Origin of the sequence: Promicromonospora sp. NPDC052451 (assembly GCF_044547525.1) — a bacterium.
Lineage (GTDB): Bacteria > Actinomycetota > Actinomycetes > Actinomycetales > Cellulomonadaceae > Promicromonospora.
Window position 1 is genome coordinate 57,004 of sequence record NZ_JBIUAP010000001.1, and the last position, 56,128, is coordinate 113,131.

The window sequence follows — 56,128 nt, forward strand, 5'->3', positions numbered from 1 at the left end:
GTTCTACCTGCCGGTCAGCGCCGAGGGTGCGCTGTTCTACGTGGGTGACCCGCACATGGCCATGGGCGACGGCGAGGTGGCGCTCACCGCCATGGAGGGCTCGCTGCGCGGCACGTTCCGGCTCACGGTCTGCAAGCCCGGCTCGGGGGACGCTCCGTCGGTCGCCTACTCCTACCCGTTCGGGGAGACGGCGGACGCCTGGATCCCCATCGGCCTGTCCGACCCGGACGGCTCCGTGGGCGGTCAGCTCAGCGACCTGGACGTCGCCATGCGGCGCGCCGTGGTCAACGCGCTCGACTTCCTCCAGCACGACCACGGGCTGGACCGGGCGGTCGCGTACGCCTACCTGTCGGCGGCCGGGGACTTCGCCGTCTCGCAGGTCGTCGACCGGACCGTCGGGGTGCACGGGCTGATCCGGAAGGCAGACCTGGGCTGAGGCCGGGACCGCTGGCCGACGTGGGCGAGCCCGGCCGTGCCGGACGCCGGTGCGGCCACCACCGGCCCGGGCCGTGCGCCGGCCCGAAAATCCAGCGGGCCCGAGCCGGCCCGGACCGTAGGGTCAGAGCATGACGACGCCAGAGATCGCACCTGTCGACACCTGGCTCGCCGTCACGCGGGAGGACGGCGAGACCGTGGGCTACCTCGAACCCGTGACGGACGACTACTCCGATGTGGTCCCCCGCAACCGGCTCGGTCATGCCGTCGGCGGTGTGCAGGACTACCACGCGGGCGAGGAGCTCGTGCTCGGCCGCGGGCTGCACGAGCTCGCCGAGCACTGGCTGCTCGACGGCGAGGGCACCGAGCTCACGATCAGCGAGCTCTCGCCCCAGGGCATCGTGCTGCGCGACGCGTTCCTGTCCAAGGCGCTGGTCCCGCTGGAGCCGACCCACGTCCCGTGGCCCGACACCGCGGAGCGCCTGCGCCGTGCGGGCGACCGCTGAGCTCAGGCGCAGCCTTTGCCGGACGACGAAGCCCCGGTTGCCCCCTCCTGATCAGGAGGACGGCAGCCGGGGCTTCGTCGTGCCGCAGGGACGTCAGGCCGTACGGAGGTCGCCGATCCGGGCCGTGCGCCGGCTCGCGACCACGAGGGTGCTCACCACCAGGCCCGCGAGGGCCCACAGCACGACCGAGGTGATGGCCATCCCGAGACTCCCGGTGCCGGGCTCGACGAGCCGGCCCAGTCCGACCGTGGCGGGCCCGACCGGCAGGAACGACGTGATCCCCTCGAGGACGGCCGGCACCGTCGACACCACACCGGTGGCGATGACGAGCACCGCGATCAGCAGGCTCACTCCTCGCCCGACGTGGCCGAGCGCGGCCGCCAGCGCCTGGTTGGCCGCGACGAAGGCGACCGAGACGAGCGCACCGAAGCCCATCGTCGCGGCCCAGCCGCCGACGTCGAGCCCCTCGATACCCGCCAGGACAGCGCCGGTCGCCAGGCCCGTGACCACGCCGATCGCCGCGGGGACGGCGAACGTCTCCAGCGTGAGCCGCAGCGCGCCGCGCGTCGAGCCCCGGGCGTGCAGCGGCACCGGCGGGAACACGATCATCAGGGCGAGCGCACCGAGCCAGAGCGCCAGGACCGCGAACATCGGACCGGTGGCCCCCGTGTCGAGGTCGGTGACCTCGCCGTCGGTGGCGACCGGGTCGGCCACCACGGACGCGAGCGACTTGCGCTCCTGTTCCGTGTACGCGGGGATCTCCTCGGTGGCCTGGTCCAGGCCGCTCGACAGGTCCTGGGCACCGCCGGCCAGCTCACCGACACCGTCCGCGAGCCCGCCGACGCCGGTGGCGAGCTGAGAGGTGCCGGTGCCCAGCTCGGTGACGCCGGACGCCAGGCCGTCCACGCCGGTGGCGAGCTGGCTGGTGCCGGCCGCGAGCTGACCCGCGCCGGAGGCGAGCTGGTTCGCACCGGTGGCGATGCCGCCGGCAGCGCCGGAGAGCTCACGTGCGCCGCCCGAGAGCTGGGAGACACCGACCGCAGCCTGGTCCGCGCCGGTCTGGAGCTCGCCGAGGCCGTCGGCGAGCTGGTGGGTGCCGCCGGCGAGCTGGGTGACGCCACCAGAGACCTGGGTGGCGTAGCCGGAGAGCTCCTGAGCCCCTTGGGAGAGACCGGAGATTCCAGCGGTCAGCTCGTACAGGCCGGTCGGCTCCTTGCCTGGGGTGCCAGCGAGGCCTGTAGCGCCGGCCGCAACCTGCTCGGCGCCGGCCTGCAACGCCTCCAGCTCGGCGATCTGCTCGGGGCCGCACATGTCGGGGGGCGCCACGATGCCGAGCTCATCGCAGGTCGCTTTCAGCTCCGTCACCAGTTTGGTCACGCCGCCGGACACGCCCGTAGCTCCGTCCGCGAGCTTGGTAGCAGCTGCGGCCGGTCCCGGCACACCGCCAGTTCCCTGCAGCTTGGCGGACGTCTCGGCAAGTCCGCCCGCGAGGTTCTGCGCGCCTGAGGCAACGCCTTCCGCACCGGTCGCAAGATCGTCCGCCCCAGACGCCAGATCTCGCGCCCCAGCAGCCGACTGCCCCGCACCAGCCGCGAGCTGGTTCACACCCGCCGCCGCCTGGTCGGCACCCGCCGCCCACTGGTCGGCACCCGCTGCCCACTGGCCCGCCCCGCCGGACAGGCTGGACACACCGGCCTGCACCCCGGACACGCCGTCGGCGGTCTGGTGGGCTCCGGCCGCCAGCTCCTGCGCTCCTGCGCCGGCCTCGGTCGCTCCGTTCGCGAGCTCGCCCGCGCCGTCCGCGAGCTGCTGTGCGCCCTCGCCCGCCTCGTTGGCACCGTCGGCGAGCTGCCCGGCGCCGTCAGCGGCCTTGCCCAGCTCCTCCGACAGCGTGGAGAAGCCGACGAGCACGTTGTCCACGTAGGTCTCGGTGAGCGTGCTGCCGAGCACGCTGGTCGCGGTCTGTGCCACGACCTGCGCGAGGGCGTCGTCGAGCACGCGGCCGTTGGTCGGCGTCGCGACGTCGATGGTGGCCTGGCGTGCCTCGGCCGGGTCGTCGCCGCTGAAGGACGTCGCCGCGGCCGAGAAGTCCTCCGGGATCGTCACGACGGCCGCGTAGGTGCCGTCGGCCAGGCCGTCGGCCGCGGCCGACTCGTCGGTGATCTCCCAGTCGTAGCTCGCGTCGGAGGCGGGGACCGCCGCAGCCTGACCGGCCTCGGCGTCGGCGGTCTCGCCGCCGCTCACGAGGCCCGCGGCGAGCTGGCGCCCGAGCGGGACGGTCTGGCCCTGGACCTCGACCGGCTCGTCGAGGTTCACGATCGCCGCCTTGACGGTGTCGAGGCGCTCCTGCGGGTTCCACAGGGCCGAGATGAGAAGCCCGAGGATCATCAACGGGAGAAGAGCCACGGCCACGGCACGCCACGGGTTGCGGAAGGGCTCGGGCCGCAGCCATCTTGTCGCGGTGCTCATGCCCGCACCTCCTGCTCGGTCACGTCGGACTGCTGGTCACGTTCTGTTCTGGGTGAGCCGGCACGCGGCCCTGGGCTGACATCGAGCATCGGCGTGCCGGCCGGCGCCAGGTCGGTCGCCGCCACGCCGGTCGAGCCGAGCAGCACCGCGACGCCGTCGCGCTGCGCCCCGGCCAGGGCCTGCGCCAGCTCGGCGCGCGCCGCCAGGTCGCCGACCGTCTCCGTGGCGTCGACCACGAGCACCGCCGGCTTGTCCCGCAGCGCACCACGGACCGCCTCGGCGGGGTGCCCGCCCTCGGCGGCGGAGTCCACCACCGCCACCCGGTGCCGCACCGAGGACGCTCGTTCCGGCAGCACGAGACCGGTCGTCTTGGCCACGCCGCCCGTCATGGCGAGCCGGCCCGACACGGCCAGCAGGAAGGCGCTGACCGGTGCCGTGGCGTCGCCGCGGACGAGCAGCGCGCCGCCGTCGGGCACGCGCACGCTCACGGGGCCCACCACCACGCCGGACCGGCCACGCACCTCCAGGTCCTGGGCGGCCACGGCGTCGGTGGCACCCGGCTCGGGCCAGTCCGCGAGCGACAGCTCGCGCGCCAGCCCCTCGCCCTCGACGTCGAACGACGGCAGCACCCGGTCGAGCCACTTCGGCATGTACCAGGCCTTCTCGCCCAGCAGCGCGAGCACCGCGGGTACGAAGACCATGCGCACCACGAAGGCGTCCACGGCCACGCCCACGGCGAGGCCGAGGGCGATGGGCTTGAGGTTCATGTCGCCGTGCGGCACGAACGCGACGAAGACCGCGATCATGATGATCGCCGCCGCGGTGACCACCTTGGCGGAACCCTGGAACCCCGTGGTGATCGCGTGCCTGGCGCTGCCCCCGTGGACGTAGTCCTCCCGCATGCGGGACACGAGGAAGACCTCGTAGTCCATCGCGAGGCCGAACAGGATGCCCATGAGGACGATCGGCATGAAGCTGATGACGGGCCCGGTGCGGGTCACGTTGAGCGCCTCGGCGAACACGCCGTGCTCGAACACGAGCGAGACGACACCGAACGCCGCGCCCACCGAGAACAGGTAGCCGATCGTCGCCTTGATCGGCACCGCGATGGACCGGAACACCATGGTGAGCAGGATCAGCGACAGACCCACCACCACGAACGCGAACGGCAGCAGGGCGTCACCGAGCTTGTCGGAGACGTCGATGCCGACCGCCGTGAAGCCGGTGACGGCCAGGTCCACGCCGTACTCGTCGAGGAAGTGGTCGTGCAGCCCGCGGATCTCGCGGACCAGGTCCTCCGTCTCGGCGGAGGTGGGACCGCCCTCTGGCACGACCTGGATGATCCCGGTGTCGGCCGTCGGGTTGGGGGTGGCCAGCGGCACGTCGGCCACGCCGGGCAGGTCGGCGATCTCGTCGCCGATCTGGTTCATCAGCTCGACCGGGTCGGTGCTGGTCACGATGGAACCGGTCACGATGAGCGGGCCGTTGAAGCCGTCGCCGAAGTGCTCCGACACGAGGTCGTAGGTGATGCGGGCCGGGTCGTCCTCCTCCATGACGCCCGCGTCCGGCAGGGCGAGCCGCAGGTCCAGCGCGGGGTAGCTGAGCGCACCCATCGCCGCGACGACCAGCAGGACCGTCAGCGCCGGGATCTTCGTCACGGCCCGGACCCAGCCGGTGAAGAAGCGGTTCGGCCGCGGCTCCTCCGGCTCGGGTGCAGCCGGTGCGCGACGGCGTCGGGTCACCTCGGGGTCGGCGTCCGCCTCCTCGGCCGCGACGGCCTGGGCGGCCGCGCGGGCCGCGGCGCGCCGGGCCTTCCGCGACGGCCTGGGGCGCAGCCGCTCGCCCGCGAACCCGAGGAGCGCGGGCAGCAGGGTCAGCGACACCAGGACGGTGACGCCCACCGTCACGGCTGCCGCGACGCCCATGATGGTGAGGAACGGGATGCCGGCCACGCCCAGGCCCACCAGGGCGATCATCACGGTGAGGCCGGCGAACACGACGGCCGACCCCGCGGTGGCCGTGGCCCGCGCGATCGACTCCGGCACGGACAGCCCGGTACCGAGCTGCTCGCGGTGCCGCGACACGATGAACAGGGCGTAGTCGATGCCGACCGCCAGGCCCAGCATCACCGCCAGCATCGGCGTGGTGGAGTTGATGGGGCCGAGCGCGGTGGCCGCGAACAGCAGCCCCATCGACGCCCCGACGCCGAGCAGCGCGTTCAGCAGCGGCAGCCCCGCGGCCACGAGCGAGCCGAGGGTCAGGACCAGCACCACGAGCGCGACGAGCAGGCCGATGCCCTCGGTCAGCGTCATCTCGGGGAACTTCGAGGAGAAGAGCTGGCCGCCCAGGTGCGCCTCGGCGCCGTCGGGCAGTGCCTGCGCGAGCGCGTCCGCCTCGACGCCGAGCGCGTCCTTGGTCTCGTCCGTGATGGAACCCTGGTCACCGTCGAGCTGGATCGTCAGCAGCGTGGCCCGCTCGTCGTCGGACACCGACGCCGGCATCTGCTCGTCGTACGGGGAGGTGACGACCTCGACCTGCGAGACGTCGCCGATCTTCTCGACACCGTCCTCGATGGCCGAGCGCATCGGCTCGTCGTTGATGGTCCCGCCCTCGGGCGCGACCACGATCACCTGCGCTGAGGCGCCGCTGACCTGGGGAAACGTCGCCGCCAGGCGGTCGAGCGCCTCCTGGGACTCGGTGCCCGGGATGGACACCTGGTTGTCGAGACCTTGCTGCAGCAGGCCGGCCGCACCGCCCACGAGGACGAGTGCCACGACCCAGACGGCTACGACGAGCCGGCGGGCGCGGACGGCCCAGCGGCCGAGCGAGTAGAGGACGGAGGACACGCACACTCCTGGACGAGGCGGGGACCGATGACGGGACGTTCGATGCACCACTGTATCCGATGCACGAGTGCATCGGATACACGAGTGTATTGATAGACTGGTGACCTTCCGCCCGAAGCAGTCCCCCGAGGAGAACTCCGTGACCACTGAACCCGCCACCGACGCCGGGTCCGGGTCGTCCGCCGAGCGCGCTTTCGCCTCTGCCCTCTCCCCCCGGCGTGAGCGCACCCGCGAGCGTCTGCTCGACGCGGCCTTCACGGTCTTCGCCCAGCACGGCATCCACGGCGCCTCGATCGAGGCGGTGTGCGAGGCCGCGGGCTTCACCCGTGGCGCCTTCTACTCGAACTTCAGCAGCAAGGAGGAGCTGTTCCTGGCGCTGGCCGAGCGGGCGCAGCGCCGTCAGCTCGCCGCGCTGGAGACCGTCGTCGCGGACCTGCAGCCCGACGTCGTGCGCGACGGCTCCGTGGACCACACGGCCGTCCGCGCGATCCTCTCGGTGGTGGTCACCGACCCCGGGCAGGCCCGGACCTGGGCGCTGATGCGCGCCGAGCTCGAGCTGCTCGCGATGCGCGACCCGACGGTCGGGGCGCCCTTCCTGGCCCAGGAGCAGGCGCTCCGCCGGGAGTGCGGGGCTGCGATCGAGCGGATCCTCGCGAACCTCGGCCTCCGGTTCACGATCGACCAGGACACGGCCGTCGACCTGCTGCTCGGCACCTACGAGTCGTCCATGCGCGCCTCGATGATCGCGAACCCCGAGGTGCAGGACGGCGACGTCGCCGCCCGGTCCGAGGTGCTGACCCAGCTCGCCAACCTGCTGGTCACCAGCACGAGGTGACCTCAGGGTCACCCGTGCCCTGGCCTGGCGCCCGTTCCGGCCCGCGTCCTCGGTCGTCTGCACCGAGATCGGCTCGGGGAACGACCGATCTCGGTGCAGACGACCGAACCGCACGCCCGGCGCCGGGCTGCGGACCGTGGCGTCAGGCGAGCGCCTCCCCGACCAGCGCCTTCGCGGCGTCCTGCACCTCGGCGAGGTGGTCCGCGGAGACGAACGACTCCGCATAGATCTTGTAGACGTCCTCGGTGCCGCTCGGCCGCGCGGCGAACCACGCGTCGGCCGTCGTCACCTTGAGGCCGCCGATCTTCGCGCTGTTGCCGGGGGCCTCGGTGAGCGTGGCCGTGATGTCCTGCCCGGCCAGCGTCGTGGACGTGACGTCGGACGGCGACAGCGCGGCGAGCCGTGCCTTCTGCTCGCGCGTCGCGGCGGCGTCGACGCGGGCGTACCAGCTCTGCCCGTGCCGCTCCACCTGCGCCGCGTGGTGCTCGGACGGGGACCGCCCCGTGGTCGCCAGGATCTCCGAGGCGAGCAGCGCGAGCAGGATCCCGTCCTTGTCGGTCGACCAGACGCGCCCGTCCTTGCGCAGGAACGAGGCGCCCGCCGACTCCTCGCCGCCGAACCCGACCTCGCCCGAGAGCAGGCCGGGCACGAACCACTTGAACCCGACCGGCACCTCGACCAGCCGCCGGTCGAGCCCCGCGGCGACGCGGTCGATGAGCGCCGACGACACCAGCGTCTTGCCGATGGCCGCACCGGTGGGCCAGCTCGGGCGCGCCCCGCCGAACAGGTACTCGATGGCCACGGCGAGGAAGTGGTTGGGGTTCATCAGACCGTCGGCCGTGACGATCCCGTGCCGGTCCGAGTCGGCGTCGTTCCCGGTGGCGATGTCGAACGGCGCGCCGCCGTCGGGCCCCGTCATCTTCTCGACCAGGGAGGCCATGGCGTACGGCGAGCTGCAGTCCATGCGGATCTTGCCGTCCCAGTCGAGGGTCATGAAGGACCAGCGCGGGTCGACCTGCGGGTTGACGACGGTCAGGTCGAGGTCGTACCGCTCCGCGATCTCGCCCCAGTACTCGACGGACGCCCCGCCCAGCGGGTCGGCCCCGATCCGCACGCCGGACGCCCGGATCGCGTCGAGGTCGAGCACGCCCGCGAGGTCGTCCACGTAGCTCGACAGGTAGTCGTGGCGGTGTGTCCGGTCCGCGGCGAGCGCGTCCTGGAGCGACACCCGCTTCACCTGCCCGACGCCGGTCCGGAGGATCTCGTTCGCCCGGTCGGCGATCCACCCGGTCGCGTCGGAGCCGGCGGGGCCGCCGTGCGGCGGGTTGTACTTGAAGCCGCCGTCACGAGGCGGGTTGTGCGACGGCGTCACGACGATGCCGTCCGCCAGGCCGGCTCCCGGGGCCGCCAGACCCGGCGTCCCCTCCGCGAACCGCGTCTGGTTGTGCAGCAGGATCGACTGGCTGACGGCGGGCGTCGGCGTCCACGAGTCGCGCGCGTCGACCATGACGTCGACGTCGGCCGCGGCGAGCACCTCGAGCGCCGTCTGCCAGGCCGGCCGGGACAGCGCGTGCGTGTCCCGCCCGATGAAGAGGGGGCCGTCGGTGCCCTGTCCGCGCCGGTACTCCACGATCGCCGCGGTGATCGCGACGATGTGCGCCTCGTTGAAGGCATGGTCCAGGCTCGAACCGCGGTGACCGGACGTGCCGAAGACGACCTGCTGGCCGGGATCGTCCGGGTCCGGGGAGAGGTCGTAGTAGGCGCCGACCACCTGGTCGACGTCGATCAGGTCGCTGGGCTGGGCGGGGGTTCCGGCACGCGCATCCATGCAGCCGATACTGCCAGGTACCGGGCGCGTGCGTCGCCGTCGGACGGGTCGCGTCGTCGTCGTAGGCTGACGGCATGTTCCCGCCCATGCAGCCCGAGGTCCCCGCGGTCCACCCCGGCGAGCTCGACCCCGCCACCCCCGTCCCCGACGGGACGACGCTCCTCGACGTCCGTGAACAGGACGAGTGGGACGCCGGCCATGCCCCCGGCGCGGTGCACATCCCGCTCGGTGACCTGCCTGCCCGGTTCGGCGAGCTCGACGCGGACGCCCCCATCCTGGTCATGTGCCACTCGGGCGGCCGTTCGGCACGGGCCACCCAGTGGCTCAACGAGGCGGCCGGGCTCGAGGCGACCAACCTCGACGGCGGCATCGTCGCCTGGACGGGCGCCGGACTGCCCGTCGAACGCTGACCGCCACCTGACGGCGGCAGCTACCTGACGACGCGCGGCCGGCTGGGCCCGCTCTCGTTCCAGACCCGGTCCAGCGCGGTGACCACATAGGTGTACGGCGTGCCGGCCACGGCGGTGGTGTCGAGCCACGACTGGATGCGCCCGCTCCCGGACCGGAACGTGCCGACCAGGTTCGCCGGGTCGTCGACGTCGACGGCGCCGGCGACCCCCGTCACGCGGTACACCGCGAACGAGGTGGCGCGGGCGGTCCTGGCACCGAGGTCGGCGACATGGACGCGGACGCCGCCGTCGACCCGGCGGGTGTTCGCGAGGACCGGGCTGACCACGGGGTCGGCGGGCAGGTGCGGCATCGGCGGGATCAGCGCCGGGTGCTGGTAGTGGTCGGCCACCACGCGTGACATCCCGCCCTGCGGGTCGGCGGGGACGTGCACGGCCGAGTAGTAGACGTTCCCGTGCACCGGGCCGACGTCCCGGCTGACCTCGCGGCACAGGTCGAGGTGGTTGGTCAGCTCCTCGGGGTCGGTGAACACCCCGCTCGTCATCTTGTACAGGCCCTCCCCCACGTACAGCTGGGTGCCCGACGCGGCCGCGACCTCGGCCCACCACGGGACGAGGGCCGCGTAGTCCGCGACGGCCAGGCCGATCTGCCAGTAGATCTGCGGGTTGACGTAGTCGAGCCAGCCCTCCAGGACCCACTTGCGGGTGTCGGCGTACTGGTCGTCGTACGACTGCGAGCCGGCCGTGTCCGAGCCGAGCGGGTCCGTCGAGGCGTTGCGCCAGATGCCGAACGGGCTGATCCCGAACTTCACCCAGGGCTTGACCGTCTTGATCCGCACGCTCATCGTCTCGACGAAGCGGTCGACGTTCCCGCGCCGCCAGTCCTCGATGGTGTCGAAGCCCGCGCCGTGCTCCTCGTACGTGGCCGTGTCGGGCAGCTCCTGCCCGACCACGGGGTACGGGTAGAAGTAGTCGTCGAAGTGCACGCCGTCGATGTCGTAGTTCTCGACCGCGTGCAGGATCGCCCGCTGGATGTGCTCCTGCGCCTCGGGCACGCCCGGGTCGAAGTAGAGCCGGCCGCCGTAGGCCCACACCCAGTCCGGGTGCTGCCGCGCAGGGTGCTCGGCGACGAGCTGGGCGAGGTCGGCCTGCATCGAGACGCGGTAGGGGTTGAACCACGCGTGCAGCTCGATGTTGCGCTTGTGCGCCTCCTCGACCATGAACGCGAGCGGGTCGTAGCCCGGGTCCTGCCCCTGGGTACCGGTCAGGTACTGCGACCACGGCTCGTGCGGGCTGTCCCAGAGGGCGTCGGCCGTCGGGCGCACCTGGACGAACACCGCGTTCAGCCGGTTCTCCTGCGCCACGTCCAGGTAGCGCAGGAACTCGGCCTGCTGCGTGGCGGGGTCGAGGCCGCTCGCGGACGGCCAGTCGATGTTCGCGACCGACGCGATCCACATGGCACGCAGCTCGCGCTTCAGGTTCAGGGCCGACGGCGGCTCGGGCGTCGCGTTACCCGTCATCGCGGTGGCGCCGAGCGCAGCGGCGGGGTCGAGCGCGGCGATGGTGACGCTGATCGCGGCGGCCGCGGTGCCCGCCGCGGCCATGGTGAGGAACTCGCGGCGGCCCAGGCCGGCCATCGCGCCTCGCGGGGCGCCGCCCGGTGGAAGCGACCTCGTGCGCGCGTAGGCGGGCATGGGTGTCGCCTCATGGCGGGCAGGGTGCCTCACGTGCTCTCGACCTCCGGTGCTGTCTGCTGGGGGCTGTGCCGTGCTGCTCTGTTGTTGTGTCTGTTGTTGTGGACCCATTGCTGACCCGTACGGTCCGGGGACCGTGCGGGCGTGCCAGACAGGGCAGAGCCCCTACGACGTTGGCCGGCGTCGATCGGCGCACTGCTCGATCACGAGTGATGAACAATGCCGCCGGGCGACGCCGTGGAGAAACTCTCGCACAAGTCGCGTCGGATGTGAAGTTGCAGAGCAATCACAGTTGTGGAATCTATTTTCACGATGCGGCGGCGGGGCCGGCCCAGGTCAGGAGGCGAGGGGACCCTGGAGCAGGTCGTCGTAGTCCGGTGCGTGCTGACGCATGTAGGCCCGGATGTACGGGCACAGCGGCACGACCTTGCGGCCGGCCTCACGCGCGGCCTCCAGCGCAGACTTCGCGAGCCGACCCGCCAGGCCCCGCCCCTCGTACTCCTCGAACACCTCGGTGTGCAGGAACACGACGACGCCCGGCTGGTTCTCGTAGACGGCGAAGCCGGCGAGCGTCCCGTCGACCGTCAGCTCGAAGCGGGACTCCTCGGGGTTGTCGGTCACCGTCACCTGCGGTTCGTCGGTCATGGGCACCATCGTGAGGCCTCCGCGCCGCCGGGGGCCACCGCACACGTCCCACGGACCCGCGGCCGGTCGCACCGAAAAGACGGGGGCCGTGTCAGTGGTCGGTGCGACACTCGACCCGTGCCCGAGACCGTCGCAACACCCCGCACCAACCCGTACCTGGCCGTGCTCCGCACGCCCGGCGCGCTGAAGTTCTCCACGGCGGGCGCGCTCGCCCGCCTGCCGATGTCGATGGTCGGGATCGGCGCCGTGCTCATGGTGCAGGGGCTCTACGACAGCTATGCGATGGCGGGTCGAGTAGCCGCAGTGCTCGGGCTCGCGCAGGCGTTCCTCGCCCCGCAGATCGCACGCTGGGTGGACCGGCACGGTCAGCGGCGCGTCCTGCTGCCGGCCCTGCTGGTCTCGGTCGCGGGGCTGGGCGGCCTCGTCACCGCCGCGGTGCTGGGCGCCCCGGAGTGGGTGCTCTGGCCCTTCGCCGCGATCGCCGGCGGGAGCCAGGGGTCCTACGGCTCCATGGTCCGGGCCCGCTGGAACGGCGTGCTCGACGACCCGCGCCGCCTGCACACCGCCTACTCGCTGGAGTCGTCCGTCGACGAGCTGGTCTACATCGTCGGACCGGTGCTCGCCACGACGCTCGCCACCGCCGTGGCGGCACCGTCCGCCCTGGTGGTGGCCGGGATCGCGGCGGCCGTGGGCGGGCTGCTTTTCGTCGTGCAGCGCGCCACCGAACCGGCCGTCGTGACGCCCGGCGCCGAGGTGCGCAGCCGCCCCGTGGTCCTCGTCCCGGGCATGCCGGTGCTGGTCCTCGTCTTCGTGGCCATGGGCGTCATCTTCGGCTCCATGGAGGTCGTCACCGTCGCGTTCGCCGAGGAGCTGGGGAGCAAGGGCGCCTCCGGCGTCGTGCTCGCGGTGTTCGCGCTCGGGTCGATGGTCGCCGGCCTCGTCTACGGGGCCCGGCACTTCACCAGCCCGGCCGTCCGCCGGTTCGTCATCGGGATGGTGGCGCTCGGACCAGGCGTGTCCCTCTTCCTGCTGGCGAACTCCCTGTGGACGCTGGCCGCCGTGATGTTCGTGGCCGGGCTCGCCATCGCCCCCACGGTCATCACGGGCAACGGGCTCGTGCAGGACATGGTGGGCAGACATCAGCTGACCGAGGCGCTCACCTGGGTGGGTACCTCGATCGGCATCGGCGCCTCGCTCGGCGCGTCGTTCGCCGGGCTGCGGGTGGACGCCGCCGGGGCCGACGCAGGGTTCCTCGTCCCCGTCGGCGCCGCGTGGTTCGCCGCGCTGCTGACGCTGGCCGCGAGCGGCACCCTGCGGCGCCAGTCGGCTGCACGGGAGTAGTTCGCACGCGAGGCCCGACACGACAGAAGTTCACCCGGTTGTTCAGCAGGTGGCATACGAGTTCCTGATAACTTGCAGGCAACTTCCAGAAACTTCAGGAACGGACGCGCATGCTCGTCTTCATCGTCATCGGCTTGCTGGGACTCGCGCTCGCACTCACGTCTCTGCTGCTCGGTGACTTCTTCGACCTGGCCGACGGTGCCGTCTCCGGCACGTCGCTCGGGTCAGGTGCCCTGCTCTTCGGCGCGACCGGCACGGTGATCCTGTCCTCCGGGCTGCCCGCCTGGGTCGCCTACCCGGCAGGCCTGGTGGTCGCCGTCCTCGTGATCATCCTCGTCAACGTGCTGATCAAGCGGCTCAAGGCCGGCGAGGACGGCACCCCGGTCTCCCTGGTCGGCACGCACGGCAGCGTGACCTCCGACGTCGACCGCGGACACGGCGAGGTCTCCCTCGATGCCGCCACGGAGCTGGAGACCCGGCTCGCGTTCTCCGACGAACCGATCCCGCAGGGCACCCGGGTCGTCGTCGTCGAGCAGCACGGCGCACGCGTCAAGGTCGAGCCCGTACCGCGCTGAGCGCGCGTCGTCGCGGTCCCCACCTCTGTTCACCGCCGGCCGGGACCGCTCGTCGGCCCGGTCGGTTCACCCCACCCCAGGAGCCGATATGACCGGTCAACTCATCGGGATCGTCGCCGTCGCGGCGGCCGTCCTCGCCGTCTTCCTCATCCTCGCGTTCGTCGCGAGCCGCATCCGCAGGGTGCCGCCCAACGAGGCGCTCATCGTGGTGGGCCGCGGCGCCGGGAAGTCCGAGGCGCAGACCGCGAGCCAGCGTGTCGTCGTCGGCGGCCGGGCGTTCGTGTGGCCCGTGCTGCAGCAGGGTTTCGCCATCTCGCTGGAGCAGCGCCAGATCGGCATCACGGTCGAGGGCGTGGACAAGAACCGCATCAAGATCGCGATCAAGGCCTCGATCAACTTCAAGGTCCGCGGCGACGAGGAGGGCGTGCGGCGCGCCGCGCAGCGCTTCCTGTCCCAGCAGCACCTGCTGACCGAGATCATCAAGGAGTCGCTGGAGGGTTCGCTGCGCTCCATCGTCGGTGACATGACGATCGAGCAGATCATCTCGGACCGCAAGGGCCTGTCCGACCGCGTGGTGCAGTCCACCAAGACGGACCTGTCGGAGCAGGGCCTGCAGGTCGACCTGCTCAACATCTCGGACATCTCGACGCCCGGCTCGGACTACCTGGCGAACCTCGGCCGGGCCGAGGCCGCCAACGCGCGGCAGCTCGCCGAGGTGTCGGAGGCCGAGGCCAAGCGTGCCTCCGAGTTCGCGGTGATCGATGCCGCCGAGCAGATCGCCGAGCGGCAGAAGGCGCTCGACCTCAAGAAGGCCACCATCAAGGCCGAGACGGACCGGGCGAACGCCGAGGCGGAGGCGGCCGGCCAGCTCGCCCGCGCCGAGCAGGACCGCCTGGTGGCGCAGCAGGAGCGCGAGGCGATGGCCGAGAAGGCCCGCGTGGAGCAGGAGCGGCTCGACATCGAGGTGCGCAAGCCGGCCGAGGCGCGGGCCTACGCCGAGGTCCAGGGGGCCAACGCACGCCGCGACGCCGACAACGCGGCCACCGAGGCCGAGGCCTTCAAGCGCACCACGATCGCGCAGGCGAACAAGACCGCCGCGCTGCAGGACGCCGAGGCCGCCGCCGAGGCCGTGCGTCGCGCCGGTGAGGCGGAGCGGGACCGGCAGGTCGCGCTCGCCGCGGGCATCGAGGCCGAGGGCCGTGCCCGCGCCGCCGCCGTCGAGGCCGAGGGTCTGGCCGAGGCCGCCGCCACGGACGCCAAGGCCGAGGCCCTGCGCAAGTACGGCGAGGCGGCCCTGACGCAGGAGCTCATCGAGCGGCTGCCCGAGATCGTCCGTGCCGCCGCCGAGCCCATCAGCGCGATCCAGGGCATGACGGTGGTCTCGACGGACGGCGCCTCCGCCGTCACCAAGAACGTGGCGTCGGTGCTCGGCGAGGGGCAGGGCGTCATCAAGCAGCTCACGGGCGTGGACATCAACCAGCTCGTCACCAGCCTGGCCGCGAAGGCCGACGGGAACTCGTCGTCGGCCAACTGACCGGGTCCCGACATGCCGGACGCCCGGGTCGCACCGCGGCGTCCGGCACCTCGGGTCAGGGTTCCGGGTGGCGGGCGTCGTACCGCCAGAAGCGTGGCGTCAGCCGGACGATCAGCCAGAGCAGCACGACGCACGTCAGGCCACCGACGACGGCCGCCCAGCCCTCGCCGAACCACGTGGCCTCCGCGCCGAGCACCATCTCGCCCAGTCGCGGGCCACCGGCCACGACCACGATGAACACGCCCTGGAGCCGGCCGCGCATGTGGTCGGGCGTGGCGGTCTGCAGGATGCTCTGCCGGAACACCGACGAGATGCTGTCCGACCCGCCCGCGAACGCGAGCGCAATCCCGGCCGCGACCACCGCCCAGACGATCGCCCCGTCCGGCGAGTCCCTGCCCACCAGGACGAGCACCAGCCCGAAGGCCGCGATCGACAGTCCCCACGCGGTGATGGCCCAGACGATCACCTGCCCCTGCTTGCGCATGCGGGTCAGCCCGCCGGAGAAGACGCTCGCGAGCACGCCGCCGACGGCGAAGGCCGCGGCGAGCACACCGGTGGTCGACTCGCCGCCGCCCAGGTAGATCACGCCCGCCGCGGGCCACAGCACGCGCGGGAAGGCGAGCACCATCGCGCAGATGTCGACGAGGAACGTGGCGCGCACGTTCGGCTGGGTCGCGAGATACCGCAGGCCGTCCAGGACGGAGCGCAGCCCGACGGCGCCCACCCGGGCACGTCCGGGTCCACCGCCCGCCGCCCCCTCGGGGAGCACCGGCGGAAGCCGGAACACGGCCCACAGGGCGGCGAGGAACAGCACCATGTCCAGCGTGTACGCCCAGGCATACCCGAGCCGGGCCACGAGGAGGGCACCGATCAGCGGGCCGCCGGTCAGCGCGACGTTCATCGAGAGGGTGGCCAGTGCGTTGGCCGCCGGCATGAGCTCCTTGGGGAGCAGCCGCGGGATGATCGCCGACCGGGCCGGGTTGTTGATCGCGAAGGCCGCGCTCTGCACCGCGACCAGCGCGTAGAGCAGCGGGACCGACTCCAGGCGCAGCCAGGCCTGCGCTGCGATGCCGGCCACGACGACCCACAGCACGAGCGAGGACACGAGCGACACCTTGCGGCGGTCGTAGTGGTCCACGAGCGCGCCGCCGTACAAGCCGAGGGCCACGAGCGGGACCAGCGAGAAGAGGCCCAGCACGCCGACGGCGAGCGTGGAACCGGTCAGCGCGTAGATCTGCAGGCCCACCGCGACGATGGTCACCTGCGTGCCGATGTTCGAGATCGACAGGCCCACCCAGAGCCGCCGGTAGTCCGCCGACACCTTCAGGGGCGTGGTGTCGGCGAGCAGGTGGCGCATAGTGCTCCGATCGTAGGCCCCGGTCGCGGGAGTGGCCGGGGCCGTCCGTGTGACGTGCGCCTCCTCCGACGCCCGCGAGCGGGTGGACAGCACGCGAACAGCGGAGCGGGAGCCCAGGCCACCCCCCGATGACCTGAGCTCCCGCTCCGTTCAGTTCCGGTCCGCGGACCGGGGCGCCCCCCAGCGGCGCCCCGACCCTACGAACCTGCCGACCCGGGCCTGGGTCGGTCCTCGGTCGCGAGTCACCGTGGTGCCTCATGACCGGGGGCCGGGCCCGGATCGTTGTCGTCCGTCATGGTGTGGTCAGTGACCACACCTCAACGGCGACGTGTGCGGAGCACCGCGATCCCCAGCCCCAGCAGGAGCGAGATCAGCGAGAGCTGCCCCGTAAACATGTGGCCCGTCCGAACGGTCGTGTCACCGGGCACACGCACCGGCTCCGCCTCGTTCTCGGGCTCCGGCTCGGCCTCGGGCACCGGTTCGACCGTCGTGCCCAGGAACCCGCCGGTCAGACCGCCCGGCAGGATGTTCGTGTCGTACGACCGGGAGTCACGGGCCGGCCGCCCGTCGCCCCAGCGCAGGTCGACGCTGCCCTCGGGCAGCTCACGAGCTGCGACGGGCACGGCCACCGGGGTCACGGCGGGCATCGTGCTGTCAGCGGCCACCGGTGCGCTCGGGCTGGTCATGCCGTGCCCGGGCTCCACGGGAAGCACCGTCGTGAGCTCCACCTCGCCGGGGTTCCCGGCGGCCGGGTCGACGCCGTGCGTCCCCGGGCGGTCGTCGGGACGGTCGGTGTCCGGACGGTCGCTGCCGGGACGGTCCGTGCTGCTGCCAGGGGATCCCGGCGCGTGGTCGCCCTCGCCCTCGCCCTCCCCGGGCCGTCCAGTTCCCGGACCGTGGCCGCCCGGGTGCTCGGTGCCGGGCTCCTCGGTGCCGGGTTCTTCCGTCCCAGGTTCCTCGGTACCCGGGCCGGTTCCCGGCTCCCCGACTCCCGGCCAGCCTGTTCCGGGCTCCTCCGTTCCGGGCTCCTCCGTTCCAGGCTCCTCAGTTCCAGGCCCCTCAGTTCCAGGCTCCTCAGTTCCAGGCCCCTCAGTTCCAGGCTCCTCAGTTCCAGGCTCCTCGCCCGGCTCCTCGGCGCCCGGCGACGGCACGCCCGTCAGCAGATCGTCGACCAGGCCGCCCTCCCCCAGCGCGCCCTCGACGACACCGGCGACATCGCCCTCGACGAGCGACCCGACGACACCCTCGCGTCCCACGAGGTTCTCCACGAGCCCGCCCACGACCCCGCGCTGCCCGTCTCCCTGCGTCGCACCGCCGGCCGCGTCATCGAGGCTCACGACGGCCGCACCAGCAGCGTCCGCACCAGCAGCAGCGTCCGCACCAGCAGCATCCGTGCCGCCGGCGTGCGCCTCCGCAGCGGCTACCGTCTCGGGGCGCGCCGGGTCCGGCCGCTCGCCGGCCGCGGCGTACGCGGCGGACGCGCCGACGACGACGAGGCCGCCCGCGACGAGTGCCGTGCACAGGGCGCGTCGGATGAATGTGTCCATGGGGGTCTCTCCTTGCCTGTCCTGGAACCGACGGCAGAGCCGCCGTCGGGTGGTACCGCACGCGTCGGCGCGGTCCACCCAGGTCAGGCAGGAGAGACAGGGATGTCCGTGTAGCTGCTGGACAGCTTGGCGCGCGACTCGTCCACCGAGACGCGCCAGGCCCGGGCCCGGAAGACCAGGAGGGCCGCGAGCATCGCCAGGGGCTCGCCGCCCAGCGGCTTGAGCTGCGACGCGCCGCCGCTCGCGAGGCCACCGGAGCCGGCGGCGAGCGCTGCGCCCGCTCCGCCGGCCCCGAGCGGCAGGCCCGCACCCGGGCCGCCCGCGGCGGACCCGGTCAGGACGTCGTGCACGCTCACGGTGTCCGTCGCGGCGGTATCGCCGGCAGCGGTCGCCGCCGTCGGCGCGAGCATCGCGTCCTGGACCCCTGCCGGGGTCCGGACCACGACACCCGCGGCGTCCCCGGAGGCCTGCAGCGACCCCGGGTACGCCGGCTCGGTGGGCTCCACGATCAGCTCGGCAGGAACCACGGTCGCCGGAAGGGTCGGCGCCGCGGGAACGGCCGGAAGCTCCGGCACGAGCACCTCGGGCAGTGGAGCGAGGGGCGCCACGATCGGGTCGAGCGGTTCGACGACCGGCTCGAGAACCTCGCCGACCGGGGCGACGACCTGGACCACGGGCGTCAGCACCGGGGCGAGCGCGTCGGTGATCGGCGCGGTCACGGGATCGAGCGCCCCCAGGACGGGGCCGGTCACGCCGCCCACGACGTCGGTCACCGGGGAGAGCAGCCCGGCCACGGGGGACAGGAGGCCGTCGGTCACGGGTGCCAGCGGCTCGGTCACCGTGCTCAGCACGGGCGCCAGCGGCGAGACGATCTGCCCGACGACGCCCGTCACCGGAGCGAGCTGCTCGCCGAGGGGCTCGGTCACCGGGGTCAGGATCGTGCCGACCTGCTCGGTCACGGGCCGCAGCACCGGGTCGGAGACCTGCTCGACGACGTCGGCGGTGCGGGTGACGGGCTCCTCCACGATCGAGGTGACGATCTCGCCCAGGGGCGCCGTCACCCCGCTGCGCACCGGCTCCGTCGCCGGCGTCAGCACACCCTCGGAGACCGCGGCCACCGCGCCCTCGACGGTCTCCGTGACCGGGTCCGTCGGCTCAGGAGCGGCGGTGCCGGGCGCGTCCGTCTCCGACGGCGCGGGCTTCGTGGTGCCGGACCCCGCGGGCTGCTCGGCGGCGGCACCCGTCCCCGCCGTGCTCTGCCCGGTCGACGACGGGTCGGTGGCCGGCTCCGGTGCAGGCTGCGTCGCCTGCCCGCCGGCCGCGGCCGGCTCACCCGCCGCACCCTCGGGCGCAGCGGCTCCGGCGTCCTCGGCCCCGGCGTCACCGGGCTCGACGGTCCCGGCGTCCTCGGGCGCGGCGTCCGGCGCGGGCGTCAGGCCCAGCAGGCCGGTGGTCGACGTGACGAGCCGGGCGGTCGCGTCCAGCGTGTCGCCGAGGACGGAGCCGCGGACGCCGGCGGCGGGGTCGGTGGCCTCACGGACCACTGAGTCGGCAGGCCCGCCCTCGGCGGCGGCGGACGGTGCCGCGAGCGTGACGCCGAGCGCGAGGCCCGCGGCACCGAGTGCGACCGTCCCGGCGGCGCGCGCGACGAGGCGACGGAGGTGCTCCCCCGTGCCTGTCAGCGCGTCCCTCGACATCGGTCTCCCGCTCTCCGGCCCGGACGGGCCGCCAGCAGATATGTATACGCATCAAATCTTCGCGGCGTCACGCATATCGGCAACTGCATACCTGCGGTTTGCGGATCGAGAATTTTGTGCTTAGGAACTGCGACATGTCGGGAGAGGCGCGTTATCTCGGGCATCTCACGGGATCGACCCCTATGCGGATCACCCGCAGAACCACTATGGGTGAACTTGTCCGGGTCGAGCAAGAGTCAGGCGACGGTGGCCCCGAAGATCAGCCCGAGCACGTAGGTGACACCCGCCGCGCCGAGACCGATGGCGATCTGGCGCAGGGCACGCGTGAGCGGCGACGTCCCCGAGAGCAGCCCGACGACCGCCCCCGTCGCCAGCAGCGCGATCCCCACGAGGGCCGTGGAGACCACCACCGCCGCGAGCCCGCCCAGACCGAACAGGTACGGCAGCACCGGGATCACCGCGCCCGACGCGAAGAAGCAGAAGGACGAGAACGCCGCGCCCCACGCCGTGCCGTGCGTCTCCAGGTCGTCACCGTCGCCGTCGCCGTCGGCGACGGGCTCGGCGTCGGCCGCCTGCGGGTGCAGCAGCGGGCTCCCGTGGTCGCCGGGTGTGACGGCGAGCCGGGCGAGCACGGCGTCGGCGTGCGCGGTCGCGTCGTCGACGGTCATGCCCCGCGCCCGGTACACGAGCGCGAGCTCGTTCGCGTCGACGTCGAGGTGCGGCAGCGCGGCCGCGGCGTCGGGCGACGGCGACGACGCCTCCAGCAGCTCGCGCTGTGAGCGCACCGAGATGAACTCGCCGGCGCCCATCGAGAGCGCACCCGCCAGGAGACCGGCCAGACCCGACAGCAGCACGGTGCTCGTCGCCACCCCGGAGGCGCCGATGCCCAGCACGAGAGCGAGGTTGGACACGAGGCCGTCGTTGGCGCCGAACACCGCCGCGCGGAACGTGCCGGACAGCCGGTTGCGACCGCGGGTGGCCAGGGCGCGCACCACCTCCTCGTGGATCTGCTCGTCGGCCGCCATCGTCACGGTGGCGTCGGCGTCGTGCGCGTAGGACGAGCGGGCCTCGGCCCGCTGGGCGAGCGCCAGCACGAACACGCCGCCGAACCGCCGGGCGAGGAAGCCGAGCGCACGCGTGCGCAGGTCGCCCCGCACCGGCGCGCCGACGTCCGGGCCCAGGAGGTCGAGCCAGTGCGACTCGTGCCGCTTCTCCGCCCGCGCGAGGGCGAGCAGGATCTCCCGCTCCTCACCCGTGCGGCGCCCGGCCAGGTCCCGGTAGACGGCAGCCTCGGCCCGCTCGTCGGCGAGCAGACGGCGCCACCGACGGATGTCCGCGCGGGTGCGGGGCCGGGAGGGGTGCTGCTCCTGCGCGCGCTCGGCGGGCGTCGGCATGCTGCCGGACGGGCGGCGGGGCGGTTGGGGCGAGGCGTGGGGCACGTCGTCATCATGCCCAGGAAACGGCGGCCATGGGTTTCGTGGCTCCGGGGTGACGGGTTCGCCGTCCCGAACTCTCGGACGGGGACACCGACATCCGGTACCCGCGCCGCCACGCCCTGGGCGCCCGCACGGGTTGCGGGCGGAAGGATGCACAATGGACGCCGTGATCATCGTCAGCACGCACGGGTCGGCCGCGCCCGGCGGCGCGATCGGATGGGCATGGATCAACCACGCGGGCGGTCAGTTCGACTCGGGCGGCGCTGCCCGGGGCAACGACCAGGTCGCGGCGCTCTCGGCCCTGCTGCGCGCGATCGAGGCGCACCCCGGCGACGAGCCCCTCCTGGTGGAGTCGAGCTCGCAGTACGCCGTCCGGTCGGTGTCCGAGTGGTCCGAGGGATGGAAGCGCAACGGCTGGCGCTCCCCGTCCGGCGACCCGGTCCCCAACGTGGAGCTGGTGCGTGACGTCGACCGCGCCGTCTCGGAGCGCACCGGACCGGTCCGGTTCCACTGGGTGCGGGGCCACGTCGGCAACCCTTACAACGAGCGGGTCGACCAGCTCGCCGGCTTCGCTGCCGAGGAGTGGGCGGCCGGGCGGGGCGGCGTCGGCGAGATGCTCGTGCCGGACGGCGGGATGATCCCCGACGCCGAGCTGCGCGGCGGGAGCGTTCCCGCGGAGCCGGCCGAGGCGCCGGCGGCACCGGCCCCGACCCCGGTCGGCACGACGGGCCGCACCTGGGAGTCCCTGACCCTGTTCTGACCTACCCGGCCTCGTCGAGTGCCGGGTATGCGCCCTCGTGATCCACCAAGGAGGGCAGATACCCGGCACTCAGCGCTCTAGAGCCCTACGAGCACGCGGTCCTGGCTGGAGGTCGTGGTGTCGGGCTCCGTCTCGCGGACGAAGAGCGGGACGGGCTTGGCCGTGCGGGCGCTGAACTCCAGCCGGTCGGCGACCGCGCGGGCGTGCTGTGCCATCTCGTGGGCGATCGTGACGCTCTCGCCGAGGTAGGCGCGGGGATCGATCAGGCGGCTGATCTCGGCGCGGTCGAAGTAGGCGCTGACCGTCGCGTTGCGCACCAGCAGGTCCAGGAACGGAGCGTCGCCGACGGCGGACTCCTGCGCCACCTCGTACACGACCTCGTGCGCCTTCTGCCGGCCGATGCGCTCCCCCAGCTCCATCATGAGCGACTCCGAGCCGATCAGGCCCTCGCTCAGGGCGAGGTTGGCGCGCATGCGCTGCTCGTCGAGCTCCAGCCCGTCGAGGATGACGTCGAGACGGGTCAGGATGTCGCCGGCCAGGACGGTGGCGCGCGCGACGGTCTCCTCCAGGAGATCTGTCATGCCGCCGTTGGCCTCGTGGTCGTGCTGCATGGACTCCAGTGCGGGCGCGGCAAGGGCGCGGAGCTGGGCACTCATGGACAGCAGGTCGAGGGCGAGCTGCGGGTTGCGCTTGTGCGGCATGGTCGAGCTGCCGACGGTTCCCTCGGGGATGGGCTCGAACGCCTCGCCGAACTCCGGCTGCATCATCGAGTAGATGTCCTTGCCGATCTTGCCGGCCGTGCCCGCGACCTGGGCGAGCGTCAGCACGAGCTCGACGATGCCGTCGTTGATCGCCCGCGACGGCACGGGCATGGTGCCCAGCCCGAGGTGGTTCGCGACCCGGCGCTCGACCTCGCGCCCGGCGGGGCCGAACGACGCGAACGTGCCGACCGCACCGCCCATGAGCACCCGGAACAGCCTGTCCTCCAGGCGCTCCAGGCGGTCGGTGTGCGCGGTGAGCTCGTCGATCCAGACGGCCACCTTGAAGCCGAACGTGACCGGCACCGCGTGCTGGCTGTGCGTGCGGCCCGCCATCGGCACGGCCGCGGACGCCTCCGCCTGCTTCGACATGCCACGCAGCACCTTGGCGAGCAGGTCCTTGATGGCGCGGTGCGCGTCACGCAGGACGAGGACGTCGGCGGTCTGCGTGATGTTCTGCGTGGTGGCACCCCAGTGCACCCAGCCGCCGTGCTGCCGGCCGACCACCCGGGCGAACTCCTCGATGAGCGGCATCAGGGGGTGGCTGGCCGACGCCGTCTCGGCCGCGACGCGATCGAGGTCGAGCTTGTCGATCTGGGCGTGCTGCGCGATCGCCTCCCCCGCCGGCTCCGGGATCAGGCCGGCCTCCGCCTCGGCCAGAGCGAGCGCGGCCTCGACGTCGAGGCGCGCCTGGAATCGGTTCTCGACGCTGAAGAGGTGCGCGATCCCCGCGTCGGGTACGCGTCCGTCCGTGAAGTGTCGAATCGATTCGTTGATCATCCCTGGATTCCCCGCTCAGTTTTCGCCGCACGTGACTGGTCGTGCTCCGGCACACTGCCGTACCGAATTGTGGAAGATGAAGCCGCATACAGCCTAGCGGAAATGTTTCAGCCATGTAACACGAGTGATGCCTGTCACACCCGGGAACCCCGCGTTGTGGGGTCGTACCAGCCCGTTCACCGGGGCCGGCCGGCGCACGGGACCGAGGGGGTGAACTTTGGAACCGTCTCGCCTGGCGGACGATCCGAGAACGACAGCACGCCCACGTCCCGGGTCAGCTGCACGGAGCAGGTGACCGGGGACGCAGGCGTCCGGTCTCGGCGAAGCGGGGAAGGGCGTTACGCGGTCAGCCCGCGGACGTCTCCTCGGAAGCATCGCGTTCCTCGCGTTGCGGCGAGAACGCGTCGAGGACGCTCCGGTGCAGGAGCGTGGTCCGGCGCGGGTTGGCGATGGAGTGGTACTGAGCGTCGTCGGCGTCCGTCATGGTCCTCCTCCGGTGCAGCCAGGCGTAGCGCTGCACGTGGTTCACCGCTGATGTGCGGGTCTACCATTTTCGGCGGTACCGCGTCTCGCCGTCGACCGAAGTGGCTGTGACATCGACCTCACCACCGCGTCAGCACGCGGCGGGCGGGCCCGGCTCACCGCCCCGTGCACGCCGGCCCCGGTCAGCCGCCCGGAGCGAGCACGACGTCGAAGCGCGTGCGTGCCCAGGTGCCGTCGACCGCGCGGCCGTCCGGTGTCGGCGTGCCGGCGGGCTGCTCGTCGAAGTCCATGACGAGCGAGTCCTTGACGCCGAACACCGAGTCCGAGGCGAGCAGCTCGTCGCCGCGCACGAAGATGTGGGTCACCAGCGTGCGCAGCCCGGGCGCCGTCACCATGAAGTGCAGGTGCGCGGCGCGCATCGGGGAGCGGCCGGACGCCGCCAGCAGCGCACCCACCGGACCGTCGTGCGGGATCGGGTACGGCGTGGGCGTGACACCCCAGAAGCGGTAGCCGCCGTCGTCGTCCGTGAAGAGGTGGGCGCGGCCCGCGGTGCGGTCGTCGCCGTACTGGACGTCGTAGAACCCGTCCTCGTCCGCCTCCCACACCTCGATGCGCGCGCCCGGGACCGGCTTGCCCGCGGTGTCGGTGACGGTGCCCTCGACCCAGCAGGGCTGGCCGGTGGCGCCGCCGGCGATGTCGCCGCCGTTCTCGATGCGCGGGGCGTCGTCCACGAAGAACGGGCCGAAGACGGTGGCCTCCGTCGCGTTCTCGTAGGCCGCGTTGTTGATGGCGATGGTCTGCATGGAGGCGCCAAGCACGTCGGACAGCAGGATGAACTCCTGCCGCTTGTCGTCGGTGATGTGACCGGCGGCGGTGAGGAACGCGATGCCCTGGTTCCACTCGTCGTCGGTGAGCCGCACCTCGCGCAGGAAGGCGTGCAGGTGCCGGGTCAGGGACTGCAGGACGGTCGCCAGGCGCTCGTCGTCCGCGCCCGCGAACGACGCCGCGACCCGGTCGACGAGCTCCTGCTCGCGGGCGGCCTGCTCGGCGTCGACGGGCTCGGCCGGGTGCCCGGCGGCCCCTGCGGCGTGCGGCTCAGTCATCGTGCCGCCCCCTGCCGAGGACCGAGCGAAGGGCGTCGCCCAGCGCGCCCGCCGGGTCGTCGGCCAGGGTCTGCGCCCGCCACGCGACGTGCGTGTCGGGCCGGACCAGGACGGCGCCCGACTCCTCGACCCCGCGGATCCGTGCCCAGTCGTAGTAGGTGTCGATCACCTCGCGCCCCGGTCCGATGACCACCGCCGCCAGCGGCACGCCGAGCTCGGCGGCGACCTTCGCCGCGGCGTCGGCCCAGGCCTCGCCCGCGATGCCGGTCACGAGCGTGAACCGCCCGTACGGGACCAGGTCGTGCGTCGAGCGCTTGTGCCCGTCCACGTCGGCCACCCAGACGTGCGGGAACCGCGCGCCGGGCACCGTGGACTGCTGGTAGTAGAGCTCGGGGTCGCGCTCGTCCCCAGGCTGGGGAGAACCGTCGGGGACGATCGCGGCCGACTCGTAGAACTGGCCCATCTCCACGCCGTGCGCGTTGAACTCGTAGTGCTTGAGGTCCATGGCCTCCACGAGCGCCGCCCGCTTGGCCGCACCGGCCGGCGTGTTCGCCTTGCGCTCGTCGATCGCGGCCTGCATGGCCTCCGGCGTCTCCGCGTCCAGGACCCCGAGCACCTCCATGAACCGGAACTCGCCGCCCGACTTGTTGGCGCGCAGCACGATCTGCTCCGCGACCGGGGCACGCTCGGTCGAGTACGTGTCCAGCAGCGACGGCGCGGCATGGCCGTTCAGCACCGCGGCGATCTTCCACGCCAGGTTGTAGGAGTCCTGGACCGACGTGTTGGAGCCCAGCCCGTTGCTCGGCGGGTGCCGGTGCACGGCGTCGCCCGCGCAGAAGACCCGGCCCTTCTGGAGGCGGGTGGCGTACATCTGGTTGTTGCCCCACAGCGAGTAGCCGGTGATCTCGACGTCGAGGTCCTCCACGCCCACGAGCTGACGCACGATCTCGGTGGCCGCCGCGTCGTCGAGCTGCGGCGGGTCGCCCGCGATGTCGTAGCCCCACACGATGAGCCACTCGTTCCACGGCCGCACCATGCGGACCAGACCCGCGCCGATGCCGCCGACGTCGGAGCCCGGCTGGAGCACCCAGTACAGGACCGACGGGCGGTGGCCCACGAGGTGCGTCAGGTCGGCCTTGAAGGTGATGTTCATGGAGCCGGCGATGTCCATCGCGCCCTCCATGGGCAGGTCGATGTCCGCGGCCACCTGGGAACGGGCGCCGTCGCCGCCGATCAGGTACTTCGAGCGGATCGTGTACTCGGTGCCGGTGAGACGGTCGAGCACGCGGGTGCTGACGCCGTCGTCGTCCTGCGTGTGGCCCAGGTACTCCGTGGAGAACCGCGTCTGCGCACCCCGCTGGGCGGCGTTCTTCACCAGGATCGGCTCGAGATAGGTCTGCGGGATGTCGACGGTGAGCGACGGCGACGCGAGGCGTGCGTCCGCCTCGCGGGCCGGGTGCGTCTCCCAGGTGAGGATGCGGCCGATCTCCTCGCCCGCGATCGTCGTGCAGAACACCGTGTCGCCGACGAGCTCGTGCGGCGTGGCGTCCGCGAGCACCTGGTCCTCGATGCCCAGGTCGCGGAAGATCTCCATCGTGCGCTGGTTGGTGATGTGCGCACGGGGCGTGTTCGCCGTCCAGCGGTACTTGGTGATCATGATGGTGCCGACCCCGAGGCTGGACAGGAACAGGGCCGCCGACGCGCCCGCCGGGCCGGAACCCACGACCAGCACGTCGGTCTCGACGACGACGTCGGTGGCGCCCGGTGTCCCGGTCCCGGTGCTGCGTGCGGCGGTGCTGGGCAGTGCGGTCGCGGTCTGACCGTCGTCGAACTCAGGCATGACCCCAGGATGTCGTGCGACCACCTCACAGAAAAGGGCAAACCAGTAATTTGCCTCAGGTATCCGCAGGTGGGACGGCGTGCAGGGGTGCGCGCGCCCGCCGGACGCTGGATGCTCGTCCCATGCCGCACCAGCCGCCGAACCAGCCCCAGCCCCTGACTCCCCCGCGCGATCCCCAGCTCGTGCTGCTCCGGCACGGCGAGACGGAGTGGAGCCGGAGCGGACAGCACACCGGACGCACCGACATCCCGCTCACCGAGGCCGGCGAGGAGCAGGCACGGTCGGCGGGGACCACGCTGGCCCGCTACGAGTTCGCCGCCGTCCGCACCTCGCCGCTGACCCGCGCCCGGCGGACGGCGGAGCTCGCCGGGCACCCGGACGCCGTCGTCGACGAGGACCTCGCCGAGTGGGACTACGGGCCCGTGGACGGCCGCACCTCCCGCGACGTGTCCGAGGAGCTGGGCCGCGAGTTCCAGATCTTCGAGGACGGCGTGCGCGTGCTGCCGCCCTCGCCCGAGCACGGAGACGGACGGCCGGGCGAGACGCTGGAGCAGGTCGCCGCCCGGGTAGCCCGGGTGGTCGCCCGCGCGGAGGAGACGCTCGGGGCCGGGGGCGACGTGCTGCTCGTCGCGCACGGCCATCTGCTGCGGGTGCTCGCCACCGTCTGGCTCGGGGTGGACCCGCGGCTGGGCGCCCGGTTCGAGCTCGGCACGGCCGCCGTGTGCCTCCTCGGATACGGGCACGACCTCCGCACGATCGAGGGATGGAACCTGGCCGCACAGTAGATCCGGTTCGCGCAGTAGGGCAGTATTCGCGGAATGAGGGAAGAGCACCTCGCCGACGGCGAGACCATCGTGATGCAGCTCCGCACCCACCCCAAGAAGATCGTCAAGCCGGTCCTGCTGCTGCTGGTGCTGGTCGTCGTCCTGGTGGCCCTGTGGGTGCTGCCCCTGCCGGTGGACCCGATCGTGCTGTGGTTCGCGACCGCGGTGCTCGTGCTCCTCGGCCTGGTCGCGGCCGCAGGGCCGTTCCTGCGCTGGCGTACCACCCGGTACATCATCACCAACCAGCGCGTCGCGCTGCGCACCGGCATCCTGACGCAGACGGGCCGCGACATCCCGCTCTACCGGATCAACAACGTCACGTTCGAGAAGCAGCTCAGCGACCGGTTCTTCGGCTGCGGCACGCTCGTGATCTCGGACGGCACCGACCAGCCGGGCATGGTGCTGGACGACGTGCCGGACGTCGAGCAGGTGCAGCGCACCCTCCAGGACCTGGTGCGGCAGGGCAAGCTGCTCAGCGACGACTGAGGCCCGCCCGAGTCGCTGACCGGGCGGGGTTCGCCGGGTGTCCGGGGTAGCGCCGTCAGCCTGCCTCGATGACCGCCGCGATGTCGGCGCCGGCGCGGAGCAGGGCGATCGTGCGGGTGGCGATCTGGTCCAGGCGGTGGTCCAGGATCTGCCTGGTCTCGGCGATGCCGGCGTGCCCCCGCAGCGACGCGACGACGTCCCGCACCGCCGGGATGCCGTAGCCACCGGCGCGCAGCGCGGCCACGACGCGCGCCTCGCGGACGGCGGCGGGGCCGTACTGGCGGGCGCGGAGGCTCGTCACCCGCTGCGGGACGGCGAGGCCCTCCTGCTCCCAGAACCGGAGCGTGGACGCGCGCACGCCGAGGGCCGCGGCGAGCTGGGTGATGGTCATGACATCGGCGTCGTCGAGCTCGCCGTGCGCGGGCAGCTCGCCCTCGATGGCGTCGAGCGCCGCCCGCGCACGGAGCACCTCGTCCCGCTCCTGCGCCAGGCGGACGTGGACGGCGCCGACCGCGGCGGCGGCACCGGCGAGGTCCGCCACCTCCGCGAGCAGGCGCCGCGCCTCGACCGGGCCCGCCGCGCTCGCCAGGCCCCGGTACGCACGCAGTGCCCGGACGTGCCTGCCGGTGTAGGCGCGGTACCCGTTGGCCTCGCGGACCGCGGGCGGGATGACGCCCAGGCGTTCCAGGTCCCGGACCTGCTGCGGCGAGTAGCCGGACTCGCGGGCGACGTCGGCGGTGCGCAGCCGGCCACCGGCCGTGGTTCGAGGTGTCACGGACCCAACCCCACAGAAGCACTTGAAGGTGATGCTTGAAGCATGGACCACTCGCAGAGTACCGACCCGACCACCCGACGGATCCTCGAGACGGTGCGTGCCCTCGACGGCGCGCTCGTCGTGGCCCCGACCGCCGGCGACCCCGACGTGCCCGAGCTGGCCTGGGGCGACACCTTCTTCTACTACGCACCCGACGGCCGGATGCCCCGGAACGTCCAGCCCTACGCCACCATCGTCACCAAGGACTACCCGGACGACACGGCCTCCGACCTCGACCCGGCGGGGCGCCTGCGCGTCAACATCCACGTGGGACGCACCGCGCTGCACGAGCTCACGGAGCCTGGTGCCGCGCCGCCCGACACCGCCGACGTGCTGCTGCCCCACCCCGTCTACGGGTCGGCCGGCTGGGTCGCCGTGGTCAATCCCGGACCGAGCACGACGGACACGGTGCTCCGGCTCCTGCGCGAGGCGCACGAGGCCGCCCGGGCCCGGTACGAACGCCGGGCCTGACCGCGCGAACACCTCCCCGGGCGGCTGACGGACGGCAGGGCGTGACGCCCGTCAGTCGACGACGGCCCCGCCCGCCGCCTGCTCGGCGCGGCGCAGCATGTCGACGCTGAGCCGGACGTCGCCCGCCGCCTGCGCGTTCAGGAGCCGCTGCGCGAGCCGCTCCAGCGCGTCGGGGTCGGGCGCGCCCTTCTCGTCCGCACCCGGGGCGCCCGCGACCGGCACGCCGTAGCGGGCGGCGAACCAGTCGGAGATCGTCACGCCGTGCACGGGGCGCTGCACGACGTCGACGGTGTCGCCGGCGCCGAGGTCACCGTTCTCGATCACGCGGAGGTACGCCCCCGTGCGGTTGGCCTGCGCGAACCGGCGCACCCAGCGCTGCTCGCCGAGCCGGCGTCCGAAGGTCTGGCAGGGCACGCGGGGCTGGGTGACCTCCAGCAGCGCCGACCCGACCTGCCACCGTTCGCCGATCACCGCACGGTTCACGTCCAGGCCGCTGGTGCGCAGGTTCTCGCCGAACAGGCCGGGTGTCACCTCACGGCCCAGCTCGGCGGACCAGTGGTCGGCGTCCTCCTGGGCGTAGGCGTAGACCGCCTGGTCGAGACCGCCGTGGTTGGCGCGGTCCGCCTGGAGGTCCGCGTACAGACCGAGGGGCCGCACCTTCACGCGGCCCTCGACGGGACGCTTGTCGATGGCCGTGACTCCGACGGGGCCGGCGTCGGGGTGCAGGACGTGGACGCGGCACACCGCGAGGAGCTCAGCCATGCACCCATTTTCTCATTCCGGACGTGTCTCCCGGCCGCCCCCGCGGGCGGCCGGGAGAACGGCCGGGACTACTTGCCCCGGGGCAGCGGCAGGGGCTCCATCCACTGGTCGTTCGCGGTGAGGTCGATGCCGAACTCCGACGCGAAGCGCATGCGTGTACCGGCCAGCACGCCGTCGACCGACTCGTCGAGGTCGTAGACCCGGGCGCCGCGCAGGCGGTTGCGCTCGGCGCCGCCGAGGCCGTACGTGCCGAACCCGGTGTTGCCCGCGTACCCGAGCAGCACGCCGTAGTAGTCGCCCGAGTAGGTGTTCACGTGGTCGTGCCCGCAGAACACGCCGCGGACGTCGCCGCGGTGCTGGATCGCCGAGAACATGCCGGAGTTGAACGGACCGGGGCACTCGTCCTCGTTCCGCTCCCCCTCGATGCGGTGGCGGACCCGGCCGCGCTCGTGGTCGGCGTCGGTACGCCCGTCCACGGAGCCGAACCACATGAACCGGTACTCCCACAGCGGGATGTGGATGAACATGAGCGACGGGATCACGCGTCCGTACCGGCGCTCGAGCTGGACCGACGTGTCGTAGTACCACTTCACCTGGTCCATGCGCAGCCAGTCCCAGTGAGGGTAGCCGTCGAAGTCCTGGCCCGCGAGGGTGTCGGGGGCGTACCGCCCGGAGTCGAGCAGCCACAGGTTGAACGCCGGGCGGCCGCCGGTGCCCTCGATCAGCACGTTCGAGTTGCCCTGGCCGGTGACGCCGGGCGCCGTCGGGCCGTTCACGTTGTGGCGGTAGGACCGGTAGAAGGCGAGCATGTCCGCCTCGTCCACGCCGCTGTCCGGCGTGGAGTCCTCGTCGTGGTTGCCGAAGGTGACGGCCCACGGGATCGCCCGCTCCTCCATCGGCTGCACCACGTTGTTCATCGCCTGGCGCATCTCCAGCGGGGTGTCGCAGCCGCCGGTGATGTTGTCACCGTTGAGGACGACGAGGTCGGGGCGCTCGTCGTCGAGCACCGCCCGCATCAGCTCCAGCGTGCGGCGGTCGATCTTCTCGTCGTCCTGCGTGTCGTTGAACTGGACGACCTTGAACTTCCCGTCCCGCCCGAACCGCAGTCCGCGCTGCGGGTGCCGGGCGAGCTCGGCGGCGTCGGCCGGTGCGGCGGCGGCAGTGGCCGCCACGGTCGCGACGCCCGCGGCGCCGAGGCTGCTCAGGGACAGGAACGTACGGCGGTCGACGCCGGTGGCGTCGCCGGCCGGGGTGGTCTCGGTCGGCGTGCCGCCGACGGTGTTCTCACTCATGCCGACGACGATCGGGGGCCGCGCTGGCGGCCGCTCGTCCGGCGGATGGACCCCCGGTGACGGTCTGCTGAACGCCTACCGCCGGGCCGGCTCCGCGGAGTCGGGCCGGGAACGGCGCACGGCCTGAGCGATCACGTAGACCACCAGGATCACGGCGACCAGGCCGGTGGTCGCGGCGATCTGCGGGCGGGCGGCGGCGTCGGACAGCATGAGGGCGACCACCGCCACGAGCGCCGCCAGCGTGGCCCAGGAGAGCCACGGGTAGCCCCATGCGCGCAGGCGCAGCGTCTCGCCCCGCTCCGCCGCCGCGGCCTCCAGCCGCGGCCGCAGCCGGAGCTGCGCCACGACCACCAGCAGCCACACCACGAGCAGCGCGGAGCCGACGGCGTTGAGCAGCACGCCGAGCAGCGACTCGGGCAGCAGGTAGTTCAGCAGCACGGCGACGACGCCGAAGAACACCGAGACCAGTACCGCCACCCACGGCACGTCGCGGCGGGAGACCCGGGTCGCGAGCGCCGGTGCGTCACCGCGGCCGCCGAGCGAGAACAGCATGCGGGAGGTCGCGTAGACGTTGGCGTTGAAGGCGCTCAGCAGTGCGAGCACCACGACGACCTCCATGAGCCGCGCCGCGCCGTCGAACCCGGCCATCTCCAGCACGGAGACGAACGGCGACTCCAGGCGGGCGGCGTCGGTCCACGGGATGAGGGCGACCATGATCGCGACCGAGCCCACGTAGAAGAACAGGATGCGCCACAGGATGGTGCGGGTCGCGCTGGCGACCGCCGCCCGCGGGTCGCGGGCCTCCGCGGCCGCGATGGTGACGATCTCGATGCCGCCGAACGCGAAGACCACGGTGAGCAGGCCGGCCGCGATGCCCGCGAGGCCGGCGGGGGCAAAGCCGCCGTGCTCGGCCCAGTGACCCAGGACGCTGCCGGTCACGGGCACCACGCCCGTGACGATGAGCACGCCGAGCACCAGGAAGCCGACGATCGCCGCCACCTTGACGGTCGCGAACCAGAACTCGGCCTCGCCGAACTGCCGCACGCCGATCAGGTTGACGGCACCGAACACCGCGACCACGGCCGCCGCGACCGCCCACTGCGGCACCGCGGGCCACCAGCCGTGCACGATCCCGGCCACACCGGTCACCTCGACGCCGAGCACCATGACGATGGTGAACCAGTACAGCCAGCCCAGCAGGAACCCGGCCCAGCGGCCCAGCGCGGCCTCGGCGTAGACGGAGAAGGACCCGCTCGACGGGAGCGCGGAGGCCATCTCCGCCAGCATCCGCATGACGAGCACCACGATCGCGCCGGCGATCGCGTAGCTGAGCAGCACCGCGGGACCTGCCGCGGCCACGCCCAGGCCGGAGCCCAGGAACAGGCCCGCGCCGATGGCGGACCCCAGGCCCATCATGGTCAGGTGGCGCGTGCGCAGCCCGTGCGCGAGCTGCCGGTCGGTCTCGGCGCTGCCGCTCGTCTCCTCAGTAGTGCTCACGACCGACCACGGTAACCCGACAGCGGCGTCGGCCCCGCAGCGGATGTGAGTGGTTCGGCTCCGGTGAGAGACTCGTGCCTGTGACCGATCCCGCCCTCACCCCCGCTCCCGACGAGGACCTGGACTACGGCCTGGAGACCCCGCTGGCCGGCCACCCGGAGCCGTTGCCGCACGTGGTCGTGGTCGGCGGCGGGTTCGCCGGCATGGCCGTCGTGAAGGCCCTGCGGGACGCGCCGGTCCGGATCACGCTGATCGACCGCCGGGTCTACAACACGTTCCAGCCGCTGCTCTACCAGGTGGCCACGGGCGGCCTGAACCCGGGCGACGTCACCTACTTCCTGCGCGGCCTGCGGCTGAAGCAGAAGAACGTGCACGTGGTGCACGAGCACCTGGTGGAGGCGGACCACCAGGCCAGGAAGATCCGCCTGCTCAACGACCACTGGATCAGCTACGACTACCTCGTGGTGACCGCGGGCGTGACCACCAACTTCTTCGGCACGCCCGGCGCCAAGGAGTTCGCGTTCCCCATGTACTCGCGGTCCCAGGCGATGCGGATCCGCGACAACCTCTTCATCCGCCTGGAGAAGGCGGCGAAGTCCAAGCGGATCGACGACGGCCTCCGCGTCGTCGTCGTGGGCGGCGGCGCCACGGGCGTCGAGGTCGCGGGCGCGCTCGCCGAGCTGCGCACCGCCGGGCTCGCACCGGCCTACCCGGAGATCCACGGCGACGCCTTCGAGGTCAAGGTGGTGCAGCGCGGCGGCGAGATCCTCAAGTCGTTCGCGCCCGCACTGCGGTCCTACGCGGCCCGGGAGCTGCGGCACCGCGGGGTGTCGCTGCACCTGGGAGCCGGTGTCGCCGCCGTGGAACGCGACGCCGTGGTGCTCACCGACGGGACCCGCATCCACGCCGACCTCACCGTCTGGTCCGCCGGTGTACGCCCGCACGACGAGGTCGCCGGCTGGGGCCTGCCGCAGGACGAGGGCGGCCGCATCACCGTGGGCGACGACCTCCAGGTCGAGGGGCTGCCCGGCGTCTTCGCCGCCGGTGACATCGCCGTCTCGCCCGCCGACCTGCCGCAGCTCGCGCAGCCCGCCATCCAGGGCGGCGCGCTCGTCGGCCGCAACATCCGGGCCCTGGTGGAGGGCCGCCCCCTGGAGAACCTGCGCTACGTCGACAAGGGCACGATGGCGGTGATCGGCCGCCGGGCCGCCATCGCGGAGATCAACCTGCCCGGCAAGCGGCAGATCCGGCTCACCAAGGGCATCGCCTGGCTGGTCTGGCTGTTCGTGCACATCATGTCGCTGGTGGGCCCCCGCAACCGGGTCACGACGCTCGCGGGCCTGGTCACGCGCTACGGGTTCCCGTTCCACCGGCGGCCCGTGCCGATCGTCGGCGACGTGCCGACGGTGCGCCCGCCCCGGTCCGGGACGCCGACCGCGTGACGACCCCCTGCGCGCCGCCGGGCACGACGACGCGGTAGCCTCAACTCCTGGCGCTCGGCCACGCCGCCGTCGGCCAAGGAGAACCATGACCCCGGACGAGCTGCGGATCGCGCAGGACCTGACCATGGCGAACCCCGAACGGTTACGCCTGGTGGGCCGCATGCTCACGCACCCCGCCGGCCGCTGCTCCGCGGCCGACCTGGCACCGCACCCCGGTAGCGCCGACGCCGTCGCGGACCTGGGACGCCACCTCGAGGCGCTCGCCGCCGTGGGCCTGGTGGCCGTCGTGGGCTCGGCGGCCGTCGTGGGCTCGGCGGCCGTCGTGGGCTCGGCGGCCGCGGCGTCCGGCCCGCTGTACCGCGTGTCGTCCCGCGGGATCGCCCGGTACGGTGCGGCAGCGCTCGCGACACCCCGGCACCCCGGCGAGACCGCGCTCGACGTGCGCGACCACGAGGCCCTGCTCGCCCGCGTCACCGAGACGCTCTCCGCGGGGTTCACCGCGACCGCCGGTGCGGGCACCGTCGAACGGCTGGTCCGTGAGTGCTACGCGACCCTGGACGGCAGGATCGGGTCGCCCGCGCAGCTCCCCGCGCTGACCGCGTGGCTCGCGGCGGACCGGCTCGCCGCGATGACCGAGGTGACGCACGGCTCGGCGCGCGACGTCCTGTTCGTCTGCGTGCACAACACGGGGCGCTCCCAGATCGCGGCGGCCGTGACGCGCCGCCTCGCGGGCGACCGGGTCCGCGTCCGTACCGCGGGCAGCCGGCCCGCCGCCGAGCCCGACCGCACGACGGAGACCGTGCTGGCCCGACGCGGGCTGGACGGCCTCATCGAGTTCCCGCGGGTGCTGACGGACGACGTCGTGCGCGCGTCCGGCGTCATCGTGACGATGGGCTGCGGGGACGCCTGCCCCGTGTACCCCGGTCGCCGCTACCTCGACTGGCCGCTCGACGACCCCGCGGGCCGGCCGATCGAGGAGGTCGAACGGATCGTCGACGACATCACGGCCCGCGTGCGGGACCTGCTCGCGGAGATCGACGCGGGGGACGGCGACGGTGCCGTCGCTGACGACGCGGCGCCCGGCGCTGCGCCGTCCTCCGACGTGGACGCCGGGGCAGGCGGGCGGTCCGGGTGGCTGCCGCGCCCGGGTCGCCGGCAGTGGTCCGGGGCGACGCCGGACCTCGGCGCCGAGGGCCGGCGGAAGACGCGTTAGCCGGCCGGCTCGACCTCGGGGCCGGACGCGCCGGTCGTGAGCAGCGTATTCACAGGTCTGTGGACAACCCCTGTGGACAATTCAGGCGGTCGCCCACGCCGCACGGCGGCACCGGTGGGGAGTGTCAGTGGCTCGGTGCATGGTGGGGGTACGCAGAGAACGTCGCGCGACCATCCCGAGAGGACAGCACCATGAGCGATTCACCGTCCGCCGAGCCCGCCGGCGGCGTGGGAACCCTGGACTCCGTGGTCCTGGACGTCCGGAACCTGGGCGTCGAGGCGGACTTCTGGAAGGCACTGACGAGCGGCACCGTGTCCTCGGAGTCCGACGACTGGATCACCGTCGTGACGCCCGACCGGTGGGGCATCGCGTTCCAGCTCGCCCCCGACCTGGTGCCGCCGCAGTGGCCCGGCCAGGAGCACCCGCAGCAGGCCCACCTCGACCTCTACGCCTCCGACATGGCGGGCGCGAGCGCCCGCGCGGTGGAGCTGGGCGCGACCGTGCTGCGGGAGAACGAGCAGTGGATCACGCTGGCGGACCCGGCCGGGCACCCGTTCGACATCTGCGCCAAGGAGGGGGTCGACGGCGTCACCGTCATGGGCGCCACGTTCGACTGCCCGGACGCCTCGGCTCTCGCCGCGTTCTGGTCGCAGGTGATGGGCGAGCCGGTCACCTACGACGCCGACGGCGTGGCCATGCTGGGCGGCGACCGGCCCCTGCTGTTCCAGACCGTGGAGGGCTACAACGCGCCCCGGTGGCCGGACCCGGCCTACCCGCAGCAGCTCCACCTCGACGTGGAGGTGCCGGACCTCGACGCCGGGGAGGCCGCTGTCCTGGCTGCGGGCGCCACGCGCCTGCCCGGCGGGAGCAGCGGGTTCCGGGTGTTCGCCGACCCGGCGGGCCACCCGTTCTGCCTGGTGCACTGACGTTCGCCGCTCCTCGGCCCGTCGGTCAGCGGTGCACGAGGGCGGGGTGGTCCGGGTGGTCGACCCGGACCACGAGATCCGCCTCGTGCTCCGCCTGCGCGGCGTGCCGCTCGTACGCGGGCAGCTCCCAGGCGTCCCCGTCCGCGGTACGGCGGCGGAGCGTGCCCGGCTTGAGCGCGAGGTGCACGGCGACGTCGGTGTCGAGCCCGCGGCCGACCGCGAGCGTGCCGTCGAGCACGACCACGGTTCCCGGGACGGTGGGGACGTAACCAGCGCGCGTGACCCGGTCGGTCTCCGGGTCCCGCAGGCTGGGCAGGTACTCACCGTGCTCGACGACGCGCCGCAGCACCTCTCGGTTCAGGGTCTCGACGTCGATCCATCCGTCGAGCAGGCTGTCCGGGTCGTCGCGGCCCCGTTCGAGCCGCAGGGACCGGGGGCGCAGGAAGTCGCGGACCCGGACGCGGGCGACGGGCCGGCCGGCCGTCTCCAGCGGCGCGACGAGCGCGTCGGCCAGCCGCTCGGGGTGGGTCGACGGGTGTCCGTCGACGAGCAGCCGCACCGGTGCGCCGGGCCGGGCGAGGACGAGATCGACGATCCGCTCGACGAGGAGCGCGGCACTGACCGGTTCGACGCGTGTGCTCATCGAGGAACGACTCTATGCCGCCCGGCCCGGGCCGCGAGCCGCCCTACCGGTCCGCCCGGCGCGAGCTGATGACGCCCGTGTCGAACCCGGCCAGGTGCAGCCCGCCGTGGAACCGCGCGTGCTCGATCTTGACGCACCGGTCCATCACGACGTTCAGCCCCGCGGTTTCGGCCGTGCGTGCCACGTCCTCGTGCCAGGAACCGAGCTGCAGCCAGAGGGTCTTCGCCCCGACGGCCAGCGTCTCGTCGAGCACGGTGGGCAGGTCCTCGTGCCGCCGGAAGACGTCCACGAGGTCGGGCACGACGGGCAGGTCGGCCAGGCTCGGGTACACGGGGTGCCCCAGGATCTCGGTGGCCCGCGGGTTCACGAAGTACACCTCGTACGGGGAGGAGGACAGCAGGTAGGTCGCCACGAAGTAGCTCGCGCGCGCCGGGTTGGCCGAGGCACCGACGATCGCGATCGACCTCGTGGAGCGCAGGATCCGCAGGCGCTCGGGCGCGCTGGGGCCCTGCCAGGTCCGGGTGGCCTCGCTCATCGGTTCACTCCCGTCGCCTTGGTGAGCGCCTGGTCGAGGTCCCACAGGATGTCCTCGACGTCCTCCAGGCCCACGGAGATGCGGATGAGGTCCTCGGGAACGCCGGCCGCCTCGAGCTGTTCCGCGGAGAGCTGCTGGTGGGTGGTCGAGGCGGGGTGGATCACCAGGGTCCGCGCGTCGCCGACGTTCGCGAGGTGCGACGCGAGCTGCAGCGACTCGATGAACAGCCGCCCGGCCTCGCGGCCGTCCGGGACGGGCAGGTGCTCGTCCACGGGCACCGCGGCGCCGACCGGCGCGTCCGTGGCGAGGGCCAGGCTCTCGGCGTCGGGCCCGGCGCCTGCCGGAGGAACCTGCAGGCCGAACGCGAAGACCGAACCCGGCCCGAGCGGCAGGTACTTCTGCGCCCGCTCGTGGTGCGGGTGCGAGGGCAGGCCCGCCCAGAGCACGTAGGAGACGCGCGGGTCGGTGTCGAGCCACTCGGCCACGGCGCGGGCGTTCGCCAGGTGCGCGTCGAGGCGGTGCGGCAGGGTCTCGATGCCCTGCAGGAGCTGGAACGCGGACTGCGGGGAGAGCGCCGGGCCGATGTCGCGGAGCTGTTCGGAGCGCAGCTTGGTGAGGAACCCGTACTCGCCGAAGTTGCCCCACCAGCGCACGTCGCCGTAGGACGGGACAGGTTCGGTCATCTGCGGGAACTTGCCGTTGCCCCAGTCGAACCGGCCGGACTCGACCACGACGCCGCCCAGCGTGGTGCCGTGCCCGCCCAGGAACTTGGTCACGGAGTGGAGCACGATGTCCGCGCCGTGCTCGATGGGCCGCACCAGATAGGGCGTCGCGAGCGTCGCGTCCACCACCAGCGGGATGCCGGCGGCGTGGGCCACCTCCGCCAGCCCCTCCAGGTCGGCCACCTCGCCCGACGGGTTGGCCACGACCTCGGTGTAGAGCACCTTGGTCTCGGGCGTGATCGCCGCGGCGTAGTCGGCGGGGTCGGTGCCGGGCACGAAGGTGGTCTCGACGCCGAACCGCCGCAGTGTCACGTCGAGCTGCGTCACCGTGCCGCCGTAGAGCTGGGCCGAGGCGACCACGTGGTCGCCCGCCCCGACGAGCGCGGCGAAGGTGATGAACTCCGCCGACATGCCGGACGCCGTCGCGACGGCGCCGATGCCGCCCTCGAGGGAGGCGATCCGCTCCTCCAGGGCCGCGACCGTCGGGTTGCCGATGCGCGAGTAGATGTTGCCGTACTTCTGCAGCGCGAAGAGGTTCGCGGCGTCGTCGGTGTCCTGGAACACGAACGACGTGGTCTGGTAGATCGGCACCGCCCGTGCCCCGGTCGCCGCGTCGGGGATGCCCCCGGCGTGCAGGGCCCGCGTACGGAACCCGAAGGTGTGCTCGGTCATCGTCGTCCTGCCTTCCGTCCTGAGTTCTCCCGGACCCGTGCCCTCGCGCCCGGCGTGCCGCCCGCCATCATGCCCACTTCCGCAGGAGCCGCCGTTCACCGAGGCCGATCAGCGCGTCCGTCAGCTTGCCCAGCACCGCGAGCAGCACGATCGCGAGCAGGATGCGGTCCACCCGCCCGTTCTGCTGGGAGTCGTTGAGCAGGAACCCGAGCCCCATCGACGACGCGATGAGCTCGGCCGCCACGAGGAACAGCCACGACTGTGCGAGCGCCAGCCGCAGCCCCGCCACCAGCGACGGCACGACGGCGGGGAGCTGGACCACGGACAGGAGCCGCAGGCCGCGCAGCCCGAACGCCCGGCCCGCCTCCACGAGGTGCGGGTCCACGTGCCGCAGGGCCGCGGCGACGGTCGTGTACACGGGGAAGAACGCGCCGATCGCGATGAGGGTGATCTTCGACTCCTCGCCGATCCGGAGCCACAGGATCAGCAGCGGCACCCAGGCGAGCGACGGCACGGCGCGGATCGCGCCGAGCGTCGGCGCGAGCAGGAGGTCGCCGAGCCGGGACAGGCCCACCAGTGCGCCGACGGCGAGACCGGCGGCGGCGCCCAGCGCGAACCCGATCAGGACACGCTGCGTCGAGATGGCCACGTGGTGCCCGAGCTGGCCACGCTCGACGAGGTCGACGGCGGCGTCCCACACGGCCACCGGCCCGGGGAGCTGGTAGGCCGGGACGAGCCCGGCCGCCGTCGTGCCCCACCACAGCCCGAGGAGGGCGACCGGCACCAGGAGGCCGACCGCCACCCGGCCGGCGCGCCCGAGGCCGCCGAGGCCGCGGTGCCCGGGGCCGTCACTCATCCGAGGCCACCGCCTCCTGCGCGAACTCCGGCGCGAACAGCTCGTCCAGCGCGGTGTCGACGTCCTCCTGCGCGGTCACGTCGCCCGACTCCACGAAGATGGGCCCCACGACCTCCAGCACGTCGCGCTGCGCGTCGCCGGGCACGGGGTCGAGGTCCAGCACCGTGCGCTCCTCGATCACGGTGGACGCGACCTCGGGGTCGATCGAGGCGACCTCGGCGAGGAGCGCGGACAGCTCCTCGGGGTGCTCCAGCGCCCAGGCCCGCGCCCGCTCGTAGGCGTCCACCACGGCCTGCGTCACGTCCGGGTGCTCGTCCACGAACTCCTCGCGGGCGTTGAGGAACCCGTAGGTGTTGAAGTCGATGTTCCGGTAGATCAGCGTGTCGCCGGACTCCGCCTCGGCCGCGGCCATGATCGGGTCGAGCCCCGCCCAGGCGTCGACCGAGCCGTTGTCGAGCGCGGCGCGGCCGTCGGCGTGCTGCAGGTTCTGCACCTCGACGTCGTCCAGGGCGATCCCCGCCTCGTCGAGCGTCTGGAGCAGGAAGAAGTACGGGTCGGTGCCCTTGGTCGCCGCGACCGACGCACCCGCCAGGTCCGCCACGTCCGTGATCTCCGAGTCGCCCGCCACCACGATCGCCGACCACTCGGGCTGGCTGTAGACGTCGACGGTCCGGATCGGTGACCCGTTCGCCCGCGCCAGCAGCGCAGCGGACCCCGCCGTCGAGCCAAAGTCGATCGCTGCGGCGCGCAGGTTCTCGTTCGCCGTGTTGGAGCCGTCGGACTGCACCCAGGTCACCTCGACGCCGTCGAGCTCCTCCTCCAGCCAGCCCTGGTCGCGGACGACGAGGCTGAGGGGGTTGTAGGTGGCGAAGTCGATGTTGAGGGTGCCGGTGCTCCAGTCCCCCGCGCCGTCCGCGGCGGCCGAACCCTCGCCCGCCACGCAGCCGGTCGTCGCCATCGCCGAGACCAGGACGAGGCCGGACGCCAGGGCGGTGTACCTACGGTGACGCATGGTTGTTTCCTCTCGCTGCCCGACGGCGGCCGGCGGGCTGGGTGGGTCGATCCGGTGGTGGCGGGCTCAGCGGGCGTGATGGGTGGCCACGCCGAGACCGTCGAGCAGCTCCGCGCGGAGCTCGGCCAGGTCGCGGGCGGCGCGGTCGCGGGGGCGGTCACCCGGCACGTCCACGATCCGGGCGATGCTCCGGGCCGCGGCGTCCGGCCCGCCGTCCGACAGGGTGCGCAGCAGCACCACCCGGTCGGCGAGGTAGAGCGCCTCCTCGACGTCGTGGGTGACCAGGAGGACCGTCGCGGGCCGCGCGGCGTGCACGTCGAGCAGCAGGTCCTGCATCCGCAGGCGGGTCAGCGCGTCCAGCGCGCCGAACGGTTCGTCGAGCAGCAGGACGCCGGGGTTGCGCGCGAGCGCCCGGGCGAGCGAGGCGCGCTGCGCCATGCCGCCCGAGACCTGCCGCGGCCGCAGCCCGGCGGACGCGGCGAGCCCGACCAGGTCGAGCAGGCGCGCGACGCGCTCGCGCCCGACGGCCTGCGCCGTGCCGGGCGGCAGGCCGAGAGCGACGTTCTGCGTGAGCGTCCGCCACGGCAGCAGGCGCGGCTCCTGGAAGGCGACGGCGGTGCGCGGGTCGGCACCCGCGACGGGCGTCCCGTCGATCGTCACGCTGCCCGACGTCGGCGTGTCCAGGCCGCTGACCTGGCGCAGCAGGGTCGACTTGCCGCAGCCGGAGGGGCCGAGCACGGCCACGATCTCGCCCCGTGCCACCTCCAGGTCGACGCCGTCGAGCACGGGACGGCCGCCCGGCCTCCGGTCGCGCGCTGCGGACGAACGGCCCGGCGCGGCGAACACGCGGGCCACGCCGTCGAGGCGGACGGGGAGCGCGGGGCCGGCGTCCGCGCCGCCGACCGGGTCTGCCGGGTCGGCGGGCCGCGCCGTGGACGCCGTGGTGGGCAGAACCATCGTTGTCCATCCCTTGCGCTCGGTCGGTGCGGCGGACGGCTGTCGTCAGCACTGTCGATGGGCCACATAGAACAGGACGATGCATGACGCACACCAGACTGTTCCATGATGTGAGACCACGATGTGGACCACCGGGCGTGCTGCTCAGAGCGATTTCCGATGACGGGTGTCGGACCCCCCGAGTACGTTGACGGAGTGACCCAGGCCTATCTCCGGTATCCCCACGTCCACGGCGACCAGGTCGCCTTCGTAGCCGACGACGACGTCTGGCTCGCCCCGGTCTCCGGCGGGCGGGCATGGCGCCTGACCAGCGATCACGCACCCGCGACGACCCCCCGGTTCGCGCCCGACGGCACGCGGCTCGCGTACGTGTCCCACCGGGACGGCCACCCCGAGGCCTACGTGGTCGAGCTGTCCGACGGCGCCACCCGGCGCCTGACCTGGTTCGGCGGGAACGCCATGACCGTGCTCGGCTGGGACGACGCCGGCCGGGTGCTCGTGTCGTCCAACGCCGGGACGCACGAGCGCTCGCTCACCGTCGTGCGCGCGGTCGGGCTGGACGGCACCGTCGAGACCCCGCGCTACGGCCCGGCCTGGGGCGTGGCGCAGCACGTGGGCCCGGACGGCGCCCGCACGACCGCGCTGGTCTCGGCCGGCTACCGCACGCCCGCCCTCTGGAAGCGGTACCGGGGTGGCACGGCGTCGGTGCTGTGGCTCGACCGCGGCGGGGAGGACTGGCAGCGCCCGCTGCCCGCCGAGGAGGCCGGGGTCTACGACCCGATCTGGATCGGTGACACGCTGGTGTTCACCTCGGACCGGGCCGCCACCTTCCCCGACCACGCCGACGAGCAGGCCAACCTGTGGACGCTCGACGGCCTGGCGAGCGCGACCGGCACCCCGGAACCCCGGCAGCTCACGTTCCAGACCGAGGCCGAGGGCTACGTCCGTGACGCGACGTCGGACGGGTCGCGGATCGTCTGGCACAGCCGCGGCGACCTCTGGCTGCTCGACGAGCTGGACGGCACCCCGCGCCGGCTCGACATCACGCTCACCGGGGCGCTGCCCCAGCCGTACTCGACGGATCCCGGGTCGTCGCCGGTGCCGGTCGACGGCCTCGCCGTCGACCGGACGGGGGACGCGAGCGTCGTGGGCTGGTTCGGTACCGCCTACTGGGTCACCCACCGCGCGGGCCCGGCACGTGCGCTGGTCGCCGACCCGTCGGTGCGCGTCCGCGAGCCCGTCCTGCTCGGCGACACCGGTCGCGCCGTCGTGGTGACGGACGCGCCGCGCACCACCGCGGACGGCGTGAGCAGGGAGGACGCGCTGGAGGTCCACACCCTGCCCGGGGCGTCCGGCGACGTCCCGGACACGGCGCCGCTCCGCCTCGCGGACGGCGAGCTCGGCCGGGTGCTGCACCTCGCGGCCAGCCCGGCCGGCGACCGGGTCGCGGCCGTGTCGCACGACGGCCGGATCAACCTCGTCGCCGTCCCGGACGGCGACTCCGACGTGGCGCCGGGGACCATCACCTCGCTCGGCCGGTCGGCCAACGGCGAGGCCGAGTCTCCGGTGTTCTCGCCGGACGGGCGGTACCTCGCGTGGTCGAGCCCGACGGGCAACGTGGGCGACCACCACCAGATCCTGGTGGCCGACCTGCACGCCGAGCAGCCCGTCGTGACGGCACTGACCTCGGGCCGGTTCCACGACTTCTCCCCGGCGTTCAGCGACGACGGCAAGTACCTGGTGTTCCTCTCGGACCGCACGTTCGACCCGTCCTACGACTCCCACGAGTTCGCGCTGTCGTTCAGCGCCGCCACGCGGCCGTGGCTCATCCCGCTCGCGGCGACCGAGCCGGCGCCCTTCGGCCCGAGCGCCGACGGCTGGCGGCTGGCCAAGCCGGACGAGAACAAGCAGGAAGAGAAGCAGACCGACGGGAACACGGACGGCGAGCAGGACGCCGGCCAGGCGGACGACGGCGTCGTCTCCCCCGACCTCGACGCCGACGGCGCGGAGGAGCGCGTCGTCCCGTTCCCGGTGACGTCGGGCCGCTACCGCGACCTGCTCGCCGCCAAGGGTGGCGTGCTCTGGGTGCACGAGACCGACGACGCAGGCGTGCTCGGCTCCCGGCACGCCGGGACGGACGAGGACCCGGTGCCGAACGTGCTGCAGTTCTGGTCGTTCGAGGCCCGCAAGGCCACCGACGTCGCGGAGAAGGTGCACGCTTACGCGGTGTCCGGTGACGGCGAGCGCATCGTCGTCCGGTCCGGTTCCGACCTCAGCACGCAGTCGGCGACGAGCAAGCCCGGCGACGACGACCCGACCGCGTTCGACATCGACCTGTCCCGCGTGCGCTACGAGGTGGACCCCCGCGCGCAGTGGCACCAGATGTTCGACGAGAACGCCCGGATCATGCGCGACCACTTCTGGCGCGCGGACATGGACGGCGTCGACTGGGCCGGCGTGGTGGCCCGCTGGCGCCCGCTCATGGACCGGGTCGCGACGCACGACGACCTGGAGGACGTGCTCTGGGAGACCGTCGCGGAGCTCAACACCTCGCACTCGTACGTGCGCGGGCCCGGCGAGCGGGGCGACACCTCCCGCAGGCTCGGCCTGCTCGGCGCGGACCTCGCCCGTACCGCCGAGGGCTGGCGCATCGAGCGGGTGCTGCCGAGCGAGTCGTCCGACCCGGGGGCCCGGTCGCCGCTGCGCGCGGCCGGGGTCGACGCGCGGCCGGGCGACCTGATCGTGGCCGTCGACGGGCGGCCGGTGGACCCGGTGGCCGGCCCGGCCGCGGGCCTGCTCGGCGCGGCCGAGACCCCGGTCGAGCTCACGCTGCGTCGCCCGGCGGCCGACGGTTCCGGCGACGGCGCGGCCCCGCACACCGACCGCCGTGTCGTGGTGGTGCCGCTCGCCGACGAGTCCGACCTGCGCTACCAGGACTGGGTACGGTCGCGCCGCCAGTACGTGGCCGAGAAGTCGGGCGGGCGCCTCGGGTACGTGCACGTGCCGGACATGGTGAGCACCGGCTGGGCGCAGCTCCACCGCGACCTGCGGCTGGCCACCGACCGCGAGGGCGTCGTGGTGGACGTGCGGTTCAACGGCGGCGGGCACACCTCACAGCTCGTGATCGCCCGCCTGGCGGCACGCGTCGCGGGCTGGGAGCTGAACCGGTACTACGACCGACCGGAGACCTACCCGAGCCGTGCTCCGCGCGGACCGGTCGTGCTGGTCACCAACGAGTACGCGGGGTCGGACGGCGACATCGTGAACGCCGCCGCGCAGGCGCTCGGCGTCGGCCCCGTGGTCGGGGTCCGCACCTGGGGCGGCGTGATCGGCATCGACGGCCGGTTCGGGCTGGTGGACGGCACGGGGATCACCCAGCCCCGGTACTCGTTCTGGCTGGACGGCAAGGGCTTCGGCGTGGAGAACCACGGCGTGGACCCCGACATCGAGGTGCGGCACACGCCGGCCGACTACTTCTCCGACGTCGACCCGCAGCTCGACGCAGGGATCGCCGAGGCCTTCCGCCGGCTGGAGGAGCGGCCCGCCGCCGTGGCCCCGGCACTGCCGGAGCCACGGGTCCGCCGCGGGTAGCCGGGGCTCCTGGGTGGTCGGTCACCTGGACCGTTCTGGCCGGCGAGTTCGGTCACGTGCACCACTCCGACCGGCGAACTCGGTCACCTGCACCGTTCTGACCGGCGAATTCGGTCACCTGCACCACTCCGGCCGCGGAGTTCGGTCAGATGCCTCGAGATCGGTCGCTCAACGGACCGATCTCAGTGCAGGTGACCGAACACGGCGTCGGCTCTGGGGCAGGTGACCGAACACAACGCTGGGCTGGTGCGGGTGACACCGCTGGGCTGGGGCAAGTGACCGAACACCACGCTGGGCTGGGACGGGCGACACCGCCGGACCGGGACAGGCGACCGAACACGGCGTGGGCTCTGGGGCAGGTGACCGAACACCACGCTGGGCTGGTGCGGGTAAACACCGCTGAGCTGAGGCAAATGACCGAACACTGCGCCGAGCCGGGCAGGCGACCGAGCACGCGGTGCTCCTCGAAGGAACCTCAGGGGCGCGTGGCCTGCACGATCGTCAGCGGGCCGTAGCGGTGGTCGATGTGCGCCACCTCGCGGGCGTCGGTGAACCCGGCATCAGCGAGGAAGCGCACGAGGCCGCCGCCGAGGTTCCGGGCGGTGTGCGGGTTGGCAGCCACGGCCGAGTGCCCGCCGTGGCGCATCCCTCGGCGTCCGCGGACGCGGCCGTACCAGTGGGCGTGCCCACCACCAGCACCGTCACCTCCAAGACCGTCACCACCAAGACCATCACCACCGGAACCGCCACCACCAGAACCACCAGGACCACCAGGACCACCACCAGGCCCCCCGTCCCCCGACATGCCCGCCTCGACCGCGGCATCGCCGGTCGCGCCGCCGCCGCGCCGCGCTCCATCACCGATGCCGGCCGCGCCGCCCGCCCGGTCGACACCATGCCCATGCCCCGGCCCGTGCCCCGGCCCACGCCCGTGTCCCTGCCCCTGCCCCGGACCCGGCTCCGGCCCCGGCCCCGGCCCCGGCCCCTGCCCCTGCCCGTGCCCCGGACCACCGAAGTCCGCGAGGGTCACCGTCCCGCCCACCCGTAGCGCCCGGAAGGCCTCGTGCCCGAACCGGCCGCGGGCGTCGTCCGGCACGTGGTGCAGGGCGAGCGCGGACACGATGTGGTCGAGCGTCCCGTCCTCGGCGGGGAGGCGGTCCGCGAAACCCTGTACCAGGGTGAGCGGGACGCCGCGCCGGGTGGCCTTGCGGGCCGCGATGCGCAGGGCGGCCCCGTCGGGGTCGAGCCCGGTGACCCGCGCGCCGGGCTGGGCGCGGAGCACCGCGAGGGACAGGTTGGCGGTGCCGCAGCCCACGTCGAGCACGGACTCGCCGGGCGCCACGTCGGCGAGCGCCGCCGTGCGGTCGTGCACCGGCCGCACCTGGGAGAAGCGGGAGAACAGGTCGTAGAGCGGCAGCAGCCAGGGCTTGCCCATGCCGGGAAGGAACTCGCGGTCACGCTCCTCCCGGGTGCGTGCGTCGCGGATCCGCCCTGCGGTGTCGTGGTCCATCCGTGCTCCTTCCACCCGTGCCGCGAGGGTGCGGCGTACCTCTCCAGCATCAGACATTCTTCGGGTGGCCGACCGGACGAAAGTCGGTGCGGATCGCACGTTTCTCGGCCTGGTCGCGTGCCCCGCGCAGCCGCCGGGACCGGGCGGGCGAGGCCCGGCGGCGGTAGCGTCGTACGCGCGGCGACGCCGGAACCGCCGCAGGGCAGAGGGGGACGCATGGCACAGGACCGGGGTGGCTCGGGACTCACGGTGGTGATCGCGTTCGCCGCGAACTTCGCGGTGGCGACGGCCAAGACGTTCGCCGCGGTCCTGACGGGTTCGGCGTCGATGGTGGCGGAGGCGGCGCACTCCTGGGCCGACACCGGGAACGAGGTCTTCCTGCTGGTCGCGGAGCGCAAGGCGGCCCGGGCACCGGACCGGGAGCGTCCGCTCGGCTACGGCCGCGAGGCGTACGTCTGGTCCATGCTGGCCGCGCTCGGCCTCTTCGTGGCCGGTGGCGTCGTCTCGGTCTACCACGGTATCCAGGAGTTCGGGGCCGAGGGCGAGGCGACGTCGTACACGGTCGGCTACCTGGTTCTCGGCATCGCGTTCTGCCTCGAGGGCGTCTCGTTCGTGCAGGCGTACCGACGCACCCGCGCGGAGGCCCGGGCGCTCGGGCGCGACCTCCTGGACCACGCGCTGGCGACCTCCGACCCGACGCTGCGCGCCGTGCTCGCGGAGGACTCGGCGGCCCTGGCCGGCCTGGTGATCGCCGCGGCCGGGATGGGGCTGCACCAGGTCACCGGCGACGCGCGCTACGACGCGATCGGCTCGGTCCTGGTCGGGGTGCTGCTGTGCGTCGTGGCGCTCGTGCTCTTCGACCGCAACCGGCGGTTCCTGACGGGCGAGGTGGCCGACGAGCGGATCCACCAGGCGGTGCGCGCCCGGGTCGAGGCGCTGCCCGGCGTGGACCACGTGGGCTACCTGCGGCTGGAGTTCGTGGGACCCCGGCAGATCCTGCTGGTGGCCAGCATCGACCTGCCCGGGGAGGAGTCGGAGTCCCGCGTGGCGGTGCGGCTGCGGGCGCTGGAGCGTGAGCTGGAGCAGACCCCGCAGATCGTCGACGCCGTCCTCACCCCGGCGGTGCCGGAGGATCGGGGTGACACCCGGTGACCTCCTCGCCGTCGGGCAACCGGCTCCGCACCGTCCGCCCGGACGGCACCCCGGTCTACCGGCACCCCGCGGGCCCAGGCACGCCGTCGGTGCGGGTCACCCGCGTCGACGCCGCGGCCGACCATCCCCACCTCCCGCCCGACCACCGGCACGCGCACGACTTCCTCGTGCTGGTCTACGTCGAGCGGGGCGGGGGCACGGTCAGCCTGGGCGGACGGCCCATCCCGCTGTGCGACGGCGACGTGCACGCCGTCCCGCCCGGCCGCGCGATCGGTGCGGAACGCCTCGCGGACCTGGCGCACTGCGTCGCCTGGAGCGTCTCGTTCATGCCCGACGCCGTCCCGTCGCTGGCCTCCGTGTCGCCGCTCGCCTGGGCGCACCACCCGCTCCTGGCACTGTTCGCGGCCGGTGCCGACGGCACCGCGGCGGGCGCGGCCGGCGACAGCGTGGCCGAGGACGGCGCGACCGCCGGACCGAGCGCCAACGTCCCCGCGGCCGACCGGCCTCGCTGGTCGGCCTGGCTGACGGAGCTCGCCGAGGAGCTGGCGGAACCGGGCCGGGTCGGGGCGCGCGAGGCGGCGTCGGCCCTGCTGACCCGGATCCTCGTCGGGGCGGCCCGGCTCGCGCCGTCCGCCCCCGCACCGCCGGACCCGCTGGTCACCCGCGTCTTCGAGGAGATCGAGGCGACGTTCCGCGAGCCGGTCTCGGCGGCCGACGTCGCCCGTGCGCTGGGCTACACCCCCGGCCACCTGACCACGGTGGTCCGGGAGCGCACGGAGCGGACCCTGCTCGACTGGATCACCGAGCGACGCCTGACCGAGGTGCGCCGGCTCCTGCGCGACACCGACCTGCCGCTCGGTGTGGTGGCCGCCCGGACCGGGCTGCGGGACGCCACCTATCTGGTCCGACGCTTCAAGGACCGGTACGGGATCACGCCCGACCGCTGGCGCCGCGGTGAACGTCACGGAGGACGAGCGTGAGTTCACCCCTGCCATCGGCTAGTTTTGGGGCACACATCGGCACGACCGATATGTCACGACCATCGAACGGAGCCTTCATGTCTCGCAACCGCGCCCTCCTCTCGGCCGCCGCAGCCTCGGCTGCCCTCCTGGCCCTGACCGGCTGCGGCAGCTCCGGCGAGTCCGGCGGCGCCGGCGAGGAGCTCGGCCTGTCGGGCGACACCCTGGTCGTCGCGACGGAGGGCACCTACCGCCCGTTCAGCTTCCACGACGAGTCCGGCGAGCTGGTCGGGTACGACGTCGAGATCGCCCAGGCCGTCGCCGAGAACCTGGGCCTGGAGATCGAGTTCCAGGAGACCCAGTGGGACGCGATCTTCGCAGGTCTGGACGCCGGCCGCTTCGACACCATCGCGAACCAGGTGACCATCACCCCGGAGCGTGAGGCCGACTACCTGTTCTCGGCGCCGTACACCGTGTCCACCGGCGTGCTCGTGGTGGCCGCGGACAACAACGACATCCAGGGCTTCGAGGACCTCGACGGCAAGACCAGCGCGCAGTCCCTGACGAGCAACTGGAACGAGCTCGCCGAGGAGAGCGGCGCGACCGTCGAGGCGGTCGAGGGCTGGGCCCAGGCCGTGGCGCTGCTGGAGCAGGGCCGCGTCGACGCGACGATCAACGACAGCCTGACCTACCTCGACTACGCCAACACCGAGGACGCCTCGGGCATCAAGGTCGCCGCCGAGACGGAGGAGGAGTCGCAGTCCGCGTTCGTCGTCACGCCGGAGAACGAGGCCCTCGCCGAGGCGATCGACGGCGCCCTGGCCGACCTCCGCGCCGACGGTACCCTCGCGGAGCTCGGCGAGAAGTACTTCGGCGAGGACGTGTCCGAGTAGTCCATGGACTGGCAGCTCGTCGCCGACTCGTTCTGGCCGCTCCTGAGCGGCGGCCTCACCGGCACCATCCCGCTCGCCGTAGCCTCGTTCGCGATCGGGCTGGTGCTGGCGCTCGTCGTGGCCCTGCTGCGGCTGTCACCGAACCCGGTGGTGTCGTGGATCGGCCGCGCCTACATCTCGCTGATCCGCGGCACGCCGCTCCTGGTGCAGCTCTTCATCATCTTCTACGGTCTGCCGGAGCTCGGTGTCCGGATCGAACCGTGGCCCAGCGCGATCATCGCCTTCTCCATGAACGTGGGCGGCTACGCGGCCGAGGTGGTCCGTGCCGCCATCCTGTCGGTGCCCAAGGGACAGTGGGAGGCCGGCTGGACCGTGGGCATGTCGCCGGCCCGGACCCTCGGCCGGATCATCCTGCCGCAGGCCGCGCGGGTGTCGGTGCCGCCCCTGTCCAACACGTTCATCTCGCTCGTCAAGGACACCTCGCTGGCCACGCTCATCCTGGTCACCGAGATGTTCCGCCGGGCGCAGGAGATCGCGGCGTTCAGCAACGAGTTCATGGTGATCTACACCGAGGCGGCCCTGATCTACTGGATGTTCTGCACCGTGCTCTCCACCGGCCAGAACGCCCTCGAGAAGAGACTGGACCGCTATGTCGCCCACTGACCGCCCCACCGGCAGCCTCCTGACCGCCCGTGGCATCCACAAGTCGTTCGGCACCAACCACGTGCTGCGCGGCGTGGACCTGGACGTGCGGCGGGGCGACGTCGTCGCGCTGATCGGCGCGTCCGGGAGCGGCAAGACCACGGTGCTGCGCTCGCTCAACGGTCTGGAGACCCCCGACGCCGGCGTGCTGGATCTGGACGGCGGCCCGGTGATCGACTTCGGCGCGCAGGCGGCCGCGACGGGGTCGGGCTGGTTCCGGGGCCGCGCCGCACGAGCGACGGCCAGGTCCGACCGGGCCGCGCTGCGCGACCGGTCGGCGATGGTGTTCCAGCACCACAACCTGTTCCCGCACCGCACCGTGCTGGAGAACGTGGTGGAGGGTCCCACCCAGGTCCAGGGCGTCCCCCGCGCGACGGCGGTCGGCCGCGCCGAGGAGCTGCTGGCTCGCGTAGGACTGCTCGAGAAGCGCGACGCGTACCCGCACGAGCTGTCCGGCGGTCAGCAGCAGCGCGTCGGCATCGTCCGCGCGCTCGCCCTCCAGCCGGACCTGCTGCTGTTCGACGAGCCGACGTCGGCCCTCGACCCCGAGCTGGTGGGCGAGGTGCTGACCGCGATGAAGGAGCTCGCCGACGAGGGCTGGACCATGGTGGTGGTGACCCACGAGCTGTCCTTCGCCCGGCAGGTGGCCAGCCAGGTGCTGTTCCTCGACGGTGGCGTGGTGGTCGAGCAGGGCACACCGGAGCAGATCTTCACCGCACCCGCCGAGGAGCGCACGCGCCGGTTCCTCGACCGGATCCTCCACCCGCTCGACTGAGCCAGCCCGGCCGGGCGCACGGAGCCACGCGGTGACCGTGCGCCCGGCCGAGGGCTAGGCGACGACCGGCGCGACGCGGCGTCGCACCACGTAGCCGAGGGCGAAGACCCCGAGCGCCGCGGCAGCCGCCGCGGCACCGAGCAGGTCGAGCCACGCCGCACCGTAGGGCAGCACCGACGCCCCCACGACGGGGGCCAGCGCGATCCCGATGTACATGGCCGTGGAGTACCAGGACAGGGAGACCCCGGCGACGGCGGGATCGACGTCGACCAGCCGGTGCTGGATCGGGACGAGGGCCGCGGCGGTGGCGAGGCCCCACACTCCGAAGAGCACCGCGGTACCCACGTACGAGCCCTCGACCGCGTAGAGCGCGGCGAGGGAGACCGTCACCCCCGCGAGGGCGGCGAGCGCCGTGGGCCGTGCCCCGAAGCGGTCGGTGAGCGACCCGCCCAGCCAGTTGCCGACCACGCCCGCCACGCCGAAGACCAGCAGGAGCGTCGCCAGCGACGTGCCGCTGCCACCGGTCACGCTCTCCGTCACGGCGGAGCTGAAGATGTACACCATGTTGAACGCGGCGGTGAACAGCAGGGTCGTCATCAGGGCGAGGCCGATCCGGACGTCGCGCAGCACCGCGAACCGGGCGGCGAGCCCGGGCACGACGCCGGTCGGTACGTCCCGCGTGAGGACCAGCACCGCCAGGGCCAGCACCGCCGCGAGCGCCGCCAGGATGCCGAGCGCGAGCCGCCAGCTTCCCAGCGCCGCGAGGGCCGTGCCCAGCGGCGAGCCGACGGCTGTCGCCAGGATGAAGCCGAACCCGACGACACCGAGCGCACGCCCGCGCTGCTCGGCGGGCACGAGCGTGGGAGCCGCGGCCATCGCCGCGGGCACGAGCGCGGCGCCGCCCAGTGCGGCGACCACCCGGCCCGCCGTGAAGAGCGTCAGGTCGCCCGCGATCGCCGACAGGGCGATTCCTCCGGCGATGAGCCCCATGCCGGCGCCCATCAGCGCGGCACGTGACGTTCGGGCGCACAGCACGGAGACCACCGGCGCGAGGACGGCGACGATGATGGCGTACCAGGAGATGGAGTAGCTGACGGAGCTGGTGGACGCGCCGAGACCCGTCGCGATCTGCGGGAGCACGCCCGCGATGACGAAGGCGTTGGTGCCGACCACGAACAGAGCTGCGGAGATCAGGGCGATCCGGAGGTAGGCGCCACGCAGCGAGTAAGATCGTTCGATGAGCGTCATACGGTTGAGCGTAGCCAATCGTTCGATGCCTGTCGAACGATTACGACGAGGTGCAGGTGAACGATGAGTGACTTCCCGAGTCCCGACATGGCCGAGGTCGAGCTCGTCGACGTGCTCCGCGCCCTGGCCGACCCGGCACGCCTGCAGATCGTGCGCAGGCTCGGCGACGGCCAGCCCTGCGCCAAGACGCCCGAGGTCTGGGGCGACCTGAACCTCTCGAAGTCGACCATGTCCCACCACTTCCGCACGCTGCGGGAGTCCGGGGTCACGCGCACGGTGGTGCACGGCCGCACCCACACCATCCAGCTCCGCAAGGACGAGCTGGACGAGAAGTTCCCGGGCCTGATCGAAGCGGTTCTGGGCGACGCCTGACGCTGAGATCTGGTGGCACACCGCCAGATCTCGGCGTCCTGGGCGCGCTATTCGCCCGGGTAGGTCAGGCCGATCTGGGAGCGGATCTCGTCCAGGGTGGCCATGATGGCCACCGTCTCCGCGCGCGGGAGCAGCGGGCTGTCCAGCTCGCCGGCCGCGACCAGGCGCTCTGCCTCGGCGGCCTGGAAGTGCATGCCGCGGCCGGTCACCTCGGCGGTGAAGGTCTCGGTCTCGGTGCCCGACGCGTCGTAGACGTGCACCGTGGAGGGGTTGTACCAGGTCGCGTCGATCTCGATGCGCCCCTCGGTGCCCAGGATCGAGGCCCGGTTGGGACCCCGGGTGTCGGACGCCGACACCGTGGTCGCGACCCGGGCGCCGTCGTACCCGAAGATCGTCGCGATCGTGGCGTCCGCGCCGGTCTCCTTGAACGTCGCGTGCGACTGGATCGTGAGCGGCTCGCCGAACAGGTCCCACGCGAACGAGACCGGGTAGATGCCCAGGTCGAGCAGCGAGCCGCCGCCCAGGGCCAGGTCGTTGATGCGGTGGGCCGGGTCGTCGGGCAGGTCCTGGGTGTGGTCCACCAGGAGGGTGCGCACCTCACCGAGCACGCCCGAGGCGATGATCTCGCGCACGCGTGCCATGTGCGGCAGGAACCGGGTCCACATGGCCTCCAGCGCCACCAGGCCCTTGGCCTCGGCGAGCTCCGCGATCTCGCGCGCCTCCGCGGCGTTGAGCGTGAACGGCTTCTCGACCAGCACGTGCTTGCCGGCCTCCAGCACGAGCTTCGCCGCCTCGGCGTGCATCGGGTGCGGCGTGGCCACGTAGACGATGTCGACCTCGGGGTCGTTCACCAGGTTCTCGTAGGAGCCGTGCGCCGTCGGGATGCCGAACCGGTCGGCGAACGCGCGCGCCTTCTCCAAAGATCGGGACCCCACCGCCTGCACGGTGAAGCCGTTGTCGTTCAGGTCGGACGTGAAGCTCGCGGCGATCCCGCCGGCCGCCAGGATGCCCCATCGCAGGTGTGTCATGCCCCGAAGGGTAGTCCCGCACCGGCCCGACGACGCCAGAGCGCCCGCCCGGTCAGGACCGGACGGGCGCTCTCCTGGCGTGTGCTGCTCAGCGACGGGTCAGTTGACCTGGATGGTCATGTGACCCGTCCGGGCGTCCTGGGTCAGCACCTTGATGGTGGTGCCCGTGCCGCCCACCTTCACCGAGTGACGCGGGTTCTCCGCGTCCCAGTAGGCCTCGGGGTCGGTGTCGTCGAAGACCCAGGCCGGGCTCTGCTTGCCCTGCCGCAGGGTCGTGAGCGACGTGGCCGACACCTCGCGGTGCAGCGAGATCGCGTCCGTCTTCTCGCGGCCGAACGTCGCGTCGAAGGACTGGATGCGATTCCGGGCGATCGTGCCGTCCGACCACTTCAGCACCTGCGGGCGCGCGTCGACCGGCAGCGCCTGGCCGCCGCCCTCGTGCTGCGACGTGTTGTTGTCGCCGTACAGGCTGTTCACGTACCAGATCAGCAGGCCGTCCTGGTACGGGTAGTGCTCCACCTTGTTGCTGTTGGTGAAGCTCCAGCCGAAGTTGTACGGACCGGTCTTCAGCGTCTGGTCGTACCCGCCGTACACGCGGTTCTCGGCCACGTAGTAGTGCTGGTAGGTGACCTCGTAGGTGCCGTCGGCACCGACCGTGGTGAAGCCGTCGACGGTCCAGTCGGCGACGTCCGAGAAGTCCTCGGTCAGCGCGTCGCCCACGGCGACGTCGTCGACCAGGATGCCGGTCTCGTTGGTGCCGCCGTCGCTGGAGTAGCGGAACCGGACCTGCGCCGTCTCGCCCGCGTAGTCCGCCAGGTCCGCGGTCAGGTCCACCCAGGCGCCGTCCGAGCTACCGGTGATGCCGGCGCCGGGGTTGGTGCCGTTCGGGTCCTCGTCCGTCGACAGGTTGTTCACCAGCGCGGTCCAGGTGGAACCGCCGTCCGTCGAGACCTCGGCGAACGCGTAGTCGTAGTCCACCTCGATGTCGTACTGCACCTTGGCGGTCAGCGAGGCACCGTCCGGCACGGTGAACGAGGGCGACGTGATCGTGTTGTTCAGGTCGTTGCCGGTACCGGAGTACACGAACTGCCCGTCGAACGGTGCGATGCCGAGGTCGACCTGCTCGACGCCGTCCGGCAGGTTCACGATCGCGGCCTGCGCGCGCGTCGTGGCGTGGAACGACGGGCCGAGCTTGACGCGCTCGGTCTCGCCGGGCTCCACCGTCTCGTAGTCGAGCCAGCCCAGGAACAGCTTCTCCGTGGCACCCATGTGGTTCGGCGTGGTGCCGATGGTGCCGTCGCCGTGGCCCATCCACGAGCCGGAGCTCATGAGGTTCCAGTAGCCCGTGCCGTTCTCGCCGCCCGCGGTGTCGTAGTAGTCGGGCAGGCCGAGGTCGTGCCCGAACTCGTGCGCGAAGACGCCGAGGCCGCCGTTCTCCGGCTCCGTGGTGTAGTCGCGGATCCAGATGTCGGAGTCACCGATCTTGATGCCGCCCACCTTCGGGTAGTCGGCCGGGCCGTCCGTGCCGAAGCCGCCCTGGTTGACCGACCAGCGGTGCGACCAGATGGCCTCCTCGGGCGCACCGGCCTCCTCGCCCTCGCCGGCGTGGATCGCCTGGAAGTGGTCGATGTAGCCGTCGGGCTCGTTGGTGATGCCGTCGCCGTCCAGGTCGTAGCGGTCCCAGACGTCGAACGACTGCAGGTACGCCTCGATCTCCTCGGCACTCTTGCCCGCCGCGACCTGCTGGTCGTACCAGGCGTCCGCGGTGTCCTGGATGAACCGCGTCATGTCCGTGCCGGACTCGGTGGTGCCGTAGGACGCCGTGCTGTAGGGCACGGTCACCCAGTCGGACACGTCGCCCTGCAGGTCGAACCGGCCAGACGACATCTCGTCGTAGA

General features: G+C 72.9%; 48 protein-coding genes (2 of these 48 running past the window's edge). 21 read left to right on the forward strand and 27 right to left on the reverse strand.

Features of this window, described 5'->3' with window-relative positions; genetic code table 11:
• Both ACIG47_RS00260 and ACIG47_RS00265 read left to right on the forward strand, forming a co-directional pair.
• A protein-coding gene (locus ACIG47_RS00260; protein ID WP_397429142.1) for an acetamidase/formamidase family protein crosses the window boundary here: on the forward strand, positions 1 to 436 show its final stretch. 929 nt of this gene lie to the left of the window's left edge; the window shows 436 of its 1,365 coding nt (coding positions 930-1,365); its start codon lies beyond the left edge, outside the window; it ends in the stop codon at positions 434 to 436.
• A 130-nt stretch (positions 437 to 566) separates the two neighbouring features.
• Positions 567 to 941 carry a hypothetical protein gene (locus tag ACIG47_RS00265; RefSeq protein ID WP_397429143.1) on the forward strand — a complete coding sequence of 125 codons (375 nt, stop codon included), beginning with the start codon at positions 567 to 569 and terminating at the stop codon, positions 939 to 941.
• A 93-nt stretch (positions 942 to 1,034) separates the two neighbouring features.
• Here ACIG47_RS00265 and ACIG47_RS00270 read toward each other — a convergent pair whose 3' ends face one another.
• Positions 1,035 to 3,410 carry a YhgE/Pip family protein gene (locus tag ACIG47_RS00270; protein ID WP_397429144.1) on the reverse strand — a complete coding sequence of 792 codons (2,376 nt, stop codon included), beginning with the start codon at positions 3,408 to 3,410 and terminating at the stop codon, positions 1,035 to 1,037.
• Positions 3,407 to 6,256: an MMPL family transporter gene (locus tag ACIG47_RS00275; protein ID WP_397429145.1), complete on the reverse strand. Its 2,850-nt coding sequence runs from the start codon at positions 6,254 to 6,256 to the stop codon at positions 3,407 to 3,409. Before ACIG47_RS00275 ends, ACIG47_RS00270 begins: the two co-directional genes overlap by 4 nt.
• Before the next feature lie 139 nt (positions 6,257 to 6,395).
• On the opposite strand from ACIG47_RS00275, the gene ACIG47_RS00280 reads away from it, so the two are divergent.
• Positions 6,396 to 7,091, forward strand: a complete 696-nt coding sequence (locus tag ACIG47_RS00280) for a TetR/AcrR family transcriptional regulator (RefSeq protein WP_397429146.1) — start codon at positions 6,396 to 6,398, stop codon at positions 7,089 to 7,091.
• A gap of 142 nt (positions 7,092 to 7,233) precedes the next feature.
• Here ACIG47_RS00280 and pgm read toward each other — a convergent pair whose 3' ends face one another.
• A complete protein-coding gene (pgm, locus tag ACIG47_RS00285; protein ID WP_397429147.1) occupies positions 7,234 to 8,919 on the reverse strand; it encodes a phosphoglucomutase (alpha-D-glucose-1,6-bisphosphate-dependent) in 1,686 nt (561 codons plus the stop codon).
• 74 nt (positions 8,920 to 8,993) lie between these two features.
• Here pgm and ACIG47_RS00290 point away from each other — a divergent pair, with 74 nt between their 5' ends.
• Positions 8,994 to 9,329, forward strand: coding sequence for a rhodanese-like domain-containing protein (locus ACIG47_RS00290; RefSeq protein ID WP_397429148.1), 336 nt, complete (start codon positions 8,994 to 8,996; stop codon positions 9,327 to 9,329).
• Positions 9,330 to 9,349: 20 nt separating this feature from the next.
• On the opposite strand, the gene ACIG47_RS00295 is transcribed toward ACIG47_RS00290, so the two are convergent.
• Together ACIG47_RS00295 and ACIG47_RS00300 are read right to left on the reverse strand one after the other, a co-directional pair.
• Positions 9,350 to 11,020: a family 10 glycosylhydrolase gene (locus tag ACIG47_RS00295; protein ID WP_397429149.1), complete on the reverse strand. Its 1,671-nt coding sequence runs from the start codon at positions 11,018 to 11,020 to the stop codon at positions 9,350 to 9,352.
• A 336-nt stretch (positions 11,021 to 11,356) separates the two neighbouring features.
• A complete protein-coding gene (locus ACIG47_RS00300) occupies positions 11,357 to 11,665 on the reverse strand; it encodes a GNAT family N-acetyltransferase (protein ID WP_397429150.1) in 309 nt (102 codons plus the stop codon).
• Positions 11,666 to 11,782: 117 nt separating this feature from the next.
• On the opposite strand from ACIG47_RS00300, the gene ACIG47_RS00305 reads away from it, so the two are divergent.
• The 3 genes from ACIG47_RS00305 to ACIG47_RS00315 all read left to right on the forward strand — a co-directional run bounded on the left by ACIG47_RS00305 (position 11,783) and on the right by ACIG47_RS00315 (position 15,115).
• A complete protein-coding gene (locus ACIG47_RS00305; RefSeq protein ID WP_397429151.1) occupies positions 11,783 to 13,006 on the forward strand; it encodes an MFS transporter in 1,224 nt (407 codons plus the stop codon).
• Between the two features lie 110 nt (positions 13,007 to 13,116).
• The gene (locus tag ACIG47_RS00310) at positions 13,117 to 13,581 is read left to right on the forward strand and encodes an NfeD family protein (protein ID WP_397429152.1); all 465 of its coding nucleotides are present in this window, start codon (positions 13,117 to 13,119) and stop codon (positions 13,579 to 13,581) included.
• A gap of 88 nt (positions 13,582 to 13,669) precedes the next feature.
• The gene (locus ACIG47_RS00315; protein WP_397429153.1) at positions 13,670 to 15,115 is read left to right on the forward strand and encodes a flotillin family protein; all 1,446 of its coding nucleotides are present in this window, start codon (positions 13,670 to 13,672) and stop codon (positions 15,113 to 15,115) included.
• 55 nt (positions 15,116 to 15,170) lie between these two features.
• Here the strand turns inward: ACIG47_RS00315 and ACIG47_RS00320 are convergent, their stop codons facing one another.
• From ACIG47_RS00320 to ACIG47_RS00335, 4 genes are all read right to left on the reverse strand, one after another.
• Entirely contained in the window at positions 15,171 to 16,472 is a 1,302-nt protein-coding gene (locus ACIG47_RS00320; RefSeq protein WP_397411947.1) for an MFS transporter, read from the reverse strand.
• A gap of 317 nt (positions 16,473 to 16,789) precedes the next feature.
• Positions 16,790 to 18,019: a hypothetical protein gene (locus ACIG47_RS00325; RefSeq protein ID WP_397429154.1), complete on the reverse strand. Its 1,230-nt coding sequence runs from the start codon at positions 18,017 to 18,019 to the stop codon at positions 16,790 to 16,792.
• Between the two features lie 83 nt (positions 18,020 to 18,102).
• On the reverse strand, positions 18,103 to 19,716 hold the full coding sequence (locus tag ACIG47_RS00330; RefSeq protein WP_397429155.1) for a hypothetical protein: 1,614 nt from the start codon (positions 19,714 to 19,716) through the stop codon (positions 18,103 to 18,105).
• Between the two features lie 236 nt (positions 19,717 to 19,952).
• Positions 19,953 to 21,110 carry a VIT1/CCC1 family protein gene (locus tag ACIG47_RS00335; RefSeq protein WP_397429517.1) on the reverse strand — a complete coding sequence of 386 codons (1,158 nt, stop codon included), beginning with the start codon at positions 21,108 to 21,110 and terminating at the stop codon, positions 19,953 to 19,955.
• A gap of 199 nt (positions 21,111 to 21,309) precedes the next feature.
• On the opposite strand from ACIG47_RS00335, the gene ACIG47_RS00340 reads away from it, so the two are divergent.
• Entirely contained in the window at positions 21,310 to 21,912 is a 603-nt protein-coding gene (locus tag ACIG47_RS00340; protein WP_397411953.1) for a ribonuclease H, read from the forward strand.
• 77 nt (positions 21,913 to 21,989) lie between these two features.
• On the opposite strand, the gene ACIG47_RS00345 is transcribed toward ACIG47_RS00340, so the two are convergent.
• From ACIG47_RS00345 to ACIG47_RS00360, 4 genes are all read right to left on the reverse strand, one after another.
• Complete coding sequence (locus ACIG47_RS00345; RefSeq protein ID WP_397411955.1) at positions 21,990 to 23,450, reverse strand: adenylosuccinate lyase family protein; 1,461 nt, start codon at positions 23,448 to 23,450, stop codon at positions 21,990 to 21,992.
• Between the two features lie 346 nt (positions 23,451 to 23,796).
• Positions 23,797 to 23,934, reverse strand: coding sequence for a hypothetical protein (locus ACIG47_RS00350; RefSeq protein WP_397411957.1), 138 nt, complete (start codon positions 23,932 to 23,934; stop codon positions 23,797 to 23,799).
• 181 nt (positions 23,935 to 24,115) lie between these two features.
• Positions 24,116 to 25,036, reverse strand: coding sequence for an intradiol ring-cleavage dioxygenase (locus tag ACIG47_RS00355; RefSeq protein ID WP_397429156.1), 921 nt, complete (start codon positions 25,034 to 25,036; stop codon positions 24,116 to 24,118).
• Positions 25,029 to 26,876: an FAD-dependent oxidoreductase gene (locus tag ACIG47_RS00360; protein ID WP_397429157.1), complete on the reverse strand. Its 1,848-nt coding sequence runs from the start codon at positions 26,874 to 26,876 to the stop codon at positions 25,029 to 25,031. The genes ACIG47_RS00355 and ACIG47_RS00360 overlap by 8 nt, the downstream gene beginning before the upstream one ends.
• Before the next feature lie 122 nt (positions 26,877 to 26,998).
• Here ACIG47_RS00360 and ACIG47_RS00365 point away from each other — a divergent pair, with 122 nt between their 5' ends.
• A complete protein-coding gene (locus ACIG47_RS00365) occupies positions 26,999 to 27,661 on the forward strand; it encodes a histidine phosphatase family protein (RefSeq protein WP_397429158.1) in 663 nt (220 codons plus the stop codon).
• 33 nt (positions 27,662 to 27,694) lie between these two features.
• Entirely contained in the window at positions 27,695 to 28,186 is a 492-nt protein-coding gene (locus ACIG47_RS00370; RefSeq protein WP_397411965.1) for a PH domain-containing protein, read from the forward strand.
• 55 nt (positions 28,187 to 28,241) lie between these two features.
• On the opposite strand, the gene ACIG47_RS00375 is transcribed toward ACIG47_RS00370, so the two are convergent.
• Positions 28,242 to 28,961 (reverse strand): MerR family transcriptional regulator, encoded by a 720-nt coding sequence (locus tag ACIG47_RS00375; RefSeq protein ID WP_397429159.1) that lies wholly within the window; start codon positions 28,959 to 28,961, stop codon positions 28,242 to 28,244.
• 42 nt (positions 28,962 to 29,003) lie between these two features.
• On the opposite strand from ACIG47_RS00375, the gene ACIG47_RS00380 reads away from it, so the two are divergent.
• Positions 29,004 to 29,471 carry a DUF6194 family protein gene (locus ACIG47_RS00380; RefSeq protein ID WP_397429160.1) on the forward strand — a complete coding sequence of 156 codons (468 nt, stop codon included), beginning with the start codon at positions 29,004 to 29,006 and terminating at the stop codon, positions 29,469 to 29,471.
• A gap of 51 nt (positions 29,472 to 29,522) precedes the next feature.
• Here ACIG47_RS00380 and ACIG47_RS00385 read toward each other — a convergent pair whose 3' ends face one another.
• From ACIG47_RS00385 to ACIG47_RS00395, 3 genes are all read right to left on the reverse strand, one after another.
• A complete protein-coding gene (locus ACIG47_RS00385; RefSeq protein WP_397411971.1) occupies positions 29,523 to 30,233 on the reverse strand; it encodes an MOSC domain-containing protein in 711 nt (236 codons plus the stop codon).
• Between the two features lie 68 nt (positions 30,234 to 30,301).
• Positions 30,302 to 31,525, reverse strand: a complete 1,224-nt coding sequence (locus ACIG47_RS00390) for a metallophosphoesterase family protein (protein ID WP_397429161.1) — start codon at positions 31,523 to 31,525, stop codon at positions 30,302 to 30,304.
• 75 nt (positions 31,526 to 31,600) lie between these two features.
• Complete coding sequence (locus ACIG47_RS00395; protein WP_397429162.1) at positions 31,601 to 33,022, reverse strand: amino acid permease; 1,422 nt, start codon at positions 33,020 to 33,022, stop codon at positions 31,601 to 31,603.
• A 203-nt stretch (positions 33,023 to 33,225) separates the two neighbouring features.
• On the opposite strand from ACIG47_RS00395, the gene ACIG47_RS00400 reads away from it, so the two are divergent.
• The 3 genes from ACIG47_RS00400 (at position 33,226) to ACIG47_RS00410 (ending at position 36,603) form a co-directional block, all read left to right on the forward strand.
• Complete coding sequence (locus ACIG47_RS00400) at positions 33,226 to 34,464, forward strand: NAD(P)/FAD-dependent oxidoreductase (protein WP_397429518.1); 1,239 nt, start codon at positions 33,226 to 33,228, stop codon at positions 34,462 to 34,464.
• 85 nt (positions 34,465 to 34,549) lie between these two features.
• A complete protein-coding gene (locus ACIG47_RS00405; protein WP_397429163.1) occupies positions 34,550 to 35,677 on the forward strand; it encodes a low molecular weight phosphatase family protein in 1,128 nt (375 codons plus the stop codon).
• A 191-nt stretch (positions 35,678 to 35,868) separates the two neighbouring features.
• Positions 35,869 to 36,603 (forward strand): VOC family protein, encoded by a 735-nt coding sequence (locus ACIG47_RS00410; RefSeq protein WP_397429164.1) that lies wholly within the window; start codon positions 35,869 to 35,871, stop codon positions 36,601 to 36,603.
• A 25-nt stretch (positions 36,604 to 36,628) separates the two neighbouring features.
• Here the strand turns inward: ACIG47_RS00410 and ACIG47_RS00415 are convergent, their stop codons facing one another.
• The 6 genes from ACIG47_RS00415 to ACIG47_RS00440 form a co-directional block, all read right to left on the reverse strand.
• On the reverse strand, positions 36,629 to 37,246 hold the full coding sequence (locus ACIG47_RS00415; protein ID WP_397429165.1) for a uridine kinase: 618 nt from the start codon (positions 37,244 to 37,246) through the stop codon (positions 36,629 to 36,631).
• Between the two features lie 43 nt (positions 37,247 to 37,289).
• Complete coding sequence (locus ACIG47_RS00420) at positions 37,290 to 37,781, reverse strand: CoA-binding protein (RefSeq protein ID WP_397429166.1); 492 nt, start codon at positions 37,779 to 37,781, stop codon at positions 37,290 to 37,292.
• Positions 37,778 to 39,175 (reverse strand): O-acetylhomoserine aminocarboxypropyltransferase/cysteine synthase family protein, encoded by a 1,398-nt coding sequence (locus tag ACIG47_RS00425; RefSeq protein ID WP_397429167.1) that lies wholly within the window; start codon positions 39,173 to 39,175, stop codon positions 37,778 to 37,780. The genes ACIG47_RS00420 and ACIG47_RS00425 overlap by 4 nt, the downstream gene beginning before the upstream one ends.
• A 67-nt stretch (positions 39,176 to 39,242) precedes the next feature.
• Positions 39,243 to 40,031, reverse strand: coding sequence for an ABC transporter permease (locus ACIG47_RS00430; protein WP_397429168.1), 789 nt, complete (start codon positions 40,029 to 40,031; stop codon positions 39,243 to 39,245).
• Positions 40,024 to 41,043, reverse strand: coding sequence for an aliphatic sulfonate ABC transporter substrate-binding protein (locus ACIG47_RS00435; protein WP_397429169.1), 1,020 nt, complete (start codon positions 41,041 to 41,043; stop codon positions 40,024 to 40,026). The genes ACIG47_RS00430 and ACIG47_RS00435 overlap by 8 nt, the downstream gene beginning before the upstream one ends.
• Before the next feature lie 66 nt (positions 41,044 to 41,109).
• The gene (locus tag ACIG47_RS00440) at positions 41,110 to 42,000 is read right to left on the reverse strand and encodes an ABC transporter ATP-binding protein (protein WP_397429170.1); all 891 of its coding nucleotides are present in this window, start codon (positions 41,998 to 42,000) and stop codon (positions 41,110 to 41,112) included.
• Positions 42,001 to 42,195: 195 nt separating this feature from the next.
• On the opposite strand from ACIG47_RS00440, the gene ACIG47_RS00445 reads away from it, so the two are divergent.
• Positions 42,196 to 45,591: a S41 family peptidase gene (locus ACIG47_RS00445; RefSeq protein WP_397429171.1), complete on the forward strand. Its 3,396-nt coding sequence runs from the start codon at positions 42,196 to 42,198 to the stop codon at positions 45,589 to 45,591.
• A 475-nt stretch (positions 45,592 to 46,066) separates the two neighbouring features.
• Here ACIG47_RS00445 and ACIG47_RS00450 read toward each other — a convergent pair whose 3' ends face one another.
• Positions 46,067 to 47,101 (reverse strand): class I SAM-dependent methyltransferase, encoded by a 1,035-nt coding sequence (locus ACIG47_RS00450; RefSeq protein WP_397429172.1) that lies wholly within the window; start codon positions 47,099 to 47,101, stop codon positions 46,067 to 46,069.
• A gap of 216 nt (positions 47,102 to 47,317) precedes the next feature.
• Between ACIG47_RS00450 and ACIG47_RS00455 the strand changes: the two genes are divergently transcribed.
• The 5 genes from ACIG47_RS00455 (at position 47,318) to ACIG47_RS00475 (ending at position 51,582) form a co-directional block, all read left to right on the forward strand.
• The gene (locus tag ACIG47_RS00455) at positions 47,318 to 48,253 is read left to right on the forward strand and encodes a cation diffusion facilitator family transporter (protein ID WP_397411996.1); all 936 of its coding nucleotides are present in this window, start codon (positions 47,318 to 47,320) and stop codon (positions 48,251 to 48,253) included.
• Positions 48,250 to 49,233 carry an AraC family transcriptional regulator gene (locus ACIG47_RS00460; RefSeq protein ID WP_397429173.1) on the forward strand — a complete coding sequence of 328 codons (984 nt, stop codon included), beginning with the start codon at positions 48,250 to 48,252 and terminating at the stop codon, positions 49,231 to 49,233. The genes ACIG47_RS00455 and ACIG47_RS00460 overlap by 4 nt, the downstream gene beginning before the upstream one ends.
• 77 nt (positions 49,234 to 49,310) lie before the next feature.
• Positions 49,311 to 50,105, forward strand: coding sequence for an amino acid ABC transporter substrate-binding protein (locus tag ACIG47_RS00465; protein WP_397429174.1), 795 nt, complete (start codon positions 49,311 to 49,313; stop codon positions 50,103 to 50,105).
• Between the two features lie 3 nt (positions 50,106 to 50,108).
• Positions 50,109 to 50,768 (forward strand): amino acid ABC transporter permease, encoded by a 660-nt coding sequence (locus ACIG47_RS00470; RefSeq protein ID WP_397429175.1) that lies wholly within the window; start codon positions 50,109 to 50,111, stop codon positions 50,766 to 50,768.
• The gene (locus tag ACIG47_RS00475; RefSeq protein WP_397429176.1) at positions 50,755 to 51,582 is read left to right on the forward strand and encodes an amino acid ABC transporter ATP-binding protein; all 828 of its coding nucleotides are present in this window, start codon (positions 50,755 to 50,757) and stop codon (positions 51,580 to 51,582) included. Before ACIG47_RS00470 ends, ACIG47_RS00475 begins: the two co-directional genes overlap by 14 nt.
• Positions 51,583 to 51,636: 54 nt before the next feature.
• Here the strand turns inward: ACIG47_RS00475 and ACIG47_RS00480 are convergent, their stop codons facing one another.
• Complete coding sequence (locus ACIG47_RS00480; protein ID WP_397429177.1) at positions 51,637 to 52,830, reverse strand: MFS transporter; 1,194 nt, start codon at positions 52,828 to 52,830, stop codon at positions 51,637 to 51,639.
• A 63-nt stretch (positions 52,831 to 52,893) separates the two neighbouring features.
• Here ACIG47_RS00480 and ACIG47_RS00485 point away from each other — a divergent pair, with 63 nt between their 5' ends.
• Positions 52,894 to 53,202 (forward strand): ArsR/SmtB family transcription factor, encoded by a 309-nt coding sequence (locus ACIG47_RS00485; RefSeq protein ID WP_397412007.1) that lies wholly within the window; start codon positions 52,894 to 52,896, stop codon positions 53,200 to 53,202.
• A gap of 47 nt (positions 53,203 to 53,249) precedes the next feature.
• Here the strand turns inward: ACIG47_RS00485 and ACIG47_RS00490 are convergent, their stop codons facing one another.
• Entirely contained in the window at positions 53,250 to 54,230 is a 981-nt protein-coding gene (locus ACIG47_RS00490) for a Gfo/Idh/MocA family protein (protein WP_397429178.1), read from the reverse strand.
• A gap of 99 nt (positions 54,231 to 54,329) precedes the next feature.
• Positions 54,330 to 56,128, reverse strand: the 3' portion of a protein-coding gene (locus tag ACIG47_RS00495) for an immune inhibitor A domain-containing protein (RefSeq protein WP_397429179.1). Its footprint extends 508 nt past the window's final position; the window shows 1,799 of its 2,307 coding nt (coding positions 509-2,307); its start codon lies beyond the right edge, outside the window; its stop codon occupies positions 54,330 to 54,332.

What these genes read in the sequence shown, in the direction of transcription:
- ACIG47_RS00385 (WP_397411971.1), bottom strand. Translation starts at nt 30,233, where the DNA reads ATGGCTGAGCTCCTCGCGGTGTGCCGCGTCCACGTCCTGCACCCCGAC.
- ACIG47_RS00485 (WP_397412007.1), top strand. Translation starts at nt 52,894, where the DNA reads ATGAGTGACTTCCCGAGTCCCGACATGGCCGAGGTCGAGCTCGTCGAC.
- ACIG47_RS00295 (WP_397429149.1), bottom strand. Translation starts at nt 11,020, where the DNA reads ATGCCCGCCTACGCGCGCACGAGGTCGCTTCCACCGGGCGGCGCCCCG.
- pgm (WP_397429147.1), bottom strand. Translation starts at nt 8,919, where the DNA reads ATGGATGCGCGTGCCGGAACCCCCGCCCAGCCCAGCGACCTGATCGAC.
- ACIG47_RS00430 (WP_397429168.1), bottom strand. Translation starts at nt 40,031, where the DNA reads ATGAGTGACGGCCCCGGGCACCGCGGCCTCGGCGGCCTCGGGCGCGCC.
- ACIG47_RS00330 (WP_397429155.1), bottom strand. Translation starts at nt 19,716, where the DNA reads ATGTCGAGGGACGCGCTGACAGGCACGGGGGAGCACCTCCGTCGCCTC.
- ACIG47_RS00390 (WP_397429161.1), bottom strand. Translation starts at nt 31,525, where the DNA reads ATGAGTGAGAACACCGTCGGCGGCACGCCGACCGAGACCACCCCGGCC.
- ACIG47_RS00325 (WP_397429154.1), bottom strand. Translation starts at nt 18,019, where the DNA reads ATGGACACATTCATCCGACGCGCCCTGTGCACGGCACTCGTCGCGGGC.
- ACIG47_RS00425 (WP_397429167.1), bottom strand. Translation starts at nt 39,175, where the DNA reads ATGACCGAGCACACCTTCGGGTTCCGTACGCGGGCCCTGCACGCCGGG.
- ACIG47_RS00435 (WP_397429169.1), bottom strand. Translation starts at nt 41,043, where the DNA reads ATGCGTCACCGTAGGTACACCGCCCTGGCGTCCGGCCTCGTCCTGGTC.
- ACIG47_RS00360 (WP_397429157.1), bottom strand. Translation starts at nt 26,876, where the DNA reads ATGCCTGAGTTCGACGACGGTCAGACCGCGACCGCACTGCCCAGCACC.
- ACIG47_RS00450 (WP_397429172.1), bottom strand. Translation starts at nt 47,101, where the DNA reads ATGGACCACGACACCGCAGGGCGGATCCGCGACGCACGCACCCGGGAG.
- ACIG47_RS00310 (WP_397429152.1), top strand. Translation starts at nt 13,117, where the DNA reads ATGCTCGTCTTCATCGTCATCGGCTTGCTGGGACTCGCGCTCGCACTC.
- ACIG47_RS00480 (WP_397429177.1), bottom strand. Translation starts at nt 52,830, where the DNA reads ATGACGCTCATCGAACGATCTTACTCGCTGCGTGGCGCCTACCTCCGG.
- ACIG47_RS00470 (WP_397429175.1), top strand. Translation starts at nt 50,109, where the DNA reads ATGGACTGGCAGCTCGTCGCCGACTCGTTCTGGCCGCTCCTGAGCGGC.
- ACIG47_RS00405 (WP_397429163.1), top strand. Translation starts at nt 34,550, where the DNA reads ATGACCCCGGACGAGCTGCGGATCGCGCAGGACCTGACCATGGCGAAC.
- ACIG47_RS00415 (WP_397429165.1), bottom strand. Translation starts at nt 37,246, where the DNA reads ATGAGCACACGCGTCGAACCGGTCAGTGCCGCGCTCCTCGTCGAGCGG.
- ACIG47_RS00455 (WP_397411996.1), top strand. Translation starts at nt 47,318, where the DNA reads ATGGCACAGGACCGGGGTGGCTCGGGACTCACGGTGGTGATCGCGTTC.
- ACIG47_RS00380 (WP_397429160.1), top strand. Translation starts at nt 29,004, where the DNA reads ATGGACCACTCGCAGAGTACCGACCCGACCACCCGACGGATCCTCGAG.
- ACIG47_RS00265 (WP_397429143.1), top strand. Translation starts at nt 567, where the DNA reads ATGACGACGCCAGAGATCGCACCTGTCGACACCTGGCTCGCCGTCACG.
- ACIG47_RS00340 (WP_397411953.1), top strand. Translation starts at nt 21,310, where the DNA reads ATGGACGCCGTGATCATCGTCAGCACGCACGGGTCGGCCGCGCCCGGC.
- ACIG47_RS00315 (WP_397429153.1), top strand. Translation starts at nt 13,670, where the DNA reads ATGACCGGTCAACTCATCGGGATCGTCGCCGTCGCGGCGGCCGTCCTC.
- ACIG47_RS00335 (WP_397429517.1), bottom strand. Translation starts at nt 21,110, where the DNA reads ATGCCGACGCCCGCCGAGCGCGCGCAGGAGCAGCACCCCTCCCGGCCC.
- ACIG47_RS00355 (WP_397429156.1), bottom strand. Translation starts at nt 25,036, where the DNA reads ATGACTGAGCCGCACGCCGCAGGGGCCGCCGGGCACCCGGCCGAGCCC.
- ACIG47_RS00270 (WP_397429144.1), bottom strand. Translation starts at nt 3,410, where the DNA reads ATGAGCACCGCGACAAGATGGCTGCGGCCCGAGCCCTTCCGCAACCCG.
- ACIG47_RS00345 (WP_397411955.1), bottom strand. Translation starts at nt 23,450, where the DNA reads ATGATCAACGAATCGATTCGACACTTCACGGACGGACGCGTACCCGAC.
- ACIG47_RS00410 (WP_397429164.1), top strand. Translation starts at nt 35,869, where the DNA reads ATGAGCGATTCACCGTCCGCCGAGCCCGCCGGCGGCGTGGGAACCCTG.
- ACIG47_RS00350 (WP_397411957.1), bottom strand. Translation starts at nt 23,934, where the DNA reads ATGACGGACGCCGACGACGCTCAGTACCACTCCATCGCCAACCCGCGC.
- ACIG47_RS00440 (WP_397429170.1), bottom strand. Translation starts at nt 42,000, where the DNA reads ATGGTTCTGCCCACCACGGCGTCCACGGCGCGGCCCGCCGACCCGGCA.
- ACIG47_RS00365 (WP_397429158.1), top strand. Translation starts at nt 26,999, where the DNA reads ATGCCGCACCAGCCGCCGAACCAGCCCCAGCCCCTGACTCCCCCGCGC.
- ACIG47_RS00420 (WP_397429166.1), bottom strand. Translation starts at nt 37,781, where the DNA reads ATGAGCGAGGCCACCCGGACCTGGCAGGGCCCCAGCGCGCCCGAGCGC.
- ACIG47_RS00300 (WP_397429150.1), bottom strand. Translation starts at nt 11,665, where the DNA reads ATGACCGACGAACCGCAGGTGACGGTGACCGACAACCCCGAGGAGTCC.
- ACIG47_RS00465 (WP_397429174.1), top strand. Translation starts at nt 49,311, where the DNA reads ATGTCTCGCAACCGCGCCCTCCTCTCGGCCGCCGCAGCCTCGGCTGCC.
- ACIG47_RS00475 (WP_397429176.1), top strand. Translation starts at nt 50,755, where the DNA reads ATGTCGCCCACTGACCGCCCCACCGGCAGCCTCCTGACCGCCCGTGGC.
- ACIG47_RS00490 (WP_397429178.1), bottom strand. Translation starts at nt 54,230, where the DNA reads ATGACACACCTGCGATGGGGCATCCTGGCGGCCGGCGGGATCGCCGCG.
- ACIG47_RS00400 (WP_397429518.1), top strand. Translation starts at nt 33,226, where the DNA reads ATGGCCGTCGTGAAGGCCCTGCGGGACGCGCCGGTCCGGATCACGCTG.
- ACIG47_RS00290 (WP_397429148.1), top strand. Translation starts at nt 8,994, where the DNA reads ATGTTCCCGCCCATGCAGCCCGAGGTCCCCGCGGTCCACCCCGGCGAG.
- ACIG47_RS00370 (WP_397411965.1), top strand. Translation starts at nt 27,695, where the DNA reads ATGAGGGAAGAGCACCTCGCCGACGGCGAGACCATCGTGATGCAGCTC.
- ACIG47_RS00320 (WP_397411947.1), bottom strand. Translation starts at nt 16,472, where the DNA reads ATGCGCCACCTGCTCGCCGACACCACGCCCCTGAAGGTGTCGGCGGAC.